At 42.8% G+C, this 57,671-nt stretch carries 47 protein-coding genes and 1 pseudogene (1 of these 48 running past the window's edge); 18 read left to right on the top strand and 30 right to left on the bottom strand.

Annotated elements, in window-relative coordinates; genetic code table 11:
- The 5 genes from F8S12_RS26360 to F8S12_RS26340 form a co-directional block, all read left to right on the top strand.
- Positions 1–580, top strand: partial view of a Uma2 family endonuclease gene (locus F8S12_RS26360; protein WP_196519246.1) — the 3' portion only. It extends 140 nt beyond the left edge of the window; the window shows 580 of its 720 coding nt (coding positions 141–720); its start codon lies beyond the left edge, outside the window; its stop codon occupies positions 578–580.
- A gap of 52 nt (positions 581–632) precedes the next feature.
- On the top strand, positions 633–878 hold the full coding sequence (locus F8S12_RS26355; RefSeq protein ID WP_196519245.1) for a DUF433 domain-containing protein: 246 nt from the start codon (positions 633–635) through the stop codon (positions 876–878).
- Between the two features lie 7 nt (positions 879–885).
- Positions 886–1,242: a DUF5615 family PIN-like protein gene (locus tag F8S12_RS26350; protein ID WP_196519244.1), complete on the top strand. Its 357-nt coding sequence runs from the start codon at positions 886–888 to the stop codon at positions 1,240–1,242.
- Positions 1,243–1,390: 148 nt separating this feature from the next.
- A complete protein-coding gene (locus F8S12_RS26345; protein WP_196519271.1) occupies positions 1,391–1,948 on the top strand; it encodes a hypothetical protein in 558 nt (185 codons plus the stop codon).
- 422 nt (positions 1,949–2,370) lie between these two features.
- Positions 2,371–2,820 (top strand): pyridoxamine 5'-phosphate oxidase family protein, encoded by a 450-nt coding sequence (locus F8S12_RS26340; RefSeq protein ID WP_196519243.1) that lies wholly within the window; start codon positions 2,371–2,373, stop codon positions 2,818–2,820.
- A gap of 347 nt (positions 2,821–3,167) precedes the next feature.
- On the opposite strand, the gene F8S12_RS26335 is transcribed toward F8S12_RS26340, so the two are convergent.
- Together F8S12_RS26335 and smc are read right to left on the bottom strand one after the other, a co-directional pair.
- Complete coding sequence (locus tag F8S12_RS26335; protein WP_196519242.1) at positions 3,168–4,163, bottom strand: PRC-barrel domain-containing protein; 996 nt, start codon at positions 4,161–4,163, stop codon at positions 3,168–3,170.
- A gap of 58 nt (positions 4,164–4,221) precedes the next feature.
- The gene (smc, locus tag F8S12_RS26330; protein WP_196519241.1) at positions 4,222–7,836 is read right to left on the bottom strand and encodes a chromosome segregation protein SMC; all 3,615 of its coding nucleotides are present in this window, start codon (positions 7,834–7,836) and stop codon (positions 4,222–4,224) included.
- 233 nt (positions 7,837–8,069) lie between these two features.
- On the opposite strand from smc, the gene F8S12_RS26325 reads away from it, so the two are divergent.
- From F8S12_RS26325 to F8S12_RS26315, 3 genes are read left to right on the top strand one after another with little or no spacing between them, the layout of a single operon-like run.
- Complete coding sequence (locus F8S12_RS26325; protein WP_196519240.1) at positions 8,070–8,420, top strand: DUF433 domain-containing protein; 351 nt, start codon at positions 8,070–8,072, stop codon at positions 8,418–8,420.
- The gene (locus F8S12_RS26320) at positions 8,398–8,763 is read left to right on the top strand and encodes a DUF5615 family PIN-like protein (protein WP_196519239.1); all 366 of its coding nucleotides are present in this window, start codon (positions 8,398–8,400) and stop codon (positions 8,761–8,763) included. Before F8S12_RS26325 ends, F8S12_RS26320 begins: the two co-directional genes overlap by 23 nt.
- A gap of 54 nt (positions 8,764–8,817) precedes the next feature.
- Positions 8,818–9,456, top strand: a complete 639-nt coding sequence (locus F8S12_RS26315) for a restriction endonuclease subunit R (protein WP_196519238.1) — start codon at positions 8,818–8,820, stop codon at positions 9,454–9,456.
- 125 nt (positions 9,457–9,581) lie between these two features.
- Here the strand turns inward: F8S12_RS26315 and F8S12_RS26310 are convergent, their stop codons facing one another.
- A complete protein-coding gene (locus F8S12_RS26310; RefSeq protein ID WP_196519237.1) occupies positions 9,582–10,025 on the bottom strand; it encodes a BON domain-containing protein in 444 nt (147 codons plus the stop codon).
- Between the two features lie 460 nt (positions 10,026–10,485).
- Here F8S12_RS26310 and F8S12_RS26305 point away from each other — a divergent pair, with 460 nt between their 5' ends.
- Complete coding sequence (locus F8S12_RS26305; RefSeq protein ID WP_196519236.1) at positions 10,486–11,406, top strand: ribonuclease D; 921 nt, start codon at positions 10,486–10,488, stop codon at positions 11,404–11,406.
- A 368-nt stretch (positions 11,407–11,774) separates the two neighbouring features.
- Entirely contained in the window at positions 11,775–12,617 is an 843-nt protein-coding gene (locus tag F8S12_RS26300; protein WP_196519235.1) for a tetratricopeptide repeat protein, read from the top strand.
- A gap of 459 nt (positions 12,618–13,076) precedes the next feature.
- On the opposite strand, the gene F8S12_RS40980 is transcribed toward F8S12_RS26300, so the two are convergent.
- The 4 genes from F8S12_RS40980 to F8S12_RS26280 form a co-directional block, all read right to left on the bottom strand.
- Positions 13,077–13,250 (bottom strand): hypothetical protein, encoded by a 174-nt coding sequence (locus tag F8S12_RS40980; protein ID WP_230968285.1) that lies wholly within the window; start codon positions 13,248–13,250, stop codon positions 13,077–13,079.
- 95 nt (positions 13,251–13,345) lie between these two features.
- Positions 13,346–13,906: a nitrate transporter gene (locus F8S12_RS26290; RefSeq protein WP_196519234.1), complete on the bottom strand. Its 561-nt coding sequence runs from the start codon at positions 13,904–13,906 to the stop codon at positions 13,346–13,348.
- 623 nt (positions 13,907–14,529) lie between these two features.
- The gene (locus tag F8S12_RS26285; protein ID WP_196519233.1) at positions 14,530–15,105 is read right to left on the bottom strand and encodes a TIGR04376 family protein; all 576 of its coding nucleotides are present in this window, start codon (positions 15,103–15,105) and stop codon (positions 14,530–14,532) included.
- A gap of 267 nt (positions 15,106–15,372) precedes the next feature.
- Positions 15,373–16,641, bottom strand: coding sequence for a tetratricopeptide repeat protein (locus F8S12_RS26280; RefSeq protein ID WP_196519232.1), 1,269 nt, complete (start codon positions 16,639–16,641; stop codon positions 15,373–15,375).
- On the opposite strand from F8S12_RS26280, the gene F8S12_RS26275 reads away from it, so the two are divergent.
- A complete protein-coding gene (locus F8S12_RS26275) occupies positions 16,640–16,876 on the top strand; it encodes a hypothetical protein (RefSeq protein WP_196519231.1) in 237 nt (78 codons plus the stop codon). The two genes, F8S12_RS26280 and F8S12_RS26275, sit on opposite strands and share 2 nt — an antisense overlap.
- Here F8S12_RS26275 and F8S12_RS26270 read toward each other — a convergent pair.
- The 18 genes from F8S12_RS26270 to F8S12_RS26185 form a co-directional block, all read right to left on the bottom strand.
- Positions 16,815–18,440 carry a GMC oxidoreductase gene (locus F8S12_RS26270; protein WP_196519230.1) on the bottom strand — a complete coding sequence of 542 codons (1,626 nt, stop codon included), beginning with the start codon at positions 18,438–18,440 and terminating at the stop codon, positions 16,815–16,817. The genes F8S12_RS26275 and F8S12_RS26270 overlap by 62 nt on opposite strands.
- A gap of 271 nt (positions 18,441–18,711) precedes the next feature.
- Positions 18,712–19,359: a PEP-CTERM sorting domain-containing protein gene (locus tag F8S12_RS26265; protein ID WP_196519229.1), complete on the bottom strand. Its 648-nt coding sequence runs from the start codon at positions 19,357–19,359 to the stop codon at positions 18,712–18,714.
- Positions 19,360–19,519: 160 nt separating this feature from the next.
- Positions 19,520–20,557 carry a methyltransferase gene (locus F8S12_RS26260; RefSeq protein ID WP_196519228.1) on the bottom strand — a complete coding sequence of 346 codons (1,038 nt, stop codon included), beginning with the start codon at positions 20,555–20,557 and terminating at the stop codon, positions 19,520–19,522.
- 147 nt (positions 20,558–20,704) lie between these two features.
- Positions 20,705–20,860 (bottom strand): hypothetical protein, encoded by a 156-nt coding sequence (locus F8S12_RS26255; protein ID WP_196519227.1) that lies wholly within the window; start codon positions 20,858–20,860, stop codon positions 20,705–20,707.
- Positions 20,861–20,912: 52 nt separating this feature from the next.
- On the bottom strand, positions 20,913–21,554 hold the full coding sequence (locus tag F8S12_RS26250) for a PEP-CTERM sorting domain-containing protein (protein WP_196519226.1): 642 nt from the start codon (positions 21,552–21,554) through the stop codon (positions 20,913–20,915).
- Between the two features lie 148 nt (positions 21,555–21,702).
- A complete protein-coding gene (locus F8S12_RS26245; RefSeq protein WP_196519225.1) occupies positions 21,703–22,203 on the bottom strand; it encodes a DUF302 domain-containing protein in 501 nt (166 codons plus the stop codon).
- Positions 22,204–22,472: 269 nt separating this feature from the next.
- On the bottom strand, positions 22,473–22,958 hold the full coding sequence (locus tag F8S12_RS26240; protein ID WP_196519224.1) for an ABA4-like family protein: 486 nt from the start codon (positions 22,956–22,958) through the stop codon (positions 22,473–22,475).
- A 135-nt stretch (positions 22,959–23,093) separates the two neighbouring features.
- Positions 23,094–23,879 (bottom strand): metal-dependent hydrolase, encoded by a 786-nt coding sequence (locus F8S12_RS26235; protein WP_196519223.1) that lies wholly within the window; start codon positions 23,877–23,879, stop codon positions 23,094–23,096.
- A 33-nt stretch (positions 23,880–23,912) separates the two neighbouring features.
- Positions 23,913–24,428 carry a DUF302 domain-containing protein gene (locus tag F8S12_RS26230; protein WP_196519222.1) on the bottom strand — a complete coding sequence of 172 codons (516 nt, stop codon included), beginning with the start codon at positions 24,426–24,428 and terminating at the stop codon, positions 23,913–23,915.
- Positions 24,429–24,512: 84 nt separating this feature from the next.
- A complete protein-coding gene (locus F8S12_RS26225) occupies positions 24,513–25,481 on the bottom strand; it encodes a DUF1702 family protein (RefSeq protein ID WP_196519221.1) in 969 nt (322 codons plus the stop codon).
- Positions 25,482–25,672: 191 nt separating this feature from the next.
- Positions 25,673–26,629, bottom strand: a complete 957-nt coding sequence (locus tag F8S12_RS26220) for a DUF1702 family protein (protein WP_196519220.1) — start codon at positions 26,627–26,629, stop codon at positions 25,673–25,675.
- 78 nt (positions 26,630–26,707) lie between these two features.
- Positions 26,708–27,913: an NAD(P)/FAD-dependent oxidoreductase gene (locus F8S12_RS26215; RefSeq protein WP_196519219.1), complete on the bottom strand. Its 1,206-nt coding sequence runs from the start codon at positions 27,911–27,913 to the stop codon at positions 26,708–26,710.
- An 81-nt stretch (positions 27,914–27,994) separates the two neighbouring features.
- Positions 27,995–29,413, bottom strand: coding sequence for a carotenoid oxygenase family protein (locus F8S12_RS26210; protein ID WP_196519218.1), 1,419 nt, complete (start codon positions 29,411–29,413; stop codon positions 27,995–27,997).
- 120 nt (positions 29,414–29,533) lie between these two features.
- Complete coding sequence (locus F8S12_RS26205; protein WP_196519217.1) at positions 29,534–30,892, bottom strand: aldehyde dehydrogenase; 1,359 nt, start codon at positions 30,890–30,892, stop codon at positions 29,534–29,536.
- 243 nt (positions 30,893–31,135) lie between these two features.
- Positions 31,136–32,965: an NAD(P)/FAD-dependent oxidoreductase gene (locus F8S12_RS26200; protein WP_196519270.1), complete on the bottom strand. Its 1,830-nt coding sequence runs from the start codon at positions 32,963–32,965 to the stop codon at positions 31,136–31,138.
- Between the two features lie 300 nt (positions 32,966–33,265).
- Positions 33,266–35,107 carry an NAD(P)/FAD-dependent oxidoreductase gene (locus tag F8S12_RS26195; protein WP_196519216.1) on the bottom strand — a complete coding sequence of 614 codons (1,842 nt, stop codon included), beginning with the start codon at positions 35,105–35,107 and terminating at the stop codon, positions 33,266–33,268.
- Between the two features lie 114 nt (positions 35,108–35,221).
- Positions 35,222–42,127 (bottom strand): type I polyketide synthase, encoded by a 6,906-nt coding sequence (locus F8S12_RS26190; protein ID WP_196519215.1) that lies wholly within the window; start codon positions 42,125–42,127, stop codon positions 35,222–35,224.
- 911 nt (positions 42,128–43,038) lie between these two features.
- Positions 43,039–43,839 carry a response regulator transcription factor gene (locus tag F8S12_RS26185; protein WP_196519214.1) on the bottom strand — a complete coding sequence of 267 codons (801 nt, stop codon included), beginning with the start codon at positions 43,837–43,839 and terminating at the stop codon, positions 43,039–43,041.
- A gap of 412 nt (positions 43,840–44,251) precedes the next feature.
- Between F8S12_RS26185 and F8S12_RS41765 the strand changes: the two genes are divergently transcribed.
- From F8S12_RS41765 to F8S12_RS26160, 6 genes and pseudogenes are all read left to right on the top strand, one after another.
- Positions 44,252–44,386, top strand: a complete 135-nt coding sequence (locus F8S12_RS41765) for a hypothetical protein (RefSeq protein WP_269144851.1) — start codon at positions 44,252–44,254, stop codon at positions 44,384–44,386.
- A 330-nt stretch (positions 44,387–44,716) separates the two neighbouring features.
- Positions 44,717–45,616 (top strand): hypothetical protein, encoded by a 900-nt coding sequence (locus F8S12_RS26180; RefSeq protein WP_196519213.1) that lies wholly within the window; start codon positions 44,717–44,719, stop codon positions 45,614–45,616.
- 121 nt (positions 45,617–45,737) lie between these two features.
- Positions 45,738–46,319 (top strand): NADPH-dependent FMN reductase, encoded by a 582-nt coding sequence (locus F8S12_RS26175; protein WP_196519212.1) that lies wholly within the window; start codon positions 45,738–45,740, stop codon positions 46,317–46,319.
- A gap of 598 nt (positions 46,320–46,917) precedes the next feature.
- Entirely contained in the window at positions 46,918–47,220 is a 303-nt protein-coding gene (locus tag F8S12_RS26170) for a hypothetical protein (RefSeq protein WP_196519211.1), read from the top strand.
- 16 nt (positions 47,221–47,236) lie between these two features.
- A pseudogene (locus tag F8S12_RS26165) lies at positions 47,237–48,464 on the top strand (RNA-guided endonuclease InsQ/TnpB family protein).
- Positions 48,465–48,588: 124 nt separating this feature from the next.
- Positions 48,589–49,077 (top strand): hypothetical protein, encoded by a 489-nt coding sequence (locus tag F8S12_RS26160; RefSeq protein ID WP_196519210.1) that lies wholly within the window; start codon positions 48,589–48,591, stop codon positions 49,075–49,077.
- Positions 49,078–49,385: 308 nt separating this feature from the next.
- On the opposite strand, the gene F8S12_RS26155 is transcribed toward F8S12_RS26160, so the two are convergent.
- The 4 genes from F8S12_RS26155 to pilM all read right to left on the bottom strand — a co-directional run bounded on the left by F8S12_RS26155 (position 49,386) and on the right by pilM (position 54,747).
- Complete coding sequence (locus F8S12_RS26155) at positions 49,386–51,926, bottom strand: AMIN domain-containing protein (RefSeq protein ID WP_196519209.1); 2,541 nt, start codon at positions 51,924–51,926, stop codon at positions 49,386–49,388.
- 172 nt (positions 51,927–52,098) lie between these two features.
- Positions 52,099–52,863: a pilus assembly protein PilO gene (locus F8S12_RS26150; RefSeq protein ID WP_196519208.1), complete on the bottom strand. Its 765-nt coding sequence runs from the start codon at positions 52,861–52,863 to the stop codon at positions 52,099–52,101.
- On the bottom strand, positions 52,860–53,636 hold the full coding sequence (locus tag F8S12_RS26145; RefSeq protein WP_196519207.1) for a PilN domain-containing protein: 777 nt from the start codon (positions 53,634–53,636) through the stop codon (positions 52,860–52,862). The genes F8S12_RS26150 and F8S12_RS26145 overlap by 4 nt, the downstream gene beginning before the upstream one ends.
- Before the next feature lie 4 nt (positions 53,637–53,640).
- A complete protein-coding gene (gene pilM, locus F8S12_RS26140) occupies positions 53,641–54,747 on the bottom strand; it encodes a type IV pilus assembly protein PilM (RefSeq protein ID WP_196519206.1) in 1,107 nt (368 codons plus the stop codon).
- Positions 54,748–54,888: 141 nt separating this feature from the next.
- Between pilM and F8S12_RS26135 the strand changes: the two genes are divergently transcribed.
- Positions 54,889–56,172 (top strand): ABC transporter substrate-binding protein, encoded by a 1,284-nt coding sequence (locus tag F8S12_RS26135; protein WP_196519205.1) that lies wholly within the window; start codon positions 54,889–54,891, stop codon positions 56,170–56,172.
- Between the two features lie 190 nt (positions 56,173–56,362).
- On the opposite strand, the gene F8S12_RS26130 is transcribed toward F8S12_RS26135, so the two are convergent.
- A complete protein-coding gene (locus F8S12_RS26130) occupies positions 56,363–57,655 on the bottom strand; it encodes a bifunctional folylpolyglutamate synthase/dihydrofolate synthase (protein ID WP_196519269.1) in 1,293 nt (430 codons plus the stop codon).
- Between the last annotated feature and the right edge of the window lie 16 nt (positions 57,656–57,671).

Below are 57,671 nucleotides of genomic sequence, written 5' to 3'. Positions count from 1 at the left end.
GAATGAACGTAATGATTTCTATGCCAGTGGCAATTTAACAATTTTTTACAATCAAGAACAAATCAAATCACGCGATTTTCGCGGGCCAGATTTTTTCGTAGTGTTGGGTTGTGAACGTAAACCCCGCAAAAGTTGGGTAGTTTGGGGAGAAGGTGGCAAAACTCCCAATGTCATTGTAGAAATCCTCTCTGACAGCACAGCTAATGTAGATAGAGGACTGAAAAAACAAATCTACCAAAATATCTTTCGTACACCCGATTATTTCTGGTTTGACCCCGAAAGTTTGGAATTTATCGGATTTCATCTAATTGATGGTCAATACCAACCGCTAGAAGCAAATCCCCAAGGGTGGCTGTGGAGTCAGCAGTTACAGCTATATTTGAGCATATATGAGCAAAAACTGCGTTTCTTTACTGTTGAGGGTGAGTTGATTCTAACAGCAGCAGAATATGAAAAGAGACAGAAAGAATTAGCCCAACACCAAGTAGAGTCGGAACGTCAGCAAAAAGAATTAGCTCAGGAAAGGGCTGAAGCTTTGGCTGCACAACTTAGAGCTTTGGGAATTCAACCAGATGCTTAGTTTAAATCTTTGACTATTGTCACTTGCAAATTATCAGAGGTAGGTAGTAAAAATGAACGATAAAAAAATACTAGAGCGGATTAAGTTTGACAAAAATATTTTGGCTGGTAAACCAATTATTCGGGGACTAAGAATACCAGTAGCAATGATTTTAGAATTACTAGCCAAGGGTTCTACTAATCAAGAAATTCTTGAAGATTACCCAGAATTAGAACTAGAAGATATACAAGCAGCCTTATTTTATGCTTATTATCTTGTTTCTCAAGAAGAGGTTTTAGACAGAGTGACTACGCTTTAGACCATATATGAAATTTTTAATCGATGTCAATGCTAGTCGCGCCTTGGGTAATTGGTTGCAAGACATCGGTCATGAAGTGGTTTATGTAAGTGACACTGACCCCGAAATGAGAGACGAGCATATTTTAGAATGGGCAGTTATGGAACAAAGAATTATTATGACTACAGATAATGACTTTGAACAAATGATTTGGCAGCAAAGAAAGCGTCATTGTGGAGTTTTACGTTTAGAAAATTTACCTCGTGAAGCGAGGAAAGTGTTATTAATAGACGCTTTAAAGTTACATAGCGAAGATTTACTTAATGGCAGAATCGTGATTGCTATGAAAAATAAGTTTCGGATTCGTCAGGCTAATTTTGAATAGGTTGCTTAAGAATATTTTAATTTATGAGATGAGAATGAAATAGCCTTGCCTTAAATCTTTGGTATTTGTTCATCTGTAAAATGCGTAATTTGATATTCAAAAATGGGTATTACAAATAAGTATCCATAGATGGAATAGGTTTGTAATGATGATTTTAAGCTTCAGAAATATCAGTGCTGTGTGTGTCGTATTTTTATTAGCCAGCGCTAGCAGTTTTCATAAGTCAGCTATAGCCAATACCAACAATCAGTTGCAACTGATAGCACAGCAGAGTAAAACCCAGCCACACCCAGTTTTTAAGTCAATTCTACCCAAATTAAAGCAAAAAACTCAGATTCGGATTCTGTTGCCGAAATTTATTCCTGAGTCGGATGGCGAAAACCCAATTTACGCAATTATAGAAACTGCCACGCAAAAAAGGTACGATATCTTACTGGGTTTTAGTCCCGCCTGTACTGGTGGAACTGCGTGTCGTTTGGGTGTACTTTCGGCTGAAGCAGTAACCCGCAAAACACCCCGCCTCATTGGTAAACGTGTATCCTTAGCTAAATCCATCACTGGCTATTTTGTAGATTTTACTTGTGGCGCGAATTGTTCAGATGCTACCTTGACTTGGCGACAACAGGGTGTGCAATATACTGTTGGGTTGAAAGCTGGCGATCGCACCTCTCTAGTAAAAATGGCTAATTCTACCATCAATCCCTAAATATCAGGGACTTAGCCAGAATATCTGCCCTAACCCTCTAAAAAAGTGGGTTTTTGAGTTTGGCACAAGCTTTTACTTCATATTATTAAGAGTTACGTGCTTATGACTTATCAGGCATTATTTAATGCATGTATACCTTTCTGGTTGGAATGAATATGAATCCTTACCTGATAAATACCCAAAATCAGCCTAGCAAAATAGTTTTATCTAACTTTGGTTAGAGGATTAAGTCTTAGAACTTATCACAATGATGTATGTATACGAATGGTATTTACAATAAGCTCAAATAACCAATTTTTAGAAGCATTGCGATCGCTATTGTTTTTCATCCTGCCATCAAGGTATGAAAGGAAGTAGGCACAATGTCAATAACAGATTTACAACTCGATTAATCAATTAAATCTTTATTCTGGGGAATAATCATGTTAGATATCGATGAAATGGGCACAAAAGAGATGCATGATCTCTTGCAGAAAGTAGGACATGGGCACTTAGGTTGTGCACTTGAAGGACATCCCTATGTTGTGCCTATGCACTATTATTTTGAAGAGCCAAACATCTACATCTTCACCACGGTTGGAATGAAGACCAAATATATGGACGCGAATCCAGAAGTATGTTTACAAGTTGAAGAAGTCCACGATCTAAAACATTGGCGCAGCGTTACTGTGACGGGTCGAGCCGAACACATCACAGAGCAGCAAGACATCGATCGCGTCATGCAATTTGTCAAAACGCAAAATCCAACGCTTTCGCCCGCTATTAATCGAACCTGGATTGATGCCTGGGGTCGTGCGGAAGTCATGGCGCTCTACCGTATCCATCCCAGTGAGATGAGTGGACGAACCACTGATGGAGCCAGCAGTCAGTGAGAGCTATTTGTCAGGGAAAATCGCAAAAATATCAATAAATCTCATCATCTTGCTGGATTATTGGTTGATTATGCTGATGAAATTTATTTTGCAGATGGGAAACTCTAATTGCATCAGTAATAAATAATCAATCATGAAGGTCAATCTCATAATCGATTTTTTCCTATTTATTACTACTGAATTAGGACTTACGCAAACAATAGCCAAAAAGAATGATTTTTAGGTAGGGGCAATTCATGAATTGCCCCTACAGCGTGTGTTTTGCGTAAGTCCTATGAATTATTTCATACATAAAAAGCCCCCTCTTTGGTTTCAAAGAGGGGGTTAAAGTAGGGTAAACTTTAAACTTAATATCCGCCTTCTTCTTCGTATTCTGGCTGTTTTTCCTTGACTTTCTTGGGAATATTCACGGGCTTCGGCGCATCTTCCCAAGCATCGCCCTCTACGTCGTCATAATCATCGTATTCCTCAACGTATGGCTTGCTGTAGGGCTGGGCTTCGTACTTTAGTGGCTGCGGTTGTTGATACCTATCGCTGCCCGTTGCCTCGCTCCAGTTATTTTCTTCCTCATCTTCTTCGTATTGAATAGATTCATACTGCCGCGCCTTCATGACTTGGCGCTGTGGTCTTTCTTCTTCCACATAGTCTTCATTCCATTCTTCTTCCCGCGCTACGGGTTCAGGGGCGCGAACTCTCTGTCTGGGTGACTGCAATGGCACTCCAGGAGGCAGTTGATTGGGTGGTGCAACTTGGCGTGGCGGAGTGTAGCCGTATTCTTCTTGTTCATCCCGCTCCCACGGCGCTTTGCCGATACCCAGGCGCTCTAGCAAACCAACTGTCAACTGGTTTACCCGTTCTTCGGCTCCCTCAAACACAATCAATCGATTGGGGCCAGTGCTGACGATATCATCGACTGAAAACTCGTAAGTACTCAGAAATTGGTCGGGAATTTGGGGCAATCCTAAAGAAGCAATGACTATAGAGTTAATCTTCCCGGTTTCGCCGTTGAACTTAAAGCCCCGCACTTTACCTAATACTTCGCCTGTCTCTGTAATTACTTCCCAGTTAATCAAATTACTGAGAGTTTCAACTTCGATATCTTCAATTGCATCTTCATTATCAACCAAAATGACATCACCAATTTGGCTGATGTTGTTGAGGTACATATAGCGCGGTATGCCCGAAATAGAGATCAGGCTGTCTCGCAAACCAAGAGCCACAACCTCTCGTTGATCAATATCAACCCAGACTTGACTGACGATGCCTAACCGCTTGCCGTTGTCGCGGGTAATCACCTGGGTATTTAATATATCGGAACGCCTAATTATCTGTTCAGAGGTCATTCTATACCGAGTCCTGATCTCGAATCCGGTTTATCTTTACACTATTATTAACTAAAAATCAAGCAGATGTATTGGATGATTGTAACTTAATCCCCAAAACTTGAGTGTAAGCTCCTCGTGCTTGAGTAACGCCAATTGTGCGTTCGGCTGATTCTATCATCGGACGACGCAAACTAACAACTATAAATTGCGCTTGTTGTGACTGTTGTTTAATCATTCTAGCTAATCGTTCTACGTTTGCCCCATCTAAAAACATATCTACTTCGTCAAAGGCGTAAAATGGCGATGGGCGATAGCGTTGCAGGGCAAAGATAAAGCTCAAGGCTGTAAGTGATTTTTCTCCTCCAGACATGGAAGCTAGGCGCTGTACTGGTTTACCTTTGGGGTGCGCGACTAAATTCAGTCCACTGTTAAAGATATCTTCGGGATTTTCGAGTTGTAGGTAGCCGTCGCCGTCGGAAAGAATGGCAAAAATAGATTGAAAGTTTTCATTGACAGCATCGAAAGCTTCTTTAAAGGCAAGTTGCCGCAATGTGGTAAAACTCTCAATTCGCAAAAGTAATTCGGTGCGTTCTCCTTCTAGCGTCTGTAATTTTTGTGTCAATTCTTGAAGGCGGTTGTGGGTGCGTTCGTATTCTTCCAACGCCAGCATATTCACTGGTTCCATTGCTTGCAAGCGTTTGGTAAGCGATCGCAATTCTTTCTGCAATTCTTCCAAATCTACCTGATCTGGAACTTCCGGCAAGGGATTCGGTAATTCTGCTCCCACATCCCGCAACTGATTTTGCAAAACAACAAGTTCCTCCCGCCGCTTCTCTTGGGTTTCTTGGAGTTTTTGGATTTCCCATTGCAATTGTTGTTGGCGCAGAAGATGCGATCGCAATTCCTGTTCTGTAGTGTCGCGTTTTTGTTTTTCTTCTCCCAAATTCTGCTCCAATTGACTCAGCGTGGCGCGGGTTTGGGCGATTAGAGTGCTGAGTTCTGAGTTCTGAGTGCTGAGGGAAGTTAGTTGATTTTGTCGTGCCTCTTGCTCACGATGATATTGGGTAATTCGCTCCTCCCCCTCTTGGGTTTTCTCTTGCAAACGTTGTTGCTGACTTTCCAAATTTTTTAATTTTTGTTCGGCTTCCCTTAACGCTGCCTCTCGTTGTTGCAATTGTTGCTCTTGAATTTTGATTGTTCCTTGGATTTGTTGCCATTCGCTGGGAGTTTGGGATGCTTCCAACTCAGCTAAAGCGTGTCGCAATTGTTGCAACTGAGTTTCTTGTCCTGGTAATTCCCGCTCCAAAATTTCTAATCGAGATTGAGCAGTAGCTAACTTTTCGCTGTTTTGGGCGAGTTGCGATCGCGTCCCCTCTAATTGCCCTGTTAAACTCTTAATATCTTTCTGCAACTGTTCCCTTTGCAACTGCTGTTCGCGCCGCGCCTGACGCGCTTCCGTCACTTCCTGCGTCAGTTTTTTTGTTCTGGTTGACAAAGTAGCGATCGCTTCAGTACAACGCTCTAAAACTCGCTCAATGTCCACCAAGCGACTTCTTAAAGCGATCGCTTCATCAGATTCCGCCGCTTCACCAGTACCAAACCGCAACGCCGAACGCTGAGTATTGCTACCACCAGTCATTGCACCACTGGTTTCTAACAATTCTCCGTCTAAGGTAACGATGCGGTAGAGTCCGATGTTTTTCCGCGCCGCCTCTAGGTTGGCAAATACCACCGTGTTACCGAAAACATAGCTAAATACATCTTTGTAACGGCGATCGCAATCGACTAAATTAACAGCATAGTTAACGAAACCGTTAGCAAAACGCAGCGTTGCATCTTGAGTAAATTTGGGAGCGTGAATTTTATTTAGGGGTAAAAAAGTCGCCCTTCCTGCACGTTTCTGTTTGAGCAGTTCAATCCCGGCTGCGGCGATGCTGTCATCTTCTACCACAATATGTCCCAAACGTCCACCACCGGACATTTCCAAGGCTAGCTGATGGCGGGGTTCCACTCTTCCCAACTGCACAACTAAGCCACAAAGTCCAGGCATTCCTGATTGCAAGATGACTTTACTAGCTTGGGTTCCTTGGACTTCTTGCTGTGCTTGCGTTTGCGCCTCTATTTTATCTAACTGGCGTTGTTTTTCCCGTTGTTCTAGCAAAAGCCGCTTTTGGGTTTCCTGTTGAATTAGCAATTCTTGTTCTGTAGCTGAGAGATTTTGGGCTAAATTTTGGATCGGTTCGCTAGAGGCGTTAAATTCTGTTTCAACTCGATTACACTCAGCTTGTTTTTCTGCTAGTAGCGGTTCGTCGCGTTCAATTAAATGGGTTTGCTCCTGGATAATTTGCTGGAACTGGTGATTGCGTTCCCTGAGTTGTGCTTGTTCTGTACGTTGGGGTTCTAGAGTTTGCAGCAGAGTTTCAATTTGACGGTTAAATGCTGTTTGTTGCTGCACCCACGCTTCCGAAGCCGAGGCAATTTCTGCTGCTGCTTCGCGGGAACTTTGTAGCGTTTGCTGTGCTTCATTTCTTTGTTGCTGGGAAAACGCGATGAATCGCGTCTCTACAAGCTGGGTTTCGGCACTTTGTTCTAGGGAATGACGGTGTTGTTGAATCTCTTGCTGAGTTTGAGCCAGACGTTTGGCAGTTTCTTGAGAAGCTGTTTCTAATTCCGTTAACTGACGCTGGAGTTGTTTACGTTCTGCTTCTTGGGTAGCGAGGGTAGATTGTACCGCCAAAAGTTCATCTTCTCCCAATGCTTTGACATGAGCATTGAGTTGTTCCAGTTGATCCGTTTTTTGGACGATTTCGGAATTTAGGTTTGTGAGCTGGGTAGTAAGTTCACCAGAATTGCGATCGCCACTTTGAATTTCGTTAACTAACTTTTCTTGTTGTGCTTGTAGCGATCGCCATGATAAAACAGCTTCCCAAGATTGCTTTGCCAGAAATTCCGTGCGAAGCTTTTGATATTTCTCAGCCTTCGCACGATCTTGAGAAAGGCGATCGCGCTGTGCAGTTAATTCCGTCTCAATAATCCGACAGCTATCTTCCTTTTCCTTCACCTCATCTAAAGTTGATTTAGCTTGGATAATCTTGCGATCGAACGCCGCCACCCCAGCCAACTCATCAATAATTTCCCGACGTTCCCGCGTATTCATTGAAATAATGCTGGTGACATCCCCTTGCAGCACCACATTGTAGCCTTCAGGATAAACCCGCAGCTTACTTAGTTGCTCATGCAACTCCGTCAGCGTACAAGCTTCACCATTCATATAGTAATTCGATGTATAAGTCCCTTGGTGAGTAACTCGCAGCCTTCTAGTGACACTCCATTCAGTTGGGGAATGGGGAGTAGGGAGTGGGGAGTGGGAATTCTCCTGATCTTCCTCCCTCTGCGCCTCTGCGCCTCTGCGTGACACATCATCCGACAAATCAAACGTTACCGTCACGCTAGCCTCAATAGAAGCCCGTCCCTTAGCCGTTTGAGTATTATTTACCAAATCCGGTAAGCGATCGGCTCGCATTCCCTTAGAACTGGAGAGTCCCAAACAAAACAGCAGTGCATCTAAAATATTCGATTTACCCGAACCATTTGGCCCAGAAATGACAGTACACCCCGGTAGCAGAGGGACTGAGGTAGTGCCGCCGAAGGATTTAAAGTTCGTAAGTTCCACGCGCTTGATGTGCACCATAAACGCTGGTTAACTGGGCTAATGAAGAACAAGTGTATCAACTAATTGAAGATTGGCAAGAGGGTAAGGGGGAGGAATTCAGGATTATCGAACCGCAGAGGCGCAGAGAACGCAGAGGGGGGAAGGAGAATCGTGGTTCCGAGAACACTGATTCCAGTCTCATTATTTATTGCAACAGTATTTTACAAGTATGTAAGATGATTTTAGGGGTAGATATAATAATCAGCTAAATTATGCAACTAGAAGATTACTTCGATTTTCAGCGTCCTGATGATATTCGACTCAAAGGTACAAGAGTAGGAATTGAAACCATACTCTATGATTTCATCCATCGCGCTCGAACTCCAGAAGAAATTTCCCAAAGTTATCCATCAGTAACTTTAGAGCAAGTATATGCAACTATTCTCTATTACCTGCATAACAAAGAAGCAGTCAGTGCTTACATAGCTGATTGGCTAGAACATAGTCATCGAATGCGAGAAGAACAGCGACGTAATCCACCGCCAGTTGTAATCAAATTGCTAAAACTGAAAGCTGAAAGAGAAGCGATGAAAAAAGTACATGACTCTCAAATATCTTCTTGATGAAAATGTTGATAAAGTCTACAATCGACAATTTGTTCACCGCAACCCTACCTTAATGATGTGGGTAGTTGGTGATCCTGGCGCTCCTCCCAGAGGCACACTAGATCCAGAAATATTATACTGGTGTGAGGAACATAACTTTCTTTTAGTCACAAATAACCGTACATCTATGCCTGGACATTTAGCTGAACATATCGCCCAAGGGCGTAATATACCAGGTCTTTTTATTTTGAATGATAAATTAACCATCGGTCAAACTATTGATGAATTAAGTTTAATTGCTCAAGCATCTTTTAATGATGAATATCAAAACCGAATTATTCACTTACCACTGCTTCAATAGCGATAATATAATCTTGTGTAGTTATTTTTATAAAGACTATAAAGGAGTAAATTCATGACTACTACTTTAGACGCAAGAAATCTTAGCCTGGAAGACGTTCAACACTTACTGAAATTTGAAGAACAGTTAAATGGCTCAATTACACCATTACTAGGACTGGAATCACTCACAGACTTTGAACAACAAGAACTGTCACAAATACGCAATCTATTTCGTAGTTACTATGCAGCAGGTAAAATCTCGGAAGGGCAAATAAAATTTCTCTTCCTTGCACCATTAATGAAGTTAGCTGGCTTTTATAATTCCAGTATTAAAATTACTTTAGAAGAAAATATTGTTGGTATTTCCGTCGAAGATGAAGATACAAACATCAAAGGACGGATGGATATTTTAGCTATTAATAAGACTCAGGGAAGAGTAGTAACTACGCCCTTTTGGATTTTAGTGATTGAATCTAAAAATAGTAGTTTTAATGCCTCAGAGGGTTTGCCACAATTGCTTACCTATGCCTACAAAAGTCTAGAAAATCAAACATCAGTTTGGGGTGTGACTACCAATGGAATGGATTATCAGTTTGTCTATATACAGCAAGGAAATCCCCCTATTTACCAATTATTGCCAAAACTAGATATAACTCGCTCTGAATCTTCAATCGAGTTGTTGCAAGTCCTCAAATCAATATGCCAGTTGTAAGGCGTTTTCTCCCTTATTTAAGCAAAAAAACAGGGCTTACGCAGACGTAAATCCTGTTTATCTTTACATGACGATGTAAGCTGATTTAGCTATTGCACTGTTAACTGAGAGCTTCAGTTATTCTTTCATAGCTTTTTTACAGCTTCAACTTTTGCTTCCACCTTCACCATCTTTACACCTTGAACTTCCTTAGCCAAGGTTTCAGCTTTCTGGAGTTCTTCAACAGAAGCCACTGTGCCTTTGAGGATAATTTCATCCTCTTTATTTTCAACTTCTAACTTATTTCCTGGTAAGCCTTTATTCAACTTTTTACTAACTTCAGTTTTTAAGTCGCCATTGGCTTTTGTTACTGCTATTTTTTCAGCATCGGTTTTAACTTTAGTGTTGCTATTAACAGCTGAAGGAGTAGTTTTATCCGCAGTTTGATTTGTCTGCGAAGCTGGCTTTGCTGGCGCTTGAGCGGCTTCATTAGTGCTAGGAGTATCCAAACCAGTTTTAGGAGCCTCTTGACAGCCAAAAGTACCAACTACCAAAATACTGCTAACTAGCAATGGAATTAGCTTTTTCATTATCTATCTCCGAATTGAATACTTGAAGCGATTAATTGAGGTGTGTGTCACGGTGAGGAGCAAATGTTAAAAAAAATTAAATGTAAAGCAGCAAAAGTGCTGAACAAAGCACTGAGGTTACTGAAAATTGAAACCTGGACGATTTTTTGAGGCTAAGATTTTGCAGCCAGTTTTGAGAAGCGTCAATTCAATTTTCCTAACAACTGCTAATCAGTATAACTCTGCATAGAGTCTGTGCCTTTTTGCCAATTTGATGTAGATGCTAAGTAGCTATATTTAAGGTTAGACTATGCTGCCCTACAGTCGTCATTCGATGTTATCAGATTTGAGTCAGTTTGGCGATTGAAACTCAAAACTTCAGCGTTTTTACAATTCTGTGCAAACAAATTGACCAACAAAATGTTACTTTAGAAAACTATGGCTTGCTTACAATGCCCTAAATACTAGAAAATATTAGCCAATGCCGTACCTTACTTCCGCCAGCGAAATTAGTGCTACTGTCGCTGAATATACCAATGCTAAAACGTTGTGGATAGATACAGAAGTGGCTGACTATAAAAGTCGTAATCCCCGACTATCGCTGATTCAGGTATTAGATAATCCTAAAGATATGAGTGGCGATCGCGTCTATCTTTTAGATGTCCTAGATCATCCTGATATTATAGCTGAATTTATTGAAAAAATCATGGTAAATTCTACAATTGAAAAAGTGTTTCACAATGCTAGTTATGACGTAAAATTTCTCGGTAACAAGAAAGCCAAAAATATTACTTGCACTTTGGAAATGTCCAAAAAAATTCCTTACTATCTTTTGCCATTACCTAACTACCAACTTAAGACTATAGCTACAGCACTTTGTAGCTTTAACAATATTGACAAACAAGAACAAAAAAGCAATTGGGGAAAACGTCCCCTAACTGAAGAACAGATAGAGTATGCTTACCTAGACTGTATTTATCTTGCTCAAATCCACTTAAATTTGTTAGGGTTACAAACCCAAGCTAGTCCCGATGCCGCAACGGAAAATTTAATCTCACTAAGTGCCAGATACTCACAACTTGAGCAGCAATGGAAGTTGTTGAATTCAGAATTTGAGCATTTGCAAGAACGCATAAAAAAAGCCATGCAAGCTCAAAATATATCGGAAACTTCTGATTACAAGCTGACTAGTTATGAGCGCACTACAGTTAAAGTTAATTTTCCAGAATTGGCAAGGTTAGCACAAACTCAAGGTATTAATTTAGATTTTCCGATCACATTAACTCAGAAACTCCAAAAAGATTTAGGGCAAAATCTGGAACAACTATCTGTAGATATTGAAAAAAACACCTCTTGGCGGCTAACTCCCAAAACTCAAGTGAGTGAAACTGAGGATGAGTAAATTGTTCACATCGCTACAAATGCCAGAATTTATAGAGTTATGGTTTAGAAGAAATCTTAATATTTTAAATATGTTTTTTCAAAAAGTATCCTAACAAACATTATAAACAGTGGTTTCTTTTTCAGGAATCCATTACTAAGAGTCGATTTATAAAGTAAATCTTAAGAAAGAGCAAAAATTACGAGTTTTATAGATGTTTTTTAATTGTTCCTATACATAACCATTAAATAAAACTATTGAATATTAGGTAAATTAGTCAATTGATTTTACACTTATATCAAAGGTGAGAGTAATTATTGAGTTAAAGAATTAAAATCTAGATTTTGGTAGTAATTTTGTTCAGGCGTTATGGCAGTTTATATTAACTTATGAAACGGCGTTTATTTGGGCAAAAGCGAACAAGGGTAAATACTTTATTTACCATAGCTATTTTTACTACATTGACTGCAATTAGCAGTGTTTCTTGTAGTAGTAATGACAATGTATTGGTGACAGAAATAGGAGTCAGTCCACCTAGCCGTAGTTCAGCGACAACATCGAAGGGTGGGGAGTTCTATATTCAGGGAAAGAATCAGCATTTAAACGGCGATTTACAAGCTGCGATCGCTTCATATAATAAGGCAATTGCTCAAAATTCTCAATATGGCGCTGCCTACAACGGCCGGGGATTAGCCTACTTTGATTTGGGAGACAAAGAAAAAGCGATCGCAGATTACAATCAAGCACTTCGCATCAACTCCAACGATGCCGAAGCCTACAATAACCTGGGGAATGCCCGCGCCTCACTAGGCGGCAACAGAGAAGCAGTTAAAGATTACAGTGAAGCGATTCGCCTGAATCCCAACTATGCCGAAGCCTACAATAATCGCGGCAATGCCCACGCCTCACTAGGAGAAAAAAGAAGGGCGCTAGATGATTTTGACCAAGCTGTTCTTCTCGACCCAAAATATGCGATCGCTTATAATAATCGCGGAAATGCTCGTGCTACCAATGGAGATCCACAGGGTGCGATCGAAGATTACAATGAAGCTATTCGTCTCAATCCTAACTTTGCCCCTGCCTACAATAATCGGGGAAATGCCCGCGCCACCAATGGAGACAAACAGGGAGCGCTTAAAGACTTACAACAAGCAGCAAGCATTTTTCAAAGTCAGGGTAACAACGATTTATACCAACAAGTGATGAAAAACATCAAAGAACTTGGACAGTAGGCAAAAGCACAGCCAAGGCAATAGAATTCGCGGCTACACAAACAAAGTCTGCCTGCGCGGACTTTTCCCAAAGGACTACGGTGTACACAAGTCAGATCAATACAGTTCGATTAAGGTTTTTTGATGAAAATTATAGATTGTAGAGACGGCGATTTATCGCGTCTCTTGTCTTTTCATCTCTCCCTATTATCCGCTTAATCCCTGCAAATTTTTTAAAGTTACTGCATAACGTAAGGTAAATTAATTTTTGCAAGTCGATGCAACTAAGATGCATGTCAAAAGACTTGTGCGTGTACCGTAGTTTTTGAAGACGCAATAAATCGCGTCTCTACATGAGGGCTTTGGGCTTATCTGAACTGTTTCGCCGCTCAGAACTTGTTTGTGCGTTGACAAAATCACATTCTAGAACCAATGTGGATGCGAGCCTCAACTTCCGCAAATTTGTCTAGTGCTTGCTGTTCAGTACTCAATAGTGAAACGACAATCGCCACAATAAAAGAAAGTGGGATACTGTTTAAACAAAATACCCAGCAATATCGCCACAACTGCCAAAATCGTAGCAAAGGAAACAGCTGCTATAAAACCTAAGAAAGCATCACCACCGAGAAATTCTGCCAACATCGGTGCAGCCATGTTACCACCACTACCAATTTGCTTGATGGCATCTTTTAGACTTTTAAAACAACCTCTTAGCTGGCAAGGTACTAATCCGCAAGCCTAGATAAAGTTTAGGAAGATTTTTTCCCATCTGAAACCATTTTCGAGAGAATATATGCTGTGAAATCTAATAACTGATCCAGCAAAAGGCCAATAATACCGATGTAGAGTATCGCCTCGATTATCGAATCAACGTTGCCATTTTTATAACTATCCCAAACGAGAAAGCCAAGTCCTTTAGGGCCTGTCAACATTTCTGTGGCAATAACTGTAAACCAGGCTACCCAAATACCAACTTTCAGAGCATGAAATATATGAAATATAGCTACTCGAAAGTTATTGTTCTGTCTATGGAAATGTTGCATACCTATTGCCGTATTAATGATCATCGTCCAGAGAGTTCCCAGAAAAACTACTACAACAGCAGCCGGTTCGCTCTCTCTAAACACTATTAGGGCAATAGGTAGCAAGGCTATAGGAGGGATACTATGTGGTATCTGAAATATCCGTCTGAATAGCTGATACATCATGCTATTCAATCCAATTAAATAACCGATGAGACTACCCAATACAGCGGCTGGAATATAACCGACAAATAACCGTTGTAGGCTAGCTAAAATGTCTAAAAACATATTATTTTCTCTGCCTCAGTTCTCATTGAAAATATCTGGGAAATACTGCGGCAACAATACAAAACAGCGAATAAAAAAGTGATTTTGATTACACTTCCTCTTTTGCCAACAGAAAATTTTTTATATCTTCTCTTCTTTGGCAGTTACTCAAACAAGTTTAAGTATTCTAAGAGGATGTTTGAAAAGTCGTAAAGTATACTAGAAACCCCTCTCCAAACCTCTCCCCGTTGGCGTCAGCCTGTCGTCAGACAAGCGGAGAGAGGCTTTGAAACCCCCATTCCCTTGTAGGGAAGGGGGGCTAGGGGGGTTCGGTTTCGAGGCTTTGATGTTACCAAAAATGCTTTTCAAACATCCTCTAATGATGAGATAAGAGTAGTACCAAGAAAACTTAAAACTTGACTCCACTAAACTTTATCAGAAAAATAAATTCTGATTAGTAAATTAAATACAATTTATATAATTCACTTGCTTGATGCTTGTACTAAGTGTGAAAATGTCAAATTTTTAATAGTGAATAAATAGTAAAACCTGTTATTGATAATACAGATAATAAATAAAATAGGAAGTATGAAGGATGAAGTTTGATTATTTAGCTTTCATCCTTTATGCTTTAGCCTTGGCAATTATTTACCTAAATTCCGCTTCATTTTTTCTAACTCATCTTGGGTTTCCCAACGACTGAACTTGTCTTCTAAGTCATCAAAACCACCAGAATAAGTGCTAGTTTGATTTGACCAACCATTAGTTTCCAAGCGCTGCTGCGTTTGTGCTTTAGCACGCTCTGTCTGTGCTTCAGCAGCTTTAGTTTGCACCTCCTGTCGTCGCTGCTGAATTTTCCGCAGTAGTTCCTGAGATTGATTAATGCGTTCTTTTAGCCCTTGCATGTGTCCCCAGCGCTGATTTCCTTCACGCAACAAGGCGGCTTCTCGCTCACCTGCCGCAGTGGCTAAATCCTCTCTGTTAGCAGCTTTCGCTTTTTGAACACGGATATGCCAACGTTGGATTTCTTGAGCGACGGACAGAATTTCCTCTTGCGATCGCTTCTCTTGTAATTGTAACTCTGCGATTAACTTTAATGTGTCTTCCTCTTGCTCACGCAGCTGTTCTAACAGCGCCTCTAGCTCCAAATGTGGATTGTTACGCAAGAATTCTTCTAAACGGTTTTCTAGAAACCGACTCAAATCATCAAATAAGCCCACTGCCAGAACTCCAGAGATCAGGTGTGTGACTATTTTATTGTAGTAATTGTGATCGTGGCTAAAATGTAAATTTTAATAGTTGATGTCACTAAGTAATTTATCATTGATATAGGACTATGATTTGATTTCTGAAAAAACTCCGTACAGATCAAAGAGCATTCTTTCCCGTTGCCTCTTGCCTCTTGCCTCTTGCCTCTTGCCTCTTGCCTGTCTACCCAGATAAGTTCAAAAATCAAATCGGATTGCTATAGATGTGGTATTTATCTTCTATCTATTGCGATCGCGTTCTAAATCATCAATTACTTTTTGCAAATACCACTCGTCTGACATCTCAGGATAGTAATCCTGCTTCTGCTCAATCAATCGTTCGGCGATTTCCCAATATCCTCCAACCATTCGCAAAAGTTGCCGACGTAGCAGATTATATTTTTGCTTTTTTGACTCTGGATTAAATTTCTGGATTTTTTCTAAGCTACTTAAAACTTGTTGATAATTTCCCCAATCTTCTTGTTCACAAAAGATACTCGCTGCCCGTTGATAATCTTCCAGAGCATTTTGCATTTCTTCTAAACAAGTATAGGCAATGCCGCGATTGTAGTAAGCTTGAGCATCATCAGGATTTATTTGTAGTGCTTGGGTGTAATCTTGAATTGCACCAAGATAATTGCCAGTTGCCCTATAGGTATTACCTCTGGCAATATAGATTAAGGCATCTTCGGGTTGGATCTGGAGTGCTTGGTTAAAGTCTGCGATCGCTCCTTGATGATCTCCCAATACAGAACGTGCTTTGCCTCGGTTGCGATAGACAATGGCATCTTGAAAATTTAGCCGCAATGCTTGATTAAAATCTGCGATCGCTTCTCGATAATTCCCCATTTTACAACGCACAACCCCACGACAGCAGTAAGCTTGGGCATCTTGCGGATCGGCTTGCAATACCCAGTTTAAATCGGCAAGTGCTTCTTGGGTATCTCCCTTTTCAGCCTTTTCTAATAATTGTGTGAAATATTCCTTTGTGGATAAAATTGGTGTATTTGTAGAACGAGATTGCTGTACAGCAGGTAATTCTTGGAGTTGTAACTGTTTAATTCTTTCTAAACAAAGGCGACAATTCTCTTTATCCTGTCGCTCTAAATATAATTGTGCAGCCTTTTTAAAGTTAGCGATCGCATCTTGAATAGAACCCTGTTTGCGCCGCACCATCCCCCGCAGATTATAAGCCGGAGCATAATTGACATTGAGACGAATAGCGCGTTCAACATCCTCCAGCGCCCCCGGCAGATTTTTCAGTGCCACCCTTGCCAATCCACGACAATAATATGCCTCTACACTCTCAGGATTCAGCTTCAGAGCTTCGGTATAATCTGAAACAGCCTTAAGGATTGCACCTGAGTCATAATATGCCAAACCCCGTTGCAAGTGAGCTTCAGTAAAGTAAGGTGTCAATTCTAAAGCATGGTTAAATTCCTCAATTGCTCCAGCGTAGTCTTTTCGCCTAGCTTTTTCCAATCCTCTATTGTAGAATTCGTCATTCATGGCATTTGTTTGGTTGATTCAGTTAGTTGAATCTGATAGCCTTCGCACCATCACTAAAACTCCTAAATTTGCTGGGGAAGCAGAGATTTTGCAAAGCTTACTGCAAATTATAGAACAACCTTCAGAGAATGGCGATCGCCTTGAATTACTCATTCACTTACCCAGACATGATACTAGGCAATATCTTCTACAAGAATCCGTTCCATGCAGCGTTCTGCCAAAGCCGCAATGGTAAAAGAGGGACTTGTAGCTCCTGTAGAGCCGGGAATCAATGCACTATCAACAACATACAGACCCCGATAACCGATGACTCGACCATATAAATCGCAGGCTTTTCCTAAGACAGCTCCTCCTAATGGATGGGAAACAGGAATGTTATCAGATACTTGATCCGTAATTCGGATTTTACGCTGAGGATAGCTACCCATTGTTATATTTGTTTGTGGCTGGCTAATCGAAGTAGCGTTTTTCCTGTTAATTAATCTGGAGGCAAATTCTGCCGCTTTCAGAACTTTTGGGTCTCCCGAATTGTTACTATCTGGCCACTTGAGTTTAACCAAACCTGTAGTTGAATCGTAGTTGAATCTTCCCTTTACAGAGGGAATGCCTATACCGAGAGATACTAGAGACCCTTCGGGAGCATTCCATATCGGGAATGATAGGAGAGAAATCGGACCAAGAGGGTTATCGAAATATTGAATAGCTGCAGTTGCAGGTCCTCCCAGTCCGGGGTGTGTGGGTTGTGGAAAACCTAAACGAATAGTAAGAGTGTCTCCGTTAGTTCCCCAGTCTAAACCAATGTAGTCATTTAACCTAGGTAGTGTACCTGTTGCTTTGGCTTTGACTAGAAGCCTAGAGGTTCCCATAGAACCAGCTGCCAAAAATAGATATTTACAAGTAATAGTTTTTGTGGCAATAATTTCTCCAGACTCATTAATTTGGGTGCAGGCAACTCGGTAGCCATACCCCGGTACTTCAGAGATTTCTGTTACTATATGAAGAGGCAGAATATCCACATGCCCGGTTTGCTCTGCCTGAGTTAAGTAGTTACGATCTAGACTTTTTCTTGCTCCACTATTAAGACCGTACCAGTTTTCGCCAATAATAGCGGAAGGAACTTTAGTGCCATTGATTTCTTGGCGAACAATATTCCAGTCTACAGCTATGTCTAGCAAACGGCTAGGTAATCCAGCGACCGCCGCTTGCTGAAGAAAGAGCCTAGTTGCTAAATAGTAGTCAGTAGCCAAAATATCTTGAGGAATTGGTGCTGGGTTTATGATGGAATGAACGCGAGGGTAATAAACTCTATCCATCTCGTCATAGTTAATTGTTTTAGGAAAGACTTTATAGAAGAGTTCGCGGGGAGGTTGGTAAGTAATACCGTTATAGACTAAAGAACCACCTCCGACTCCAGCACCACAGTAAACAGAAACTCCATTTTCATCTTTACGCTCTAAAACTCCTGTATATACGTCTATAGGAACTTCGTCAAATAGCACTGTTTTTGGACTGAGCCAAGCGGCTCGACCATCAGGATTACGGTAAGTAGCAAAAGTATTTTGAGCAGATGTAATAGGCCAACGACGACCTCGCTCTATAATCAATGTATCGATACCAGCTTGCCCCAAACGTAAAGCGGCAACAGCGCCACCGAAGCCACTACCGATAACAACAGCTTCTACCGAATCATCCTGAGCATTCGTCCGACGAGGGTTGGCTAGCGAAGTCGTCAAGCCAGCAGAAAATAGGGCGGCAGTTTGAAGAAAACGACGACGGTTATAGAACTTATTGTTAAGCATAAACACCAACCTTTAATGAGCTACATTTTTTCATTCGTTCGGTTTCGGTAGGATTAGAACTAGAACTAAGCAAAAAATGTTTGAGGTTCAGGAACTGGAGCTGGCTGAACCTCAAACATTTTTCACTTTGTTAGCACCACACCCTACCCTTTTAGAGCTAACTCAACCGGGGTTTTTCTCTCCTCAAAAATTCAGGAGATTAGCAGCCATTTGATTCACGGATTAATCGGTTTTGAGGAGTGTTGTAGTCGAGCAAAAACTTGATATTATACTAATATTGCACCTTCTTCTTTTGGTTTCTTAAAAAGACTCCAAATCCTCCAGCTATAACTAAGCCAAAAATGCTTGATGGTTCAGGAACTGAAGCTGGCTGAACCTCAAACTCGACGATGTTGAATTGATCCGTGACATCTTTGCCGTTAGCATCGATTGCAGATGATATGCCAAGCCTATAATCTACTTGTCCATCATTGTTGAGTTGATCTCCCAAGGTGATAGTGACCTTAGTTACTATCCTACCGGCATAGTTTGGGGGTAACCCAGGAGGACCACTACGATTTCCTATAAATATGCCGTCCAAAGCCGAATTAGGATCAACACTGAACTGCGTGGAAAAATTGGGGAAAAACTGTTGCAACTCGGTAGTATCTTCACCCTCAATCTCGAACCCAGGAATCTCATCTGTAGCGCGAACTGCGAACGCATTGAAAGACTGTAGATTAGCGGTGAGACCAGTAGTATCAATAAATCCCTCCCAACTAAAAGTGTCACCAGGACGACCCGCTATGTCTAAAATGGGGTCATCGTCCAATTGTGCTGCTGGTGAGTTTATGAATATCGACGCTCCATAAGCAGGAAGTCCAGCTACTAACAGAACTGTAGCTATAGATAAACCTTGAATTACTGCTGAAATCTTCATAACTAACTCCTCCAAAACTCAAATGTTTTTCACTTTGTTAGCACCACGCCTACCCTTTTAGAGCCAACTCAACAGTTTTTTCATTGCTTTAGTTGGCGGTATCAGTTGGCCAGCGCAACTTTCTCCTGAACTGGATCTTGGCTTCCGACTTGAAAAGTTTCTATGGCTTACAGCCCGTGACGATACTCCAGTAGCCAAAGCTCGGCTTGACTTCAACATCGGTAAAACCCGTCTCTGCCAGCATCGCTGACAATTCCTTAGCTGAATATTGCTGACCTTCGATTAACACCAGCATTGTGAGATTATATGCCGCAACTGCAAGCGGACCCACTTTTGGCTCGTCGTAGAGCATTTCGTGGATAATGATGCGACCCCCAGATGGCAGACTTTCAAAGCTTTTCTGAGTCAAAAAACGTCCTTGTTCCACCGACCAGTCATGGTATATATCTGCATAAAAGTGCAGGTCTGCCGCTGGAAAGGGGTCTTGCCACATATCGCTGACACAAGTCTGAATTCGACTTTGTAAGCCAAAGCGCTTGATAAATTCTTGGGCTACCTCGCACACGGGAAGCATATCTAAAACCAGGGCTTGCAAGTGCGACCATTTACACGTTGCACCAATCGCATGAGCTCCCGATCCTCCTCCAATGTCTAGTAAAATCTTGTATTCTGACAGGTCAATAATTTCCGGCCAAGCAAGAGCAGGCCCCATGCTGTGAGCGTGCATTGTGTAAGTAAAGACGCGTGCCAACTCGGCTTGCTCTTCATGGGTCTCAAATGGTTTATCGCTTTTATAAAGCTGCGGCGAATTGGTCAGCACCGCTTTTTTTAAGCTCTCATACGAGCATACTACGTATTCATTGGCAATCATAAAGTCCAGCTGACCGCCCCAGTAGGTTGAGCTGCTGTCTAAAAGATAGTCCTCGGCAATAGCACAAAGGGAATAATAGTCTTGTTTGACTTGTATCAGTTCAAGATAAACAAGCACTCCCAAGATAGCTTGCGCGGGACGGCACTCTATTTCCAGCGCTTCACAAACTTCGGCTAGAGTGCGAGGTTTTTCAGCAAGCAGAGGAAAAAGTTTGAGGTCATGAGCAACCATCAGTGTTCGTTGTCCTGCATTACCAAGGATAATATCCCACAGTCGTTTGTCATCTGTCCTTGGCTTGCGAATCTCTGTACAACTAGATACATCCATAATTCATCATCCTTGGGTTAAATTTTCTCAAGCAGGGAGCCAACTTTATTTACTCGGATGGATTATCAATCTATTCTCCAACCCTATTAGAATTACTTAGGGCGGCGGAGGCACTAAATTGGGGGAAATTGCGGGGTATCACGCTTCTCATCGTTTCAACTGATAGTTTGGCATACCAAGTAATGAAGAGCCAAATTTTTTCTTTGTTAACCGAATTATACTGCGTCGTACCGTTGCAGATGAAACTCGCCAGGTTTCTTCTGTCCTCAAAAGTTCGGGATAATTAGCAGCCATCTGATTCACGGCTTAATCCGTTTTTAGTAGCCTTGTAATGGAGCGAAAATTTTAAATTATACTAAGCTTGCGCTCTCCTGTTTTGCTTCCTAAAAAAGGCTCCAAATCCTCCAGCTAGAACTAAGCCAAAAAGGGTTGAGGGTTCAGGAACTGCAGCTAGCTGTACCTCAAACGCCAGGGGTTTTCCGAATAGAGCCGTGACATCTCTGCCGTTTGCATCAACTGCACGTGTTACTAGGCCAACCGTAAAATCAGCTTTTCCATCATTGTTCAGCTGAGAACCTAAGGTTATAGCGACATCATCAAACTTGTGGTTAAAGTTTGGAGGTAACCCTGGAGGACCACCAATAAAACCTATTATGGTGGTTAAACCTGTACTAGGATCAGTGGTTACCTGTCTGGAAAATTCAGGAAAAAACTGTGCATCATCATCAGTACGCCTAAAATCGAGTCCAGTAATCTCATTTGAATCGTAAATTGCGACCAAGGCTATGGACTGTAGATTAGCGGTGAGACCAGTAGTCTCAAAAAATCCTTCCCAACTAATAGTATCACCAGGATAACCTGCTATGTCTATAATGGGGTCATTGTCTAATTGTGTTTCTGATATGTTTGTGTAGAACGATAATCCATAAGCAGGACGTCCAGCTAATAACAGAACTGCACCTATAGATAAACCTTGAATTAGTGTTGAAATCTTCATAGCTACCTCCTTCAAAATCTCAAAATTTTTTCTTTGTTAACCGAATTATACTGCGTCGTACCGTTGCAGATGTAACTCACCAGGTTTTTTATGTACTCAAAAATTCGTAGCATGACAAGGGACTTTATAAACATCCTCTGTGTTAACCTCACAATACCGCTGCTGTGGTCGCCAATTCTTCGAGCTTGCGATCGAGCATTTGCGCGACTGCCGAGATTTTATCGTTTTGGAATTGTCCCAGAAGAGACGACGGCTTGTCGTAGACGATGTGAGTCCTTCCCTCCTTGTCTTCGTACACAAACAGTCGCAAGGGGACGTAAAGTCCGACCCCTAAATTTTGTTCCAACATTTGTTTGGCGATGAGGGGGTTTCCAATCACATAGAGCTTTGCCTTAACGCCCTCAAAGGCTAGGGACATAAGACTACCATGATCGATCGTTGTAAAAGTCATAAAGCCATTACTTCCGACCTTTGACTCGAACGCCTCCCGGAAGTCATCCCACGACTTGCTGGCCAAGACAATTTGTTCAACGATCGCTAAATCAATCTTATCTGCGATCGCTATCGACTCAATCGCTTCTGCGACCTGCTCAAAGGACTTGTTAGAAGACACTACGACGTGCGTTCCAGCCCCGGTTAGGGTTTCCATTCTTTCTCCTTCTTGGATGCTGATACCAGCTTTCAAATAGGGTTGTGTTGTAAAAAATTAGAAAAACTGGCGTTGTAGTAGCTCAAAAAGTTGAAATTTTGCTACTAATCCCGCTTCTATTGGGTCTAGCTCTTCATAGTTCGGGCGATGCCAGATGGTGTTACGCTTTTTCCAGAAGAACTATCAGAAACTAGCAGTGTTTGCGCTTATCTTAGTGCCATTCACTACTATTGAAAAATAAGTTATGTAACAGCTTGACCAATATTGGCTTAGGTTGACAACGTGCCGCTTGACAACACAACCCGATCTACTACAGCCGCCGCTTCGCTATCAGAACGAGGGAAAAATCTTTGGCTAATCCAGCGAGTCAAGGTGTGAGACAGCAACCCAAAAGGGCCAGCAAACAAACAGAGGGTAAGCGAGTGAGCTGTCCAGATACCTGTTCGCTGCCCTTCCCAATAAATCCAACGACCGACAAACAAATCCACCACCACAAAATGAACCCATCCAGTTGTTACAGCCCTTTCGTCCGCAAATAATCGGGCAATATTCGCTAGCCTCGGAGTGAATAAGGCTAGAGTTTCCGGTGTGATGCTGCTAACAAATAAGTACAAATACAGTCCTGCCAAAGCCACGAAGGGTATATATGATTCCATTACCCGCCGTGTGATTCCCCAGTTCGGCAATAGAATCATCAGCCCCCAAAAGGGCAAGACAAAGAGAGTAGCGAAATCGAACAGTTGAGTAAGGATCATAGCTGCTTTCTCACATTATTAGTACAAAATTATTGTCATCTTACTATCGGGGTAATCGCTTAACAGCCTTACCCAGGCAAAAAGCGTGGTGTCCTATGGTAAATAAATGCTCAGTAGTGAAAAACTTCAGCTTGTTTAGCCAGTTACCTTTTTGGCTAAAAACAGATTGTCTCTTTGTGAAGGATGGAAATTTGTTCTCAAATATTCAAGTGAGTGCAAGAATACTTTCAAGACAAATTTTTCTTTGGTAAAAAAGAACTGGATCATTTCCTGCCATACCCTAATATTCAGAAGCTTTTTGTCCTGATACAGCATCATAATCAATCCCAAGTTAACAAACCCCAAAACAAAGGTATAGGCCATGAGTATACCTAGCAGGCGAATTGGGTAACTTTTTGTGACATTTTGAAGAACATCATAAGCGACTGTTTTATGCTCAATTTCTTCAGCAGAATGCCACTCGAAAAGCTCCTTCAACTTCGGGTCTGCTTCTGCAAATAGTTCCTCTTTCAAGGTAAGTTCAGCTATCACATTTGTAAAATGCTCAACTCCTGCGATCATAGCTAGCTTAAATTTGATACTCAATCGAGTTTCACAAAGATTAAAAAGAACAAACCGCAGAAAGCGAAGATATGAGTCGAACTCATAACCGTGCTGGCGTAGATTCTGCCAAAATTTCTCATGCTGAACAGCGTGCTGTGCTTCTTGTCCAACAAACGCCGAAGCTTCCTGTTTGAGTTGGGGGTTGTCAATGTGCTTTAGTTGTCGTTTTACAGTCCGAAGCATGAACTGTTCCCCATCGGGAAACAGAAGTGTGATGCTGTTAAAAAAGTGTGTTTTGAAGGGGCTGTTCCCATACCAGTACTTCTCAATCTGCTCGGGAAAATCAAAATTCATTTGCCGTACAGTTATTTGAGACATAATTTGTGCTTTGTAAATAGTTTTACCTGTATTTTATACAGCCATCTTTGCCAAATCTTCAAGCTTCTGATCCAGGATTTGCGCCACCTTCAATATCTCTTCGTTCTGAAGTCTACTTAGCAACGACGACGGCTTGTCATAAGTAACGCGAGTCTTACCATCAAAGTCTTCGTATACAAACAGTCGCAATGGCACGTAAAGTCCAACCGCAGGATTGTGTTCAAACATTTGGTTAGCTATTAACGGGTTTCCAATTATATAGAGCTTGGACTTATTGCGCTTACTAGATTGGGATGTCAATAGTCCGCCCAGTTCAAAATCTACCAAGATTGTGAAGCCGCTTGTACCAAGCATTGACTCAACTGCACTTTTTACCTGCTCAAAAGATTTGTTTGTGTCTAACCTCTTAAGCTGTCTGAGGAGCGTATTGTCGGCTTGACTAGCCATTGCCTCGATCGCACTCGTGACTTGCTCGAATGACTTCTCCGAAGACACAATGACACAAGTTCCTGTGAAATTGACAGTTGTCATGGAATTAACACTTGTCATCCGTTTCTCCTTGAGTTTTTATTCACTTACAAAGCTTAGGCATCTGCTGCATAAGCAGATCCCTGGAAAAGAGATTTTATGTCCTTAAGAAGCTTTGGCAACAGCAGCTAAATCATTTGCTATTAGATACACTCGGTAGAACTGCCATACTTCGGAATCTACCGTTTCTGTGTTGGTGGGAAAGTTTGTCGGTGCCTGATTTATAATCTCGTCTGGTGCAGCAGTTTCCATGCCACTGAGAACCTCACTAGCCTGTTTCGTGTATCCTGCTGCATTGCCAAGTAGTTGACGGAATTTTGCAGCGCAAGCAGCTGCTCGAGCCAATGCAAACCGATAAGGTCCCGCTGCTCTCCCCAGAGCTTCTAGGGTTGCACGTTCTGCACCACCTATAGATGCACAGGCGTAACCAACGCCACCCCAAAGGTCAGCCTGTCTTGTTGCAGGGAAGGCTCCGATAGTCTGTGAGATCCGAGTGACATCAGCACAGTTCACCATCCAAATACTGCGACCCAAACCCTGGTCAAAGATATGGCGAGTGTAGTCAGAAAATTGCTCAGGAGGCGTTGCTGTGGCATCAAGAAATTCTCGCCAGTGGAACATACCATGTTGAAAGCCATAGCCATCGATTACGGGCCAAACTTTCACGCGATCGCTTGGTTTTAAATATCGCTCGATAGGCAACCGACTCTTACCCAGCATCAAACCCACCCCCAAATAAACCATGTTCTGATAAGCTGCACTAGCACCTGCCACAAAGGCTTCCACTCGATTCTGCTTACTGGGTGCGACTAGATCCTGCTGGGAAAGACCTATGCCTATCCCTTCTAAGGCGAATCCGAACAACTCAGCTTCAATTGAATTTAACTTGTTTTCAAGCACCTCTCGTTCGTCATTGGCAAGAGCTGCTTGGTGGGTTTGCCACATCGAATTGGTAACTTGGAAAAATCGCTGCTGCATTCTTTCATCGTCCAATCTAACCCCACGTTGTGTCCAAGTATCTTTCAAAAGCGTCATCACAGTATTTATTTTTAGCTGCCAAGAGTCGTCTTGCATTTTGATTCTCCTTTTTGAGCAGTGGATTTTTTTGAGTAGTTAGGCGTGAAGCGAGAGCTTAGAGTAACCCAAGTTGCGGGTGCGATCGCCTGAAAAACGCTTCGGTTACACCCTTACGTAACCGAAGCATTGCATCAGATGCACTTGGGTTAGAGTAAGTGAATTGCATGTAAGAACTATCAGTGAAACTACTAAGCTGGTGAAGCAATTCTGCGAGGCATCACTACATGCGCCCGGTAATGCTGCCATTCGTGGCTTGGTGTTGCTCCGTTAGTCTGAAGGCTCTGAGGAGACGTGTCTAGATTCTCAGCGACTGCGGCAGCTCCCATTCCCCAGAAAACCTCGCAAGCTTGTTCTGTATATGCAGAATAGCTGCCAATTCGTTGACGGGACTTGGCGGCGAAAGCTGCTCCCTGAGCCAACTGAAACTGATAAGGCCCTGCTGCTGTCTTCAATGCCTCTAAAGTAGCACGTTCCACACCACCGGAATAGGTGCAGACAAAACCAATACCACCCCACAGGTCTGCCTGCCTTGTTGGAGCGAAAGCTCCGATAGTCTGTGGTATACGAGTGGCATCAGCACCGTCCACAAACCAAATGCTGCGACCCATACCCTGGTCAAAGACACGGCAAGCATAGCCAGAAAGATGCTCAGGCATCGCTAGGTCATCAAGATATTTTTGCCAGTGGGATAAACCATGTTGAAAGCCATAGCCATCAATTACCAACCAAACCTTTGCTGGATTAAGTTGTGATATGTAAGGCTCGACAGGCAGAGGAGCCTTGCCTAGCATCAAACCCACCCCCACATACACGAAGTGTTCATAAGCTGCCCCGGGGCCTGCGACAAAAGCCTCCACTCGATTCTGCTTGCTGGGTGCAACCAAGTCTCGCTGGGTAAGACCCATGCCTACCCCCTCGAAGGCAAATCCGCGTAACTCATCTTCAATTGAATTTAACTTGGGTACAATCGCCTCTAGTTCATCATCGGCGATCGCTGCCTGCAAGCCCTGAATCAAAGTGCCACGGATCTGTCGAAGTCGATGCTGCACGCTGGGACTAATCGCTGCAATCCCACGTTCAGCCCAAATATTCACTGGCAGCGTTTTATCATCATTTAATCGTGTTTGCACAGAATCCTGTTTCATCTTGATTTTCCTTTGTAAGCAGTTGATTTTAGTATCAAAAAGCCTTTAGCCTTGCTTTAAGTAGAACGCTTTATCCCCTCAAGCTTTGAGAGCAAAAAGAGGGTTATTCCGCTTTGGTTCTTCATTGACTGCTCCTAGTTTCAGAAAAGAGAGCTGGCCTAGTAGCCCAATAGTCTGCTTCAACAACCCAATAATGCATAAACTAAGCTTTTCAATCCCCCAGACTCGCTCCCACTTGTGTATTAATTCGCGAATTTGCTGATCGTAACTAGACAGATGTTCCGCTACCTTGAAGCAATTGCCCTTAGCTAAACCTTGAAGGACAAAATCAGCAGCAATTTCCCCACTATTCATCCCAATCACCACTCCATTGCAAAAGAAGGGGTCAAGAAACGCTACTGCATCTCCAACAATCAAAAATCCGTTGCCAGAATACCTGTCATATTCCCAGTTATAATTTATGACTGGTTGCATCGGCATGACTTTTTCAGCTGCTTGGATAGCCTTAGAAAGCGGCTCCCAACAATTGACGGCTTCCTGAAATACCTTTTCCAAATTCCTAGCACCACTTCTAGCCTTTTCTTCCAATAAAACGACCATGACACTGACTCGTTGATCACAAAGGGCCGTAACCAAGACGTAGCCATCATCTAGAGTAATGACCAAAATTTCGTCATTGAGAATCAATTCGGTTAAGCTATGTCCAACAAAATAGGAAAAAACCGCAATATGATGCTCATCCTGTTTTTTCCCTTCCGCTCTTAAACCTAAACGATCTGTCAATGGTGTAAGCTTGCCTCTGGCATCAATAACTACCTTCGCTCCATATTCAACGCATCCATCAGGAGTGTGGCATTTAACACCCGTGACTTGGTCATCGGTGAAAATAAAATTTTCAACCACCATGTTTGGCAAATACGTCGCCCCACGACTCACAGCACTTTCTATCAACACTTGCTCAAAGACTGCTCGGTTTAAACCCATCCCATAATCATTACCCTTTAACCTTTTCGGCTCAATTTCAATTTGGTAATTAAAACCATCACTGGCCGAGATCAGCCGAATTTGCTTTGGAGCTTCAAGTGCTTTCTGAATCTTTTTCTCAATATCAAGCCGTACCAGCAGGTCATGGCTTATTCCATAGAAGGTTTCCGGGAGTTGGAGAATTTGTTGACTAGTTTGGTCAACCATAAGTACATCCAATCCCTTTCCTGCCAGTAAATTGGCCGCAGTTACTCCCGCAGTTCCGGTGCCAACGATAATAACGTCATATAACTTTCTCATAATATTCTTCCTTAATTTTTCGACGGCGAATTTTAAATCCTTGAGAAATGGCAGTGAAAGTGCCTTGTCAGTCAACAAGCACTACCAACTCAAAAACCTCTGTGAAATCCAAGTTCCGTGAAAACCGTAAGGAACTCGCTGCGGGAGGAGAATACGGGCCACAGGTTCATCTGTCAGATCCTTAGCACTGATCACTACAAGTTCAGAGGTGTTTTTAGCCTTGTCGTAGACGAATGTGAGCAACCAACCGTCGTCCTCGGCAGTACCATCAAACTGGGGGACAAATACTGCCTCTCCTCCATAGCGACCCAATCCAAACTCGTGCGACTGGGAGCAACCACTGGTGAAGTCATACTTGAGCAATCCGTCAAAAGTGAAAAGGGGTGTCTGTCCCGATACCATTTTTGCTCCATAGCCATATCGGTTTGATTTACCTACCCATTGCTGATTCAAACTAGGAAATTCTGATGCCACATCATCAATCGCTTCTTCCTGAACCGTACCTGTGGAAAGATTAAACCGCCAGCGATACAGAATAGGTCTATCTTCGTGATTGTTATTCAGTTTTGTCTTTGTGGGTATGTTGAGAACCTTGGCATCGTTCGCTCGGCAGGCGATAAGGACAACTTCCTCTCCGATTTCATAAGCATTTAGAGTATGTAAAACGTAGCAGGTAGGAACCTCAAACCATCGGATACTGTTGCTATCTCCGTGACGAGGAAGGATACCAAAGCGACTGGGAGAATCGGGCTCAAACATGTAAGCTGGTTCCCTCCGGCGCAACCTTTCTAGCCTAAATGTCAGGGGCAGATCCATGAAGAGTGTATAATTTTCAGTGATGGCAAAATCATGCATCATCACCCCTATTGGCAGGTCGATGGGAACTGTTCTTACTATCTCTCCTTGGGCTGAAACAAGGGTATATCGTAGATAGGGTGGCTGCAACAGGGAATATCCAAAGAACATCATTTCTCCAGTCATCGCATCAACTTTGGGGTGAGCCGTGAAGGGAGAAGCTAGTTGACCGTCATAAGTGTATGGCCCAACTGTCTTTAAATCAGACACCTCAATTTCGTAGGGTTCACCTCCTTCCCAAAGTGCCAAGAGGCGACCAGCGTGCCACACTAAAGCAGTATTGGCAGTATTCTTGAAGGGACTAAAGAAGTTATTAGCGGGGTTATTAAGCTGTGGCGGTTCCATTAGACCCGTCCAAATAGCTTGATCAGCCTTCTGCTCGATCTTAAGTCCCCGTGTATGCACATATCGATTCCGGTAGACGGCTTTACCATTGCTGATCTGAATGCCATGCAACATACCGTCCCCATCAATCCAGTTGTAACGACCTATGGAAGGAAACTGGGGATTAGGGCCATTGCGGACAAATGTTCCAGATAAATCGTGGGGTAGCTCACCGATAACTGGTAGGTCATAGGCTGTGATTTCCGCTTGTACAGGAGAGAAGTTGTCTTTAAGATAAGGACTGATTTCTGTTGTTATCATTGCTTGCCTCTTAAGAAGTAAATATTTTTGAGTAGTAGGTTATAGACTTGCAAATCAGTGAATGGACTTGTCAATCCAGATAGGATCGTCAACATTTTTGAAACAGTTTTTATCCTGTAGTTAGTGCTTCTTTTTTTCTAGATACGGAGGATATCTCCAATTCAGATCGAGAAGAAAAGATTTGTTTAATACTCCTCTTTGATAAGAAAAGGTATCAAAGCCAGCCTTACCGTGATAACGACCAAAGCCGCTAGCTCCGACTCCGCCGAAAGGTAAAGCCGGAACAGTCAAATGCATGACAGTATCATTGATACAGACACCACCTGATGCAGTTTCCTGCAAAACCAACTCTTGATTTTTTTTGTTGATCGAGAAGAAGTATAGAGCGAGTGGTTTTGGTTGTTTGTTAACAAGGTCAATCGCCTCTGATAAATGTGTATATTCCAACACAGGAAGAATAGGCCCAAAAATCTCTTCTTGCATAACCTTGTCTTTCCAAGAAACTTGATCTATTACAGTGGGAGCAATATATAGTTCCTCTAAATTAGTATCTCCTCCTACGAAAATTTCACCATCTTTCAGTAATTGAGAAAGACGAGAAAAATGTCTTTGATTGATTATTCGTGCATAGCTATGGCTTTTTGATGGCTCCTCCCCATAAAATTTTTGTATATGTTTTTTGATACTGTTCAACAATTCTTTTTTTATGTTTTTCTTTACCAGAAGATAGTCAGGAGCAGTACAAGTTTGACCTGCATTGCTGAATTTTCCCCAAACAATTCTTTTGGCAGTATATTCAATGTTTACATTATCATCAACAATACAAGGACTTTTTCCACCTAGCTCAAGGGTGACTGGGGTGAGATTTTGGGCGGCAGATGACATAACAATTTTCCCGATGTCAGTTCCTCCAGTAAAAAAGATATGATCGAAACTTTCTGATAAAAGTTCTTTGCTAGTTTCTACACCTCCTTCAATAACAGCAATAAAAGATGGATCAAAAGTTTTTTGGATGATTTCAGCTATAACCGAAGAGGTGTGTGAGGCTATTTCTGAAGGTTTTAAAATCGAACAATTTCCAGCTGCGATCGCACCCACTAAAGGAACTAGCATTAAATTAATTGGATAATTCCAAGGGCCAATAATCAGGACTACACCAAGAGGTTCCTTATAAACTTTGGCTGAAGATAAAAACTGATGAAATGGAGTACCGATTTTTTGGGCTTTTGTCCAAGATTTAATATTTTTGACGGCGTACTTAATTTCACTTAAAACTCCCATCATTTCAAAATAAGCTTCAAATCCTGGTTTATTTAAATCAGCTTTTAAAGCTTTGATAATAAGACCTTTATTAACCTCAATTGCTTGCTCTAAATTTTTCAGTTGCTCGATCCTAAATTCAACATTTTTTGTTTTACCTGCACTGAAAAATTGCCTTTGTCTATTGAAAATATCGCTAACTTTAGTTTGAGTAATCATACCTTTTTTCCTTAATTAAAACAGTTCTTAACCAAGAAAGTAGAGATAAATTTCCCGATTTCTTAGTTAGACTTAATTCCAACAAAACTCACATTGAGAACAGAGATGGTAGTCTTTTAAATCTCTTGTTTTGTCTTTAATACACAGTATTAACAACAGAATTACTAGACTACCCTTCACCTTACTGTTCTCTTTTAACCAAAATCAGTAATGGTTTTTTAACGCCTTGGTTTCAGGTTGTATTTAAACATCTAGTGTTACTAGCTCTGGAGATTTTGCTGCATTTTTACTATTTGATTGTAAGGATTGTTCAGTTACCTTCTCTGTCCAAGGTTGCAATTCAGGTTGATATTGATAACTCTTGAACTCTTCTGTTAAGTCGGCGATGATACTGCTGGCTGGTACGCCTTTGGTCTTAAACTTGAAAATCAATTCATCCAAGGCGGATTCACCAGATGCTTTCAACAAATTGAATACGTGGTAAAGATTTTTCGGTGATAACAAGCCACTAATACCAAAACCCTTCCACAGAAATTTTAAGTACCACAGAGCAACAAAGAAGTAGATATTTTTCATGTATGCAAAGACATTGCACCGTTGGGGTTCGTACTTAGTGTTCTGTAGATAACTGTCGAATTCCTGGGTTATATAGTAACCAAAGGGTAGTTGTCCTCCTCGATGGACATACATCAGTCCAATGTTCGCATCTTTTTCTATAAGTTCGTTAAACTGCTCGTATACATGAACCATCAGTTTTCTAACAACTCCACGACTTTGTTTGCCAAACTTGCGGAGAAACTTCAGATCTAAATGCCATTTTCCTACATACATAGGCACTATCATTCCAAACCACCACATATTTTCTAAATATATGCGCCAGCTCATGATACTAGCGTGGCCAAGTTGCTTGTCGTGTTCGCGGAGGAGATGATTGGAAGACTCTATGTATCCAAGATTGAAGGCATTATAAACAGTCCGCTTCTTCTCTACATCTGGCTCATCTGCTAACTTCGCACGAATAATTTCTGTGACGCTTTCCATTTGAAACGTCATCATCACCATTCCTAAGGAATAGAAGGGATCGAAAATGGCTGCCGCATCACCAACTACGTACCAGTTGTCTTGAGAAAACAAAGTCTTACTCTTATGCGCCAACCTGGGCAAGTAATGGAAGTCGATGTCTTCTCCGCTCTTGAGCAGTTGGTAGACAAGGTTGTGATTTGCCTCTAAAAAGGCATAAAACTTTTCCTTCGTGTTGAGACTCTGAGCAGGGATAACTTGATGATGATGGGCTACCCCAATTGACAATTCCATCGTCTGGGTATCCGTCGGAATTATCCACACCCAATGGCCGTGTCCCATCATGTGATTAGTGGCATAATAATGGCTGCATGTACCACCTAACGGATCGTAACCACTATGAAAAATGGTGCGATCGACACTTTTAACTCGTACCCATGCGGAGCCATTGCTGAGGCCGTGGAGGTTTTCAGAACCAAAAACGATATTGTCTGTCTTGTGGCCAATAATGAACTTACGACCAGCAGCATCAACAACATGTTTGGCTTTAAGTTCAAGGTATCCCTCATCAAGTTTGACTTTCACAGTGTTAAGGGCATCACCAGAAGCTAGGTCTACATCAACTACACGACCATTGTAAAAACTAGCCCCCATTTGCTTATTCATTTTTAGTACGTCCCGCTCGAACTTAGCACGGTTCATCAGTGTGGAAGCAAGCGGGGGCTGCTTAATAGACCAGACGTGATAATAATCATCAATAGCTTCTGTTTTTTCAGGTTCTTTAGCCCAATGATAGTTCAATCCGAATTTCGGCGGATGATTTTCAACCATGTATTCATATAGACCCAACTCCTTGCCGAAAAAGAGAGTGGAGATTTCAACAGTTGACTCCCCAACTTTCAAATCCTTTTCTGTTCGCTCTTCCGGACGGGGATCGACTAAAGCAATCTTAATGTTTGGAATATTAAGCAAGAGGTGGCGAGCTTGAGAAACTCCCGCTATGCCAGCGCCTATAATTACAACATCATAGACTTGGGACTGAGTGTTATTCATTGACATTTCTTTTTCACTCACTAATAGTTTGAGTTGGTAAAGTTTTGGGTTGAGCGTGATGGTGTTTCCGTCAGATTAAGTCTTTGGGCAAGCTCGTTCTATAGCTCTAAAACACCATCACCACAATGCTTGATATCATGTCCGTTTAAATGCTTGTCATTGCGAGGGTCGCGTGGCAATCTCAAAACCTTGCGATTGCTTCATTTCACTGCGTTACATTCGCAATGACATACCGTAAGTGATTGGCCGGACATGATATGATTTGTAATCTTCAAAGCTCAAGCAAGGCAACTATTGAACCTAAGAATGTATTTCAGCCTTAAGGTTCACTAGTTCTGGAGCTTTTGGTGCATTTTTGCCATTTGATTGCAAGGATTGTTCAGCTACGTTCTTTGTCCAAGGCTGCAATTCAGGTTGGTATTCATAACTCTCGAACTCTTGCCTAGCCTTAGCGACGATACTGTTGGCTGGTAAGCCTCTGGTCTTAAACTTGAAAATCAATTCGTCCAATGCAGACTCAGCAGATGCTTTCAACAACTTGAATACGTGGTAAAGATTTCGCGGTGATAATAAACCAGAAATACCAAAACCCTTCCACAGGAACTTCAGATACCACAGGGCAACAAAGAAGTAGGTGTTTTTTACATATGCAAAGACATTGCTCCTCTGAGGTTCATACTTGCTGTCTTGTAGATAAGTATCGAAATCCCTGGTTACATAGTAGTGAAAAGGCAATTGATCCGCTCGATGGGTATACATCAATCCAATGTTGGCCTTTTTTTCTATTAGTTGATCACACTGCTCATACACATCAGTCATCAGAGAGGTGATAATGTGACGACCTTGTTGACCGAACTTACGGAGAAACTTTAGATCTAAATGCCATTTGCCTACATACATAGGCACTATTATCCCGAACCACCACATATTTTCTAAATATATGCGCCAGCTCATGATACTAGCGTGACCAAGTTGCCTATCGTGAGCATGGATGAGATGATTGCTAGAGCGGATAGTTCCAATATTGAAGGCATTATAAACAGTTCGCTTCCTCTCTACATCTGGCTCATCTGCTAACTTCGCACGGACAATTTCTGTGATGCTCTCAATGCCAAAGGTCATCATCACCATTCCTAAGGAATAGAAGGGATCGAAGATGGCTGCCGCATCACCTACTACGTACCAGTTGTCTTGAGAAAACAAAGTCTTACTTTTATGCGCCAACCTGGGCAAGTAATGAAAGTCGATGTCTTCTCCGCTCTTGAGCAGTTGGTAGACAAGGTTGTGATTTGCCTCTAGAAAGGCATAAAACTTTTCCTTAGTGTTGACACTCTGAGCAGGGATAACTTGATGATGATGGGCTACCCCAATTGACAATTCCATAGTCTGGCTATCCGTCGGAATTATCCATACCCAATGGCCGTGTCCCATCATGTGATTGGTGGCATAGTAATGGCTGCATGTTGCACCTAACGGGTCATAACCACTATGAAAAATGGTGCGATCCACATTTTTAACGCGTACCCATGCCGAGCCATTGTTGACATCATAGAGGTCTTCAGAATCAAAGATGACATTGTCTACCTTGCGGCCAATAATGAACTTACGACCAGCAGCATCAACAACATGTTTAGCTTTAAGTTCGAGGTATCCCTCATCAAGTTTAACTTTAACAGTGTTGAGGGCATCACCAGAAGTCAGGTCTACATCGACTACACGACCGTTGTAAAAGCTAGCTCCCATTTGCTTATTCATTTTTAGTACGTCCCGCTCGAACTTAGCACGGTTCATTAGCGTGGAAGCAAGCGAGGGTTGTCGAGTACACCAAATGTGATGGTAGTCATCAATGGTTTCCGTGTTTTCGGTTTCTTTAGGCCAATGAAAGTTTAATCCGTACTTGGGAGGATGATTTTCAATCAAGTAATCATAAAGACCCAACTCCTTGCCGAAAAAGAGAGTGGAGATTTCAACAGTTGATTCCCCAACTTTCAAATCCTTTTCTGTTCGCTCTTCGGGACGAGGATCGACTAAAGCAACCTTGATGTTTGGAATATTGAGCAAGAGGTGGCGAGCTTGAGAAACTCCCGCTATGCCAGCGCCCATAATTACAACATCATAGACTTGGGACTGAGTGTTGTTCATTGACATTTTCCTTTCATTTACTAATAGTTTGAGTTGGTAAAATTTGAGGTTGAGCGTGATGGTGTTTCAGTGCTTGATTCATAATCTTCACGCTCGCAGCAAAGCAACTGCTGATTAAGTGGACTTGATATCCTGCACCACCAGAGCAACCATTTTTTCAAAATCTCGTGTCAGTCTAACAGGGAAAGTGAGGACTTTGAGTTGACCATTGGAAGCAGTATCAAGGAACAGAACGCTGTCTCCTTCTATACGGTCGATTACTAAGTTAATCGTTTTAGCCTCAATAGCTTTACGTAAAGCTTCCACAGCCGTCCAAATTCGCGTACCAGCATGAGCTACTGAACTTTTACTACTAAGTAACTGTTGCATTAACCCATCTCGGGAATTACTTAGTAAAGCCGTCCAGTCTTCTCGTGTTCGATGTGTCACTGACTCAATATCACAACCTTGCGGTCCTCGTCCAGCAACACAAATACAAACACGCTCCTCATGGGAAAGAGAAACTTCCACTCCTTGGTCTTCTAGTCCATCAACCATCGGTTTTCCAGACTTTGTCCATTTAATCTGGATCTCTGGTATCAGATTGGAATTACTGCGAAGTAATTGACCGATAGTTTTGTGGAATAGGGGCAGTTCTCGTTCGTGACGCTCTGTTGCCGATAGAGCATGTATACGAGGAAAGTAGGCCAAGGAAACTTCTGGGGCAGCAACTCTGAAAAGTTGGGCTTGATTGCTCAATTTTCTGCGGAGAATCCACTCATCCCTTTGACTAGGATCGGCCAGTTCTTCCACAGTAGGATTATCTTTGCGATGCTCTAGTATCCGCAATTGATACCCATTCAGCCTTTCTACAAGTTGCCCATCTGGAGTAGTGGCAAAAACACTATTGTTATACTGTTTGCCTTCCCGACCTTGAGGCTTAGTGATGCCGATATAAGAAGAAACATCATCATTTGGTTGGTAGATATCAATGCTGTCGATGTGGATGGGCAAGCAAATGTCTTGCGGAATTACCAGCTGTCCAACTTGGAGTAGTGAATCTCTGCAATACGGGTCTCCAAGCCAGAATGGCCCTTGTGCCCGATTTAAACTGTCTTGTTTACCCCCTACTGAGAATGAGTTTATTTGTGTTCGGAATACACACTCTCGGGAATTTAGGGTATAAATCTGCTGCAAGCGTTGGAAGCTGGAACCCTGGAATAGCAACCAACTGTAGAGATCAGCTTGAGGCTCAATATCCAGAGGCGCTTCTGGAAGTTTAATATACTCCTTTGGTGGGTTTTTTTCTACACCCAATACAAATGTAGCAGAAAAATGGTTGATAGCGAATCCTGTTTGCTCAGTCTTAATCGTCACATATACCCTCTGCAAAGAATTCTTAAACTCTTGTTCAGGTACCTCCGCCCGAATTTCAATGTCCACTCCCTTATCTGGGTCTACGACTATAGGACGCTCAAGGCGAACATCTTCAATGCGAATCGCTGGGAAGCTTGGCTGCTGCGTTACATAGGCAACTGCTTGTGCCATAGCTTCTAAGCCAAAGACAGTTGGAAAAAGGTAAGACCCCTTGTAGAGGTGATCCAACAGGTACGAATCCCGCTCCAAGCTGAGGTGCGCCCGTGCAACAATCTCCACCCCAGGTTCGCATAGAAGGATTCGCTCCAGAAATTTTAACTCAGCACGAGGTAAGAATCTTTGTGGATACCAGGTATCTAAGCCGCTTGACTCAAAAGCAGATAGAGCTTGCATTGGGGCTGCAACTACAATGCGGATATCTCCAGGGTCGTTCTTTATCAGATGAAGGAATCGAGCTACGCCCACATCTTTGGGAATCGCCTTAATCCCAATCTTAGCGAGGTTTCGAACGCTTCCCATCCGTACACCCATCCCCACTTCTTCCCACACACTGAATGCGATTGCGATCGTAGCGGTTTGTGGGTGTTGAGCTTTAAAGCGGCGTAAAATCAGATCCAGAGTTTCGTTGGCGAAGCCATACCAAGCATTGCGTTGCATCCCTGTGATGCCGATAACTGACGAGAAACCAGCAAAAAGCTTCAGTGATGTGTTTGCAAGCGCTTGACATAGATTCAGGACACCTTTGAGCTTAGGTTTGACTTCATCAAACGCCGATTCTGCAGATACCTGCTCTACTAACCGGGGCTTGTTGAGGGCAGCCCCATGAAGCACTCCTGCGATCTCGCCTAAATCTTGCTGTACTTGCTTAATGAGAGACGCTACCGAGTCAAAGTCTGAAATATCACACTCATAGTACTGGCAAATCAGTCCCTCGGCATTGAATCTTTCAAGAGTGCGGGCTATTTCTGCACTCCCGCCTCCACGTCTTTCAATGTTTCCGTTAGGGTGCGGTGAGCGACCGATGAGTGCCATACGAACCCCTGTATCCCGAGCTAAAGCTAGGGCGCACTCTGCCGTGATCCCCTTTCCTCCACCAGTAACAAGAACAACATCGTCAGATGACCATGTTATTCCACGGCTTTGATACTTTACAGGTTCTTGCACCTGGGGCCGGGGAACGTAGCGAGTTAAATGCTCGTCATAGCCCGCAGTCATATAGACATGTGCGGTGGAGAGTTCTCTAATCACGCATTCAGCCAGCTTGGTTGGAATTACTGTAGGGGAGAAATCAATTACCCGCACTTTCAGATCAGCCCGCTCAAGATGAACGCTGGCGGCAAAACCAATTGCACAGCATTGCTCAATATCGGCTAGTGGTGGTTGTGTGCCGAAATGTCCCCCACCAAATTGGACATACGCTACCGTTGTATGCTCACGGGAAGCACCTGCGATCGCAGGTGGGGTAGCTACGCTGCGTAAACGTTCAATCATATCGAGCAAACGACCGTCTGTTGAGGACTCTACGCTCGTTGTCCGGGGAAGCACAGCAACGAAGTGAGTGAAATCGATGCTTTCAATTAGTGCCTGAGTGCCTGCCTCGGCAAAGGATACGGTTTGAACTAAAGCCCCTTGACTGTGGAGTTGACCGCACAATGCCTCTGCTATGCCTAGTTCGCCGGATTCACAGAGGATAAGTACGTTTGCGGTTTGCCATTTTTCCTCGGAATGTTTGCCTAAGGTAACTGGTGTAAATTCCTCTACAACTGCTTGGACAATGTAGTCACGCACCTGAGCCTGGCGTTTGTTCTCAGGCATTGCTACTGGCAAATCAGTAAGGTTTTTAGCTTCGGTAGCTTCTTTCAAAATAACGGCTGATCGATTCTTAGTTCCATTTGCTTCGTTCAGTACCTCTACCACCGCTCCACCATTACTGGTTCCGTTCCTTTCTGAAACAGCTATCCTAAGTGCCTCAGCAACCTCTTGGATGGTTGCGTTGGCCAGAGTTGTCGGGTCAATTATGCCTGCAACACCAACTTCCTTAGCTGCGGTAGCGATCACTTCCCCTGCTTTAATGGAATCTAAGTTGAGATCATCCAGCAGTCTGATCTGCAGGGTGATACTCTCTTGTGGAAATCCTGTTTGTTGGGCAATGAGGTTTATCAGTAAATCTTCGATTCTTAAGGTAACAGTTGACCCATGTTTAGCTCCATTTGCTTCGTCCAGTACTACTGCCGCCGCTCCACCATTACTGGTGTCGTTCCTTTCTGAAATAGCTATCCTAAGTGTGTCAGCAATCTCTTGGAGTGTTGCGTTAGCCAGAGTTGTCGGGTCAATTATACCTGCAACACCAACTTCCTTGGCTGCGGTAGCGATCACTTCCCCTGCTTTAATGGAATCTAAGTTGAGATCATCCAACAGTCTAATCTGCAGTGTGATGCTCTCTTGTGGAAACCCTGTTTGCTGGGCTATCAAATTTACAAGCAGGGTTTCAATACTAGCGGCTCGATTGGAACTGATAGAAACACTCTGCTCTGGTACTGACTTAGGCACATCAGGAATAGAGACGTGGGACACACCACCTGGCTGATTGACCTTTGAGGGATTGAAAGAGGCAGAAAGTAGTGGCAATGTTTGCAAATCTGCTCGAATTACCTCTGTTATAAACTTTCCTCGTTGAGTAAAGTAATCAGATAGCAGTTCCCACGGCACTTGGCTCTGTTGAGTAAGTACAGAAGAGTGAAGCGCAAACTCAGATACCTGTGGGGTGGGAGATGTGTTTACTGTTGATACTTGGAACGGTCTTTCTAAAGGATTAACAATGAATGCGCGTTCTGATGCTAAAACAAAGGGGTGGACAAGACGGTTCTCGTAAAGAGTTTCCCAGTTAATTTCACCGCCATAGACAAATAGAGCGGACAGCATAGTGTTCAGATCCTTGTCAAGCCCCGGTTTTGATTCCACAGGGAAACAATGTGGTCCGTTTGGACCAACAATGTCATTGACTAGACCAGAGAGAACTTTCCCAGGACCTACCTCTATAAGCACATCACAGGTCTGCACCAGCGTTTTCACTAAAGAGACAAAATCAACTTGCGCGAGGACTTGATTGGCAAAATACTCCCGCAATGGTAGCCCCAATAATGGTTGGCGTCCGTCCACACTTGAGAATAGCGGTACGGTCATCTTCTCAAGCGTATCTGGCATCAGTTCGTGTTGACCTAGTCGTTCAGCCGCAGCCGAAACCAGTTGAGAATGAAAGCCATTGGAAACCGGAAGCTGAACTGTTCGGATCCCTTCGGTTGTAGCCAGCTCCATGACCTGCTCCACACTCGTCTGCTTACCAGAGATCACCATCTGCTGTGGACTATTGATGTTTGCCAGAACAGCGTAGCCACTAACTCGTTCCAATAGTGCCTCGGCTGTCTGCCGGGAACAAGTTAGACTTGCCATAGCGCCAGGGCCATTATTGCCGTTTACAGGTACGGACATGGCCTGTCCTCGAACCGCAGCTAGACACAGGAGAGTCTTCTCGTCAAAGGCACCTGCGGCGTGAAAAGCACTAAGCTCTCCAAGGCTGTGACCACCTACTGCAACAGGCTTAACGCCGAGACGATCCAGGTAACGCATCCAAAGCAGCGAATTCAGGCAGATGGCTGGTTGAGCCACTTCAGTTTGTGCAAGTTTTCTTGACCATTCCGCAACCTGCTCCTCATTGATAGCGCGGTCGAGTGGGACATAAATAGATTCTCGCACCCCTTGGACTCCGACATCGCGCAGCCAGGTATCAGTCTGTTCCACCAGTTCTTGTGCCCAGTTATAGCGCTCTACAAGCGATCGCGCCATATTTAATCGCTGGGAACCCTGACCGGGGAACAAAAAGCCTACTCGGTTCTGTCGAACGGCATTTCCAAGCCAGACTTCTTTGTTTGGGCTGATAACTACCTGTCCTTCAGAAGGGGGTGTTTCACGCAACAATTTTTCTAAAATATTGAGACTTTCAATCAACTGCTCAGGCGTACCCGCGATTACTGTTGCCCGAATGCGTAGTTGCGGTTCTAGTTCGCGGGTCAGGTGTGCTGCAAGATCAATTAGTTCGCCTACGCTCAACCCTTCTGCCGTCTTCCTCACAGCCCATGTGCGTCTAAGCAAATCAGAAATAGATGCGGCAGAGAGTACGAATATTTCCGTCTCCTGACTGGAAACCAGCAAAGACCGCTCCTCAATAGATGGTTGAAGATGAACCGCTGGAGCATCGCCAGATTCAAGGGTCACGTGACAATTAATGCCACCGAATCCGGCACTGGTAACTCCTGCACGCAGGCTCTCATTTTGGCTCCGAACTTCTCCTTGAAGAATTGGGTAAAGACAGTGGGCGGAACTCTTAAATACTGCGTTCGGTTCCTTGCAGCCAGCCAACGGTGGCAGAATACGGCGGTTTACCGCCATAACTGCCTTAATTAAAGCCCCAACACCCGCCGCCGCTTTGGTATGACCGACTATGGATTTGAAGGAGGTGACACCACACGAACGAGGAGCTGCCTCACCGTAAGAATTCATTGCCAGGGCAATACCTTCGAGTTCTACGCGATCGCCGACAAATGTACCAGTGCCATGCCCCTCAATGAAATCAACGGTATGGGGGCTGTAATCGGCTCGGTCATACGCACGGCGCAACGCCCCAGCTTGTCCTTCGCTGCTAGGCGCTGTGAGTCCGCCTTTTCCATCAGACGATATTCCCCATCCATTCAACACTGCATAGACATAGTTACCATCAGCGCGAGCATCCTCTAAACGCTTTAGAACTACAAAACCGCACCCTTCACCCGGTATGAAGCCACTGGCTTTTCGGTCGTAAACTGTCATATCTTGGTTAGTCAAGGCACCAGTCTTAGCAAAACCAATCAGTTCAAAAGTGTCCAGGCTGATATCTACGCCACCGGCAAAGGCAAGGTCTAAATCACCATTGGTCAAAGCGGTAGCAGCGTTAGCCACGGCAATTAGTGAAGAAGAGCAGGCACCATCCACTGTGTAACCACCACCGTGGAAGTTAAAGAAGTTGCAAATTCTGCCTGCGATCGTGTTGGAAAGGTTACCTGAAAGCGTGTCCTCGGTAATTGGTGAGAACACAGACTTATAATACTCCTCCATAGTTTCCGTTAAGGAGGTTATAAGTTGTGGTGGAAGGCTCTTTGCCTCTGCTGCTGCAATTAATGCACGTTTGACATAGGGCCAACGCAGTCGCAGGTTGGTGGATCGCGAAAACTCTCCTGTCATCGTGTTTCCAACTAACACACCAGTACGTTCAGTGGGAATGTTTGTACGTGTGTAGCCAGAATCTTCTAAAGCCTGTAGTGCGACTTCTAAGGCCACCCAGTGAGCAATATCTGCGGTCTCTACAACTGTTTTAGGAATTCGCTTACTGACCCAGTCAAACTCAAATCCATCAATGACAGCCATACGGCTTCCATAGGTTTTGTCTGGCACTGTGGAATCTGGATCGTAATAATCGGAAAGGGGCAACCGCTGATCTGGTGTTCGCCGAAACTGTTGCCGCCGAGCGAGTATATTTTCCCACAGTTGTTGTAAATTTCGTGCGTTGGGATACCAACACCCCATTCCAATAACTGCAATAGCAGGAGCAGATGCTTTGATACGTATGTCCATGATTAAGATAAGCGAAAATGATTTTTGAAAATAACAGATTTTTGAGTCTAAAAGTATTACCCAGTAAGGCTTAAGGAACCAGTAAACTTTCAGGCTATTTCGTGCTTTTCTGACTTGGTATCAAGGATAGGAGAATAGGAATTTATTCTTTGATGTGGGCAAGTAAGGCACATTCAGTAGATTACAAACTTTCAGGAACCAACATAAAAATAAGGGTTACAGCCCTCGTGAATAAGGAGGGAAATAGCACTCCTCTAATAGCGAAGCGATCGCTTGAAAGCCACCAATGGTATCGGCTGAAATCTTGATTAAAACGTGCTTTCTTAATGTCCTCGCGTTTTTCTGGAATGTCCATATGGCAAGACTTCTAAAAAACTTTGTGATTTACTAACATGATCATTATCTTCTCAAAGTTTAAAAGATTTAAGAGTGATAGACAATAACTAATTTGGTGAAAAAACTAACAATTATTGTCCTACTTTCAGTAGCTCACAAAGTTTCAGGAACTAATATAAAAATAAGGTTTTCAGCCCTCGTGAATAAGGAGGTAAATAGCACTCCTCTAATAGCGAAGCGATCGCTTTAAGACCACCAATGGTATCAGCTGAAATCTTGATTAAAACGTGCTTTCTTAATGTCCTCGCGTTTTTCTAGAATGTCCATATGGCAAGACTTATAAAAAATTTTGTGATTTACTGACATGCTCATTATGTCTTCTCAAAGTTTAAAAGATTTCAGAGTGATAGACAATAACTAATTTGGTGAAAAAACTAACAATTATTGTCCTACTTTCAGTAGCTCACAAACTTTCAGTAACTAATGTAAAAAGAAGGTTTTCAGCCCTCGTGAACAAGGAATTAATGTCCTGGAATGTCCATGTGGCGAGACTTATAAAAAACTTTGTGATCTATCTACTGAATACAGGTATTGCAATGCGCCTTTCTCCAGGCTTGGGGAGTTGTCCCATGATATTGGCGAAACTGGCGGAAGAAATGAACCATACACTGATAGCCCACCAATGCAGCAATCTGCTCCACTGTTTCTGAAGTTTCTACCAGTAAGGAACGTGCTGCTACCATTCGGCGCTGAATAATCCAACTTTGCAGAGTTTGTCCAGTTTGATGTCGCACCAGTTTAGAGAGGTAAGTAGGGCAATAACCAATTGCCAGGGCTACGTCGTTGAGAGTAATTTGTTGGTGATAATTAGCCTCAATAAAATGAAAGACTTTTTTCAACTGGGGGTTGGACGGAAAAATCAATTGAGGTGTAGTCGGTGTCTTAGTCTCAGTTTCGGGTGATTTTAAGAGTGACTCGGACTGTGCAGCATACGACTTTTGGAGCAAGACTCGTTTTTCCAAGCAGGCTCTTATTGCGCTCAATAATTCCTGTACGGTACAGGGCTTAGTGAGATAGTCATCCGCTCCCATTTCCATTCCTTTGCGGATGTCAGTCCGAGTCATTTTGGCAGTGACAAAAATAAAGGGGATAGTTGCTGTGGGAGGATTTTGGCGTAGCGTGGTTATAACGCCGTAACCATTGAGTTTTGGTATCATAATTTCGCTGATTATCAAATCGGGTAACTCTTTGTGTGCTTGCTGGACGCCGATAAGACCGTTTTCAGCACCTATAGTGTAGAAACCTTTAGCCTTAATACCTTCTAGAAAAAGGTTTCGGGTTGAGGCTGTATCTTCAATAACCAGAATTTTTTTCACCGTCTCCTCCGAAAATATTGCAATTAATAATGGTGGCTTTAATTGACACAGCGTTATATGTCACCACTAATTGCACTTGTGCAGTCATGATACAGGCAAAAGTTAGGTGTTCTGGGCTTGAACTGCCATGTCTATATATTAATCAGTTCCTTTCGTTAGTTTTACGGAAAGTTCTTTTTTTTGGGAAAAATCGTAGTTTAGCCAGCGAAGATCGCCGTTTTAGTCACAATCTTAATTTCCTGGTATTGTGAGGCGGCTACAGTCCAGCGCTTACTGACCAGTTTGTAGTTTTTTGTAATTTTTTATCGTAACCTGTAAGCAAAAATCAGGATGTTCCAGCAGTTCTTCTCTTTTGTAGCAAGTAATAACCTCAAATGCAGGATTTACGTAGCAAAGCTGCCTACCTTAAAAAATGAAAATCATCACCTCAGTCATTTCCATCAAAGAGCAAAATCTAGCGCACAAGAGTATTGGAAAGTGGTTTTTACGTAAACGCGGTTTTCCTGGTGTCCAGCCTGGGGACTTTCCGCGAGGTTTGGGTGGTTGAGCAGGAGTACCAATCGCTGCGAAAACTCCTCCCATAGCTTGAGCGACTCGTCCGGAGGTCAATTTACCCAGAGATTTTTATTAAAGTAAAGGATTATTAGTCACTATCTCACGAGCTAACTACAACTCCACAAGTCATTAAAGGTATTAAGTCACTTGATCGCTCACATTGCTTAGGGGTACTAAATTTTGCTACAGTCCAATGGAGCATCCACTTTTGGAAGCGCCAAAAGGGGACGCTCCTCTTCAATGTAGCGCGTTGCTTTAAAAGCGATACTATCGCAAGCACTATTTTATCTTCTTTGCTTGTCAAATTATCAATAGGTTCTATATGTTGAGAAAACACTTTAATTTTCCAGAAATACATTTTAGGTCTGTGGTGACTGCCGCCATCATTTTGACCAGTTTGGTAATCACAGATCGACCAGCTAAATCCGCTGTGTTAGCTTTGAGTGATGACAACTCAATCGCTGCATTTGACCCTGATTTCTCAAATATTCCCTCAAATAATGGCCTTCTCTTCTGGACTGTTGACGATGTAAATCAATTATTCCAGAACCAATTCTGGTATCGTATTGGCAGCGAAGGCAGAGAAAATTCTATTAGTACTCTTAATTTGATTGACCTCGATCAAGCTCAACCAGCTGACAACCAGTTCTCCGTTACCTACGCAGGTATTGACTTTCATATTGCGCTCAACTTGAGGTTGGATGGTGGCGCACAGGGCAGTGGCATATCTAGCTTATTCGAGAATATCACGATTAAAAACACTGGCTCTAATCAGTTAGACTTTCACTTCTTTAACTACACTGACTTTGACCTCACTGAAAATGGTGAGCAGGACACAACAAAAATAGCTAGTAGTATAGCCACGCAGTTGGATAATTTTACTTTTGCAACCGAAGTGATTAACCCAGTAGCGAACTACTATCAGGTGTCTCCTTTTCCTAACATCCTAGATGCATTGGAAGATGATGTTACCACCACCCTGGCAAATTTTTCCGAACCTCTGACTGGTGACAATGCTTACGCTTTCCAGTGGGATTTGGTTCTTGAGCCAGAACAATCTTTCTCAATCAACAACTACAAATCCATTGCCCCAGTCAAATCAGTTCCTGAGCCGACGATGACGTTAGGCTTTATAACCTTTAGCGGTTTGATGCTCATTCGTGACAAGTTAAGAAAACTGCGTTGTATTGCAAAAACTAGGGCTGGTCTGGTAGGAAAGTAGTTGTGCCAATAGTGGTTGTGAGCCTCTTGCTAATCGAACATTTGGAAATCTTGATGAAGAAGATGCTAACTTCAGCTTGTGGCTAGACTTTGAACTATTTAGTTGTTAAAAATTATTGCTTATGAGCTTCAAAACAGTAGTCTTCTACGGTTCTTACAGGAGCGATCGCCAGGGCATCAAAGCTGCTAGATTCATGATTGACCAGCTCAAACAAAGAAACCATGAGGTGATTTTTGCAGATGCAAAGGAGTATGACTTTGGCATCTTAGACAGGATGTATAAAGAATATGCCAAAGGTCAGGCTCCTGCAAAGATGGAAGAACTGGCAGAGCATATCCGAACAGCAGACGGTTTCGTAGTTGTTGCCGGAGAGTATAACCATTCCATTCAGCCAGGGTTGAGCAATCTAATGGATCACTATTTAGAAGAATACTTTTTCCGTCCTGCTGGTATTGTTTCCTACTCAGTTGGTGGCTTTGGAGGAGTGCGGGCAGCTATACAGTTACGCGCTTTTCTGACAGAGATGGGAATGCCTACTATTTCAAGCATTTTTGCCATTTCCAAAATTGGGGACTCTCTCTCTGAAGCAGGTGGTTCACAAGAAGTTGCTTTGACGAAAAGAGTCAGTCAATTTTTGGATGAATTAGAGTGGTACGAAGAAGCATTGCAACGACAAAGAAAAGAAAAAGGAACCCCCTTCTAATCAAGTCAGCCCTACCTGCTTTGTATACCAATTAACTTAAAGGTATTCTTAAACAAATGTCATTCCACTACATTTGTCATAGTTCCATTAAGCTGTCGCACTAGATAAAAATAATGGTAATTACCTCACCAGAGCAAAGATTTAGCCGCACTATAATACCTGATTAGGGTGATGAAATTTGATGTAATCGCTCCAAATCCATTCAGAGGATGTTTTAAAAGTCCTATTTTAGGTATCAAAACGTTCTAGATCCTCCTAAATCCCCCTTAAAAAGGGGGACTTTGATTCTGTTTCCCCCCTTTTTAAGGGGGGTTAGGGGGGATCAATAAGTGCCTAAGATCACAGTAAAATACTTTTCAAACAACCTCTCAGACTCCCGACAGATAGCTTGGTGTATTTCGTGTGAGTATGCCTCTGAATATAGTCATATAGGAATATGCTTTATCGCTCTCATATATGCAATTAGACGCTTGAAAAGAGATTTGCCTAAATGCTTTAATTCTATTAAATAACTTACAAGTAAATGTCAGTCTATTTTCAATAGACCATCGATAATCTTTGTAAGTTAATAATTTTTAGCTAAGTGGCAATTTCAAATATGCAAAATACATTAGTTGATAAAACCTTCCGTGACAGCGATGGCAATATTGTTTTAGCTCAGATGCCAAACCTACCGCTTATTGTTTGGATAGTAACCAGTTTACTTGCTCTAATTTTTACAACTGGCAAAATCAATACAGTGCTAGATGTACTGGCAAATGGCTCATTGTTTACTTGGGCGTGGCTGGAATTATTTCAAGGCGTTAATTATTTTCGCAGAGCGTTGGGTCTTGCCGTATTTATCGGTATTATCGCATCAAAAATTATTAGTTATACTAATTATGGTAACTTAAGAATGTAGTTGGTTGGTCGAGCCGATGATAATTTACGAGTTTAAAGTCAAAGGAAAAGACAAGCAATACAGGGCGATAGATGACGCTATTCGTACATCTCAATTCATCCAGAATAAATGCTTAAGGCAGTGGATGGATGTTAAGGGTTTGAGTAAATACGACCTAAATAAATATTGCGCTGTACTTGCTGATTTGTTCCCTTTCGCTGACGAACTCAATTCAATGGCTAGGCAATCTGCGGCAGAACGTGCATGGAGTGCAATTAGTAGGTTTTACGATAACTGTAAGAAGAAAGCCAAGGGTAAAAAGGGGTTTCCTAAGTTTAAGAAACACTGTCGTTCAGTAGAGTATAAAACAACTGGATGGAAGCTTTCTACTGCTCGCAAAGCCATAACTTTTTCAGACAAGAAAGGTATAGGAACCTTGAAGTTAAAAGGGACTTACGATCTTAATCACTACGACATTAAGCAGATTAAGCGTGTCCGTTTAGTGCGTCGCGCTGACGGGTATTACGCTCAATTTGCGATAAGCGTTGACCAAACTTTTGTTACTCAACCTACTGGTCAAGTGGTAGGTATTGACTTGGGATTAAAGTATTTCATTGCTGACAATAAAGGCAACGTTGAACCATCGCCCCAGTTTTACCGCAAGTCTGAGAAACAGTTGAACCGTGCTAATCGCAAAAAGTCCAAGAAGTACGACAAATCCCGGAAGAAAGATAAAAAGCCGCAATCAGCCAACTATCACAAAGCTAGAGTTAGGTATGCCCGTAAGCATTTAAGAGTAAGTAGGCAGCGAAAAGAGTATTGCATCTTATTAGCGTACTCCGTCATCCAATCTAACGATTTGGTAGCCTATGAAGATTTGAATGTGAAAGGCATGGTTAAAAACCGACATCTAGCTAAATCAATATCTGATGCTGGTTGGTCAACTTTTCGTCAATGGTTAGAGTATTTTGGACATAAATATGGGAAGGTAACGGTTGCTGTGCCTCCCCACAATACAAGTCAAAATTGTTCTAACTGTGGTCAAAAGGTTAAGAAGTCTCTATCTACAAGGACTCATGTTTGTCCTCACTGTAACTATGTAGAAGATAGGGACGTAAACGCCAGTATCAATATTCTGAAACTTGGATTAACTACGGTGGGGCACACCGGAAGCTACGCTTGGGGAGATTTGACATCAAAGGGCAGTTGGTGCAAGCCTGCTGTCTAACGGCGAGTCAGGGAACCAAGAATCCTCGTCACTTTAGTGCGGGGAGTGTCAAAACGGACTGAGTAATTAACCATCTATTGGTTTGTAAAGGTTAGTTGATATTTCTTGTCAAACTGTAAGTAAAGTTACAAACTAAGAAATATAGTACACGCAATTATTTTATGACTGCTATTTCTAACCTTAAATTCAAACAGCCAATTTGGCAAACTGCTATCATATTGACTTTGGGCTTTTGGCTCAGTGCTAGTTTATTTTTAGACTGGGTAATCATGCCTAGCCTTTATCTTTCCGGGATGATGAGCCAAGCTGGTTTTACTACAGCAGGCTATACGATTTTTTGGAATTTCAATCGCGTGGAATTGTTATCTGCTGCTGTAGTGTTGACTGGGGTACTAGCTTTAAGCAAAACACAATATCACTGGCATCTTGAGGGTATTGTTTTATCTGTCCTGCTGCTAACTATAGCTATGCTTGACACTTATTTCTTAACTCCCCAAATGTGCGCTATAGGAGTTCAACTCAACTTTTTTGAAGCTGCTGCTATTCCATCGACAATGAATTTACTACACGGCAGTTACTTGGTACTGGAAGTAGTTAAGGTGGTGGTTGGTAGCACACTTTTAAGCTGGTGCTGGCGGGAGCAAATTTAGGTAAAATGTGAAGTATAACAGCGAAAATGCCCACTTTTACATATCACACCAAAGACGCAAAGAATTTTTAAGTAGTCATGCAAAATTAAATATATATTGTGGAAGAAAACGCCACTTTGTTAATAACTCTTGTTCTGCACTCATTAGCATTCACCCACTACTGTTAATACTTCTATTGTGATTGGGTATTTTTATTCTAGAATGACATTTAAACTTAATCCGTGAACAAAAAGATCCCCGACTTCTTAAAGAAGTTGGGGATCTAAGCCTTGTTTAGAGGTGACTTATGTACCTGCTCATCATCTTTATTACCTACCAGGAACTTTCAACCCCCGACGCTCAAGAACTTGCCGCACATTTGGGCTAGGGGTGTAGTTATAGCCGTAGGAGGAGTTTTCAGAGTCGTCCATAATCTGAGGTGTGAGTAACACAATTACCTCTTGGCGCTGGTTGGATCTGTTTGTACTTCTAAATAGCGAACCAATCAGTGGAAGATCACCCAAAATAGGAACCTTAGAAATAGTTGTCCGGTCTGTGTCTTGAATGATGCCTGAAAGAATCAGTGTTTGACCGTCTCGCAGGCGAATCAAGCCAGAATTCAGCGATCGCTCAGATACCAAGAATATTGTTTGGTTATTACCTGAAATATTCAGTACAGCTGAAGATTGGGGTGCTTTGACAACAGGAGCCACTGATAGGGATACAAAACCATTGTCATCAATCCGATCAATTTTAACAGCTAGGGTTAAACCCACATCTGTTTTCTCAGCTGTAACAGTTTGCACAGAAGTATCACCACCACGAGTTGTTTCGCTCTTGATGTTTCCTACCACTTCTTGGGTGAGTTTGACATTAGCCGTTTGACCTTCTTGCACAATTAAGGTAGGGTCAGTCAAAATTTTGGCGTTGCCATTTGTAATCTGAGCTTGCAAGCTAGCGAGTAACCGTCTGGGGAACTGGTACAAACTTGGTAGAGCAGCTGTTGCTGTTCCCAAAACTCCTGGTGCGAACGTAATTACTCTACTGGCTGGAGTACCAGGGGTAGCAGGAACGGCAGGAACGGCAGGAACAACCACAATACCATTCTCAACAACAGCAGGAACGGCAGGAGTACCAGCAGTACCAGCAGTGGCAGGAATATCTGTAAAAGTGGTTACATTTGGTGTTCCCTGGGTAATGTCTGTTAAACCCCCTTGGAATGGATCCCCTGAAACCCCCGCTCGACGGTTAAAGAATGATTGAGCTTGTCCTGGTACATCGCTTGTTAACTGCCCATTCACAATTGTTCTGTCGCCTACTCCAGTTCCTGGAATAGGAGCGGTGGGGTTATTTAAATCCAGGAAAGTATTACCACCACTATAGGGATTAGCAGTAACAGGCGCACCACCGCTTACATTGCTTCTCGCTTCAGCGCTAGTAGCTGGTCTGGAACCACCAAAATTCAGAGATGCGGCACCGCTATCACTGCTAAAGTAGTTGTTACCAACCCCAAAGGAAAAACTGGTGTTGTAGTCTTGGGTATTCAAGAGGTTAACATCGATAATTTTGACGTTAACTACCACTTGACGACGGCGGATATCAAGCTGAGTTACTTGAGCCATTGCCATTTCAACTAGCCTGGGAGGGCCAATCAAGGTTAGAGAATTAGTCCGCTCATCTCCTAATGCCTGTAAACCTCTCAGTAATGGGCTAGAGTCTTGAAAATTAACGCGTTGAGTTTCAACTCTGCTTTCCGTGGTCGTCTGAGTTTGGGTAATAGGCGCAACTCCAGTACCCACAGGTATGGCGCTAACACTGGTAACTTGTCGTTCTCGGCTGACGGCACTTTCTGCCCCCAAACCGACCAAAAAGTTCAAGGCGGTTCCCACTGTTACCTGATTAAGTCGCAGGCTACGCATAACCAAATCACGGGTCGCATTAGGTAGTTTACCTCCTACAAAAACTGTACGACCACTGCGATTAGCTTCTAAACCACTCAATCGCAAAACGTAGTTAAACACATCTTGCACTGGCTCGTTTTCTATATCTAAGGAGATTGTTTGAGAAACTGCTGGTGCTTTATCAGCACCACTTTGCTCACCTCCCACATAAGCCAAGTTCAAACCAGCAGCACGGGCAAGCAATGACAAAACCTCACGCACTGGCGCATCTCGCAGTACTAAACGAGGTACACGTTCCTGAGTTCCTAAGTCAATGCTGCTAGGAGAAGCATCAGTATTAGAGATGGCAATATCTCCTACAGGTGGGGCGACGGCTCTAGGTAAGAAAGGTGGAGCCTGACTCACAGGTTTACCTGAACCAGCAGCTTGTGCCGGTTGTCCGTTAATCGTGATTTCCGGGTTGGGAACGAGAACATCTGGCTTTTGACCGGATTGGGCTGGAGTAGTAGGCGGTGCTGTGGATGTTGGCGCTGTTGGCCTTGGTGCTGATGCTGTAGTGCCACCAGATGGGCTAAAGCTGAGTGTAATTCCATTTGGCGATCGCACCACAGGTTGACTGCCAGGTGTATTGTTGCTGCCAGTTACCGTTACCCGGATACTATTGGCATCAAGCTGATTAACCTCCACAGACGCAATTCCTGGTGCTGGACTATCTTGACGAAAACTATTACCTTGTGGTAATCGTAATTGAGTATTGATAATATCTGCGACTAAAGCCTTGCCTCTTTTTGTAGTGAAAACTTGGGGGCGCGACCCTGAAGAAGTTTTCAAAACAACGTTAACTCCACCATCAACTGGATTTAACTGGACATTAGTAACTTGACTAATTTGTGCCAAGACTGGTTGAGCTGCCAAAAACAAAAAAGCGGCAGTACCCAATATAAAACTATTACCGTGAAGCTGTTTCACAGTTCATTCCTCACCTTATAAAACCTTGTTTACAAACAATTTTGAGTAGTTCGCTACGAGTGCCGAGTTTTAAAAGTTAGGAGTAAAAATTTAGTAGTTAAGAATGAGGAATGATAACTTAGAATTCCTAACTCCTAACTCACAATTTCTAACTCTAATTCCTAACTCCTAACTACTTTTTCGGGGCAGTTTTAGCTGCTGCGGCTACTTCTTCTGGACTAAGTGGCATTAATACCTGTAGCTGGAATGATGTATTAATCGCTGCTGGGCCTATCTGCACCGGCGTTTTATCTAATGGGGATCTTGCCTCTACTGGAGCCAAAGTTGCTTGATAATCTTTAACTATTAACAAAGGCTGTAACCGTTCAATGTTACGAATTATCGATTGTGTTTGTTCATAAGTTCCAGTAATGTCAGCATTGATACTGCTGCGTTGCAGTTTGCCGTTAACCTGTAATCCTAGACTTCCATCGATAATTGGTTCTGGTTTTTGGGAAACCGGCACAAATTTCTTCAGTTTGGCTCTCACTGCATTAAGAGAAGTTTGAGTATTGCCAGACTCAACTAAGCGGTTCAGATCCAACAGCAATGTATCCAAGGTTTTCTCATTAGCGAATAAAGCTAAAACTTGAACCTTTTGCTGCTTTGCCTGTGCTAGTTCGTCTTTAACTTTGTCAATTTGTTTGATATTGGCTTTTTTCTGCTCAATTTGCCCTTGCAGTTCCAAGCTTTTTGCTTGCTGCTGCTGATAGCTTTCCCAAGCTGGCATCAAGAAGTTTAAAAATATATAACCTGCTGATGCTAAACCAACTACCCCCACCAATATCCCAATAATTTTTGGTGTGAAGGCAATACCAAATATCACCGGTGAGGCTGGCGTTGCCTGATCGAATTCCCCACCATGTTCGGCAAAATTTAAATCATCACTCAGCGTCATTTTAAAATGACTCCTGTTTGTTGCATATTACGAATTCGAGTCACTAACCCCACTGTGCCTTTTTTTTCCAACTCCCGGATTAATTCCGAAGCTGGAACATCGCTCATACTCGATTGAATAGTGTATTTAACTACTTGGGGTGGCTTAATTATTACAGCATTGGTAGGCTGATCCACACCTGGTATTAAAGGAGCATCTACTAACGTTGCCGTCAGAATTCTGCTTTCTGTGGACTTCAAGAACCGAGATTGTTGTAAACTCAATAAGAAATCATTGACATCGTTAAAGGAACGAGCCAGTCCGCTAATTTCTAATCCTCCGGCGGGATTGTTTGGTGGCTGACCTGCTGCTGCCGCAACGGGTGGGATTTGCTTGATGTTCTCGATTTGCACTGCCGCAGGGATGCGATCGCGCAAATCTTGCAGCATGGCTGACCAAGGACGAATTTGGTCAAATACAGTGACTAAAGCTTGGGTTTCCCCTTTAATTGCGATCGTCTCTGCTTTGATTTTGTTAAGATTTCCTATTTCTGTATCTAACCTTGTGCTTTCCTGATTTAGTTGTGCTATTGTCCCTTCTAATTCAACAATCTTCCCTTGCAAAAACCACCAACCAACTCCCAATAAAACTGGAAGACCTATTCCTAGCCCAACTCCCACATACACTGGTGTCAAATTCCCCGTAGGAAACTTTAGGGCTATTCCTCCCTTTCTGTCAGGCTTTTTCTGGTATGCTGGGCGGTCTTTAAGAAAATTAACATCTAAGCTGTACATTTTGTTACACCTCCCGCATTCCTAGACCGAGTACGATCGCCAAGCCAGAGCGTTGTACCTGTGGATATTTATCAGTGTCAACTTCCAAGGACAAAGCCCCTATTGGATCTATTTGGGTAGTTGGCAAGCTCAATCGTTGGGTAAAGAATTCATCTAGCTGTTGAAGTCCACCTCCTGGCCCAGCTAATAAAATCTGCGCTACCTCCAAATTTTCACTTTGATTGAGGTAAAAATCGATGGAACGGCGCAGTTCATCTGTTAGTTCTCCCAATACTCTCAATATGGCTGCCATACCAGGATTGAGTTCAGTAACACCAGTTTTGCCACCGTCTATGGGAGTTGGGGGAATAATCATTCCATATAACAGTTCCATATCTCGTGATGTAGGTAAGCTCATTGCCCTAGCAAGGGCAGTTTGCATTTGATAAGTCCCGATTGGGACTGTGCGCGAAAATTGCGGCACTCCGTTCACGATGATGGCAATTTCTGTACTGTCGAACTCTATATCAACTAGTACTGCTGCTTCTTGCGGCCCAAATTGTCGCAGTTGCTCACGAATAGTCCGAATCAGAGCAAAACTATTAATTTCTAAGACATCAATTTGTAATCCTGCCTGCTCGAATGTACTTATATAGGTATCCGTTATCTCCTTGCGGGTGGCAACTAAGAGTATGTGAACTTTTTCAATGCCATCTTCATCTACAAAGTACCCAAGTTTCTGATAATCTACATCAGCCTCTTCACGAGGATAGGGTAGATACAAACCTGCTTCATGGTTTAGCACCATTTCTCGCAGTTCTTTGTCATCTAACTCTGCTGGCACAGGTATTATCCGAACGATAGAATCTCGCCCTGGTACACCAGTAGCAACACGAGAAGTTTTGATTTTGCTATCAGCTAGCGCCTGCTGGATTAATTGCGCCATTGCTGCGGGGTCGGTGATTTGACCATCGATAACTATCCCTTCTGGAACTGCTACCGATGTAAAGGTTTCTAGTTTCAAGCCTTGACGCTGCTTACGTAGTTGAACTACATTTACCCTTTCGGGAGCAAGTTCAATGCCGACCCCTTTATTCGATTTGCCAAACAGACTTTTGAAGTTTTTAACCACAGTTGTGCCCGCTGGACTGCTAAATTGAAAATTCAAATGATACTAAGAGACTGACTTGGTGCTAAGTAATTTATTTAGCCTATAATCTCGACAATTCTGACTAAGCTTTTCATACTCATCAAGCGTAAAAATACTGGGAAAATGATTCAATTGCGAAAATTTAAACAACTTGTTGCTTTGGGACTGCTTGGCTTATTGACCAGTTGGATTGTAAGTTGCAGCACAACTACAAAACAGGCCAGTTCAGGAGCGGCAACTGTTGAGTTTTGGACGATGCAACTCCAACCTGAATTTACCGACTACTTCAAAAGCCTAATAACGAATTTTGAATCGCAAAATCCAGGTATAAAGGTTAACTGGGTAGATGTACCTTGGGCGGCAATGGAGAACAAAATTTTAACAGCTGTATCAGCAAAAACACCACCTGATGTAGTTAACCTCAATCCGGGTTTTGCTTCCCAACTTGCCGGACGAAATGCCTGGTTAGATTTAGATGCGAAAGTCCCAAACGATGTACGTTCCTCCTATCTACCGAATATCTGGAAAGCAAGCACGCTTAATGGCAAGAGTTTTGGGATTCCCTGGTATCTCACCACACGGTTAACCATTTATAACACTGATTTATTAAAACAGGCAGGTATCAATAAAGTACCTACAACCTACGCAGAATTGGCACAAGCAGCCCAACTAATTAAAGATAAGACGGGGAAATATGCTTTTTTTGTGACTTTCGTACCGCAAGATTCCGGTGAAGTGCTGGAATCTTTCGTGCAAATGGGAGTCACCCTAGTAGATGCTGAGGGTAAAGCGGCGTTTAATTCAGCACAAGGTAAGGCAGCATTTCAGTATTGGGTAGACTTGTATAAAAAAGGGTTGCTTCCTAAAGAAGCTTTGACCCAAGGACATCGCCACGCGATCGATTTATACCAATCTGGAGAGACTACGTTTCTAGCTTCTGGGGCAGAGTTTCTTGAAACGATCGCTAATAATGCCCCGAAAATTGCTCAAGCTTCGGGAATAGCACCTCAATTCACTGGTGACACTGGCAAGAAAAATGTTGCGGTGATGAACATAGTTATTCCCCGCGATACTAAACAACCAGACAGCGCTGTGAAGTTTGCTTTATTTGTTACCAATGACGAAAATCAGTTAGCCTTTGCTAAAGCTGCAAATGTCTTACCTTCTACAATCAAAGCATTGTCGGATAGTTACTTTAAAGATGTTCCAGCTAATGCTTCAACACTGGAAAAAGCGCGAGTTATGACTGCCAAAGAACTGCAACAGGCAGAAATATTAACTCCTACTTTGAAGGATTTCAACAAACTACAAAAGGCAGTTTACGAGAACTTGCAAGCAGCAATGTTAGGCGAGAAGACTGTGGATAAAGCTGTAGAAGATGCGGCGCAAGGGTGGGACAATAGGTAAATTCGTAATTCGTAATTCGTAATTCGTAATTCGTAATTATGATTTACGAATCATATTGCAATACGCTTGGGTTAAGATCCCCCCGCCTGTGGCGACCCCCTTAAAAAGGGGGTAAAAGAGAGAGATATGAGCAAGCCTTTTTAAGGGGGGTTGGGGGGATCTCCGAACACTAAATATCACTAATCCAAGCCTATTGAATTATATTGGTGGTTGCTAAAAAGTCACCGACTAAATAAAGGGAACCACACAAAACGATTAAATCGTCTGTGGTGGCGGTTGAGGTTGCGGCTTCTAATGCTGTGAATAAATCTGGATAGATTTGGCGATCGCTTAATTCGGGACAGAGGTTATAAGCTAGGTTTGCTAATTCGTGTAGATCGGCGGAAGTTCGACCCGGCGAAGGTTCTGCTGATATTGGTACTAAATAAAGGCGATCGCCTGGGCGCAGTAAGGCGGTAAAAATATCAGCATGATCCTTATCGGAAAACATTCCCATAACCCAGTTGACGCGCTTGTGGTTAACTGTATCTAAGCTATCGACATAATCGCGCAGTACTTGAGCGGCGGCTGTATTATGAGCGCCATCAAGTAATAATTTATGGTTTTTCCAGGTAGTCCATTGCATCCGCCCCGGCCATTGAGTTTTTGCCATGCCTTGAGCGATCGCTTCTTCAGAAATCTGCCACCCCTGTTGTTGGAGAATTTCTAAAGCTGCTATTGCCAAAGCTGAATTAGTTAATTGAATCTGTCCCGCTAATGGCAACGGATATTTAATTAATTTAGAATTTTGAATTGTTTGATATTCTGCCCATCCTGGGGCTAGTTGACGGGCGGGTTGAGGTGTAAAAATCGGGCATTGTAATTCTAAAGCACGCGATCGCACAACTTTCTCTGCATCTGGTGGCAATGTTCCAACCACAACGGGACATCCAAATTTGAGAATACCTGCTTTTTCTCTAGCAATGTCAGCGACGGTAGGGCCAAGTTGCTGCCAGTGTTCTCGGCTAATGGAAGTGATGATCGTAACCAAGGGTTCCAAGCAGACATTTGTAGCATCTAAGCGCCCTCCTAATCCGACTTCTACCACAGCCACATCGACTTGCTGCTGGGCAAAATACAACCAAGCCGCCGCCGTAATTACTTCAAACTGAGTTGCTGATTCGTCCTCAGCACGAATAACCGCTTGGACTTTTTCTAATAATTGCCTCAATTCCTCAGTGGAAATTGGCTGTTCATTCAAACAAATACGTTCTGTCCAATCAACTAAATGGGGTGAAGTGTAGCGTCCTGTACGATAACCAGCCTCAGTGAGTACCGAGGAAAGATAGGCACAGACCGAACCTTTGCCATTAGTGCCAGCAACGTGAATTACTGGAATTTGGTGATGGGGATTGCCGAGATTTGCCAATAGGTTGACAATGCGATCGAGTCCTAAATGGACACCAAAGCGTTGAAGAGGTTGTATTACAGAATTGATATTCAAGGAAGGGGAGTGGGGG

It is taken from the genome of Nostoc sp. WHI (genome assembly GCF_015714725.1).
Taxonomy (GTDB): Bacteria; Cyanobacteriota; Cyanobacteriia; order Cyanobacteriales; family Nostocaceae; genus Nostoc.
This window is presented reverse-complemented; position numbering and strand designations above follow the sequence as displayed.

Excerpts from the sequence above, each read along its gene's own strand:
- F8S12_RS26320 (WP_196519239.1), top strand. The coding sequence starts at position 8,398 with ATGACTCTCAAATATCTTCTTGATGAAAATGTTGATAAAGTCTACAAT.
- F8S12_RS26275 (WP_196519231.1), top strand. The coding sequence starts at position 16,640 with ATGGCATTTGTTTGGTTGATTCAGTTAGTTGAATCTGATAGCCTTCGC.
- F8S12_RS26250 (WP_196519226.1), bottom strand. The coding sequence starts at position 21,554 with ATGAAGATTTCAACACTAATTCAAGGTTTATCTATAGGTGCAGTTCTG.
- F8S12_RS26325 (WP_196519240.1), top strand. The coding sequence starts at position 8,070 with ATGCAACTAGAAGATTACTTCGATTTTCAGCGTCCTGATGATATTCGA.
- F8S12_RS26195 (WP_196519216.1), bottom strand. The coding sequence starts at position 35,107 with ATGAACAACACTCAGTCCCAAGTCTATGATGTTGTAATTATGGGCGCT.
- F8S12_RS26220 (WP_196519220.1), bottom strand. The coding sequence starts at position 26,629 with ATGAAACAGGATTCTGTGCAAACACGATTAAATGATGATAAAACGCTG.
- F8S12_RS26170 (WP_196519211.1), top strand. The coding sequence starts at position 46,918 with ATGCAAAATACATTAGTTGATAAAACCTTCCGTGACAGCGATGGCAAT.
- F8S12_RS26190 (WP_196519215.1), bottom strand. The coding sequence starts at position 42,127 with ATGGACATACGTATCAAAGCATCTGCTCCTGCTATTGCAGTTATTGGA.
- F8S12_RS26245 (WP_196519225.1), bottom strand. The coding sequence starts at position 22,203 with ATGGAAACCCTAACCGGGGCTGGAACGCACGTCGTAGTGTCTTCTAAC.
- F8S12_RS26230 (WP_196519222.1), bottom strand. The coding sequence starts at position 24,428 with ATGACAAGTGTTAATTCCATGACAACTGTCAATTTCACAGGAACTTGT.
- F8S12_RS26260 (WP_196519228.1), bottom strand. The coding sequence starts at position 20,557 with ATGGATGTATCTAGTTGTACAGAGATTCGCAAGCCAAGGACAGATGAC.
- F8S12_RS26335 (WP_196519242.1), bottom strand. The coding sequence starts at position 4,163 with ATGACCTCTGAACAGATAATTAGGCGTTCCGATATATTAAATACCCAG.
- F8S12_RS26205 (WP_196519217.1), bottom strand. The coding sequence starts at position 30,892 with ATGATTACTCAAACTAAAGTTAGCGATATTTTCAATAGACAAAGGCAA.
- F8S12_RS26350 (WP_196519244.1), top strand. The coding sequence starts at position 886 with ATGAAATTTTTAATCGATGTCAATGCTAGTCGCGCCTTGGGTAATTGG.
- F8S12_RS26340 (WP_196519243.1), top strand. The coding sequence starts at position 2,371 with ATGTTAGATATCGATGAAATGGGCACAAAAGAGATGCATGATCTCTTG.
- F8S12_RS26265 (WP_196519229.1), bottom strand. The coding sequence starts at position 19,359 with ATGAAGATTTCAGCAGTAATTCAAGGTTTATCTATAGCTACAGTTCTG.
- F8S12_RS26280 (WP_196519232.1), bottom strand. The coding sequence starts at position 16,641 with ATGAATGACGAATTCTACAATAGAGGATTGGAAAAAGCTAGGCGAAAA.
- F8S12_RS26150 (WP_196519208.1), bottom strand. The coding sequence starts at position 52,863 with ATGACGCTGAGTGATGATTTAAATTTTGCCGAACATGGTGGGGAATTC.
- F8S12_RS26175 (WP_196519212.1), top strand. The coding sequence starts at position 45,738 with ATGAGCTTCAAAACAGTAGTCTTCTACGGTTCTTACAGGAGCGATCGC.
- F8S12_RS26240 (WP_196519224.1), bottom strand. The coding sequence starts at position 22,958 with ATGATCCTTACTCAACTGTTCGATTTCGCTACTCTCTTTGTCTTGCCC.
- F8S12_RS26315 (WP_196519238.1), top strand. The coding sequence starts at position 8,818 with ATGACTACTACTTTAGACGCAAGAAATCTTAGCCTGGAAGACGTTCAA.
- F8S12_RS26200 (WP_196519270.1), bottom strand. The coding sequence starts at position 32,965 with ATGAATAACACTCAGTCCCAAGTCTATGATGTTGTAATTATAGGCGCT.
- F8S12_RS26355 (WP_196519245.1), top strand. The coding sequence starts at position 633 with ATGAACGATAAAAAAATACTAGAGCGGATTAAGTTTGACAAAAATATT.
- smc (WP_196519241.1), bottom strand. The coding sequence starts at position 7,836 with ATGGTGCACATCAAGCGCGTGGAACTTACGAACTTTAAATCCTTCGGC.
- F8S12_RS26145 (WP_196519207.1), bottom strand. The coding sequence starts at position 53,636 with ATGTACAGCTTAGATGTTAATTTTCTTAAAGACCGCCCAGCATACCAG.
- F8S12_RS26225 (WP_196519221.1), bottom strand. The coding sequence starts at position 25,481 with ATGCAAGACGACTCTTGGCAGCTAAAAATAAATACTGTGATGACGCTT.
- F8S12_RS26135 (WP_196519205.1), top strand. The coding sequence starts at position 54,889 with ATGATTCAATTGCGAAAATTTAAACAACTTGTTGCTTTGGGACTGCTT.
- F8S12_RS26305 (WP_196519236.1), top strand. The coding sequence starts at position 10,486 with ATGCCGTACCTTACTTCCGCCAGCGAAATTAGTGCTACTGTCGCTGAA.
- F8S12_RS26345 (WP_196519271.1), top strand. The coding sequence starts at position 1,391 with ATGATTTTAAGCTTCAGAAATATCAGTGCTGTGTGTGTCGTATTTTTA.
- F8S12_RS26310 (WP_196519237.1), bottom strand. The coding sequence starts at position 10,025 with ATGAAAAAGCTAATTCCATTGCTAGTTAGCAGTATTTTGGTAGTTGGT.
- F8S12_RS26180 (WP_196519213.1), top strand. The coding sequence starts at position 44,717 with ATGTTGAGAAAACACTTTAATTTTCCAGAAATACATTTTAGGTCTGTG.
- F8S12_RS40980 (WP_230968285.1), bottom strand. The coding sequence starts at position 13,250 with ATGGCTGCACCGATGTTGGCAGAATTTCTCGGTGGTGATGCTTTCTTA.
- F8S12_RS41765 (WP_269144851.1), top strand. The coding sequence starts at position 44,252 with ATGAAAATCATCACCTCAGTCATTTCCATCAAAGAGCAAAATCTAGCG.
- F8S12_RS26290 (WP_196519234.1), bottom strand. The coding sequence starts at position 13,906 with ATGTTTTTAGACATTTTAGCTAGCCTACAACGGTTATTTGTCGGTTAT.
- F8S12_RS26270 (WP_196519230.1), bottom strand. The coding sequence starts at position 18,440 with ATGCTTAACAATAAGTTCTATAACCGTCGTCGTTTTCTTCAAACTGCC.
- F8S12_RS26235 (WP_196519223.1), bottom strand. The coding sequence starts at position 23,879 with ATGTCTCAAATAACTGTACGGCAAATGAATTTTGATTTTCCCGAGCAG.
- F8S12_RS26215 (WP_196519219.1), bottom strand. The coding sequence starts at position 27,913 with ATGAGAAAGTTATATGACGTTATTATCGTTGGCACCGGAACTGCGGGA.
- F8S12_RS26300 (WP_196519235.1), top strand. The coding sequence starts at position 11,775 with ATGAAACGGCGTTTATTTGGGCAAAAGCGAACAAGGGTAAATACTTTA.
- F8S12_RS26160 (WP_196519210.1), top strand. The coding sequence starts at position 48,589 with ATGACTGCTATTTCTAACCTTAAATTCAAACAGCCAATTTGGCAAACT.
- F8S12_RS26210 (WP_196519218.1), bottom strand. The coding sequence starts at position 29,413 with ATGATAACAACAGAAATCAGTCCTTATCTTAAAGACAACTTCTCTCCT.